Genomic DNA, 57,671 nt, shown 5'->3' on the forward strand with positions numbered 1-57,671 from the left:
CGGAATGTCGCTTACAACTACGCAGACCACCGCTTCCAACTCCCGCTACGTGCCACGTGCCGCTGAACTACTGGATGTACTGCATCAGCAGCTCGTTGAACTCATCCTCGGTGAGGACGTCCTCATCGGCGGGAGCTTCGGGCAGATCGGTCTCGTCCCAGTCGGAGAAGACCATCTCGAAGTACCCATCCTCAGCCTCTCCGGTCAGGGAGTGGATGTAGGGGTTCTCCTCATCGGCGACGATGACGAGCTCCTCGCCGTTGTTGCCCTCGTAGACCCAGACTTCCTGGCCGTCACGCTCGTCGACGGTGCCCTCGTCGTTGAAGTCCTCGCTCCAGGACTCCTCGTTGTCGAGCTCATCGAGCATGTCCTCGAAGCCGCCGAGGTTCTCGTCCTCGCCCAGGTCCAGCCAGCTGCCCTCGACCTCGGAGCGGAAGCCCTCAAAGTCGATCTGCTCCAGGTCCTGCTCGGTCAGCTGCTGCTCGAACGTATCGGCCATGGACTCGCCGGAGATGTACATCTGCTGATCGATCACCAGGGCGTTGAGGTCCATGCCGTCCATGCTGACGTCGACCTCGGCCAGGGAGCCGTCGGGGCTGCCGCGCATGACCATACTCATCTGCTCGCCGTCGAGCTGCTGCTCCAGCTCGTCCTCGGCGTCGCCGGCGTCCTCGACCTCGTCGGCGTCGGTGTCGTTGTCCGTGTCGTCCTCATCGTCGAGGTCGTCGTTGGCGGCGCCGCCGACCATGCTGATCTCGGCGGTGACGGTCACCGATTCCGCCTCGTTGGCAAGCTCACCGATGCGATCCTCGATCTCCGACAGAGCAGGCGCCTCGTCGGAGGCAGGCTCCTCGGTCTGCTCGTCAGCGGGAGCGTCGGTGTCCTCGGTCGCGTCGCCGGAGACCTCATCGGGAGTCTCGTCCTGGGTGACGTCCGCGTCGGTGTCATCGGTGCCGTTGCCGTCACCGTTGTCATCTGCGCAAGCGGTCAGAGCCAGCAGTGCGGCGGCGCCCAGTCCGGTGGCCTTCAGCCAGAGGGGGTGAGTGGTCTTGGCGGAGAGGGTCTCCGTCATGGTTCCTCCTATGGGTCTTGGCCGTAACAGTTCTGCAGACGGCCTCTGACCGTCAGCCTATACACGCCCGCCGGACCTGACCCACCTGATTCAGAGTTTTCCAGAAAGCTCCCAGGAACCTCTGTGGCAGCATTCGGTTTGACGCGTCATCGGCCAGGAAAGCTTCAGATTTCTTTGCTTAGGCCGTCCTGAGACGTCAGCGGCGGGACCGTTCTGCGTGGTCCGCTGCGGCCACGGCTCCCCAGCTGGAGGCGATGAGGTAGACGAGGCTGAACAAGTAGAAGTAAAAGAATAGGCCCAGCACCACGGCGAAGGGCCCGAGAATGGGGTTGTCGGTCTCTCCGCCCATGGCGATGAGCTCACCGGCGCCGATCCGCAGCAGGGAGGCTCCGAGGCCGGCGATGAGGGCGGACTGCCACAGAGCGGAAACCGGCATTACCAGGCGGGAAGCAACGCGCATCAGCAGGATCGCCATGATGGTGTCCAGCACGAATGCCACGAACAGGGTGATCATCGGGGTCAGGACCGCGGCCAGGCCATCAGCCTCCCACCCCAGGAACTCCAGGATGCGGTCGATAAAGATGCGGGTGCCGATCACCAGCGCCGCAGTCGTGAGGATGACGGTGCCCAGTACAAGCATGGTGCCCAGATCGCGGAGCTTGACGATCACGATGTTCTCGGCCATCAGGGGCCGGTCCCAGATGCTGCGGATCCCCGAACGCAGTCCGTGCACCCACGACAGCGACGTGAACACCGCGGCCGCCAGCGAGATGGTCAGCGCGAGGTTCAGCCCGTGGGTTGAGAAAAGCTCGCCGGGGGTGGCCAGTGCGTTGGATCCCTCACCGATCAGGCCCGGCAACGCGGTGTTGACCGCCGTCACAATCAGGTACTGGGCGTCTTCGTTGCCGCCGATGATCAGTCCCGCGATCGAAAAACCGGCAAAGAGGATCGCCGCCACGGAGAAGAACATCATGTAGGCCGCACCGGCGGCCATCACCGTGCCGTAGTGGAAGAAGAACAGGTTCAGCGCTCGCAGCGGACGCGTGCGGTTCAGGCGCGCCAACCACCAGAGTCCCAGTGCGAGCAGAACCCTGGCGGTGCCGGCGTCGTCGCGCTTGGCGCGTCCATAGGCCATGCGCGCGGTGAGCTCATTCTGTTTGAGCTTCTCCAGATGCAGCGGGTTGGTCTTGGCCTGCGCCTCCCGGCGATTGTCCAGCCGCTCCATCCCGTTCTTGGCACCGGCGACCAGGGCGCCGCTGTGCTGCGTACGGGGTCGGAGGCGGGAGGAGTAGGCCATGGGTGGTGCTCTCGCGGCTTACGCGCCTCAGGCGGGCGCTGCCCCGGGAAGGAACCCGACCTTCTCATAGGCGGCAGCTAATGTCTGGGAGGCCACTGCCCGGGCCTTCTCGGCCCCCTTGGCCAGCAGCGCGTCGAGCTCACCCGGGTCATCCAGGAGCTGGAAGGTCCGCTCGCGGATGGGCGCCACCTTGGCCACGACCGCCTCGGCCAGATCGACCTTGAGATGGCCGTACATCTTGTCCGCGTATTCAGCCTCCAGCTCGGCGATGGTCCTGCCGGTCACCGCGGAGTAGATGCTCAGCAGATTAGAGATGCCGGGCTTGTGTTCCCGATCGAACCGGATGTCGGTTCCGTCATCGGTGACGGCGGACTTGATGCGCTTGGCGATCTGCTTGTCCGTGTCGAGGATGTTGACCAGTCCGTTGGGCGATGAGGCGGACTTGCTCATCTTGGTGGTCGGCTCCTGCAGGTCATAGATCCGCGCCCCGGTTTCGGGGATGAAGGGCTCGGGAACCCGGAAGGTCTCGCCGAAGCGGTGGTTGAACCGCTGCGCGAGGTTGCGGGTGAGCTCCACGTGCTGCTTCTGGTCATCGCCGACCGGCACGCCGTGGGGCTGGTAGAGCAGGATGTCGGCTGCCATGAGCATCGGGTAGCTCAGCAGTCCTACCGAGGCTGCGTCGGCGCCGTGCTTGGTGGACTTGTCCTTGAACTGCGTCATGCGGCTGGCCTCGCCCATGCCGGTGAGGCAGGTCAGCACCCAGGCCAGCTGCGCGTGCTCGGGCACATGGGACTGGACGAACAGGGTGGAACGGTCGGGGTCGATTCCGCCGGCGATGAACTGAGCCGCCGTGCGCCGGGTCCGTTCACGAAGATCCGCAGGGTCATGAGGGACGGTGATGCCGTGCAGATCCGGGATGAAGAAGAACGCGTCGTAGGTCTCCTGGGTCTTCACCCAGTTGACCAGGGCTCCCACGTAGTTGCCCAGGTGCAGCGAGTCCCCGGAGGGCTGCATCCCTGAGAGCACGCGCGCGCCTGCAGCGGGCAGCGCGGTGGTATCGGCGGGGGCCTCGGTCATGCGGTCACTCCTTGGCGGGTGCATCGGCGCGGACGGGCAGGGCCCATCTGCGCCGCAGGTCAGGGAAATCCCTGTCAGGGTACCAAGCACGGGGGTCTGAACGAATTCTGAAAGAATCCCCCTATGACTCCTGCTGCGGCCTCCCGGCACCCCTCCCCCAGCACGCACGACGACGTCGGCTCCTCTGCTCTGACCGTGTCTGAGGCTGTGGGGAGCACCTTGGTCCGGCTCGGCGTGCGGGCCGTCTTCGGCGTGGTCGGCAGCGGCAACTTCACCATGGTCAACGCCCTGCGGGCCCACGGGGCCACCTTCACCGCCGCGCGCCACGAAGGGGGTGCTGCCACCATGGCCGACGCCTACGGCCGACTATCGGGGACGGTGCCGGTAGTCTCCACCCATCAGGGGTGCGGACTCACCAACGCGGTCACCGGGATCGCTGAGGCCGCCAAGTCACGCACCCCGATGATCGTACTCACCGCAGACACCGGTGCCGCCGCCGTGCTGTCGAACTTCCGCATCGACCAGGATGCGCTGGCCTCCTCCATCGGCGCTGTGGCCGAACGCATCCACAGCCCCGCGACCGCGGTAGCCGATACGGCCCGTGCCTTCCGCACCGCAGTCCTGGAGCGCCGGACAGTCGTCCTCTCCGTGCCCATTGACCTTCTGGCTCAGCCGGCCGGCGCGGCCCCGGTGCCCGCGGCGCCGCAGCCTCAACGCGTCCGGCCTACCGCCCACGCTGTGGAGGCCGTGGTTCAGGCTCTGCAGGCCGCTGAGCGTCCGGTGATCATCGCCGGACGCGGGGCGCGTCACGCGGGAGAAGAGCTCCTGGCCCTCGCGCAGGAGTCCGGTGCTCTCACCGCGACCTCGGCCGCCGCCCACGGGCTCTTTGGGCAGGATCCGTTTCATCTGGGCATCTCAGGCGGCTTCTCCTCGGACTTCACCGCGGCCACCATCGCAGAGGCGGATCTCATCCTGGCCTTCGGGTGTGCTCTGAACATGTGGACCATGCGCCACGGTTCGCTCATCAGTGACGGTGCCACGGTGATTCAGGTCGATGTGGAGCAGACCGCACTGGGAGCCCACCGTCCGGTGACGCTGGGAGTTCTCGGCGATGCCGCAGAGACCGCCCAGGTCGTCCGTCAGCAGCTGAGCCGCCAGGCATCCCCACCTCCCGAGGGCGGTTTTAAGCAGCGCACACCGCGCATGCGGGAGGCAGTGGCCGCTGGCGCGAGGAAGAGCACTGAAGCCTATGAGGACCTCACCGGTGACGGCGTCGTCGACCCCCGCACCCTTAGCATCGCCCTGGACCGCGCGCTGCCGGCCGAGCGGGTGGTGACCATCGACTCTGGGAACTTCATGGGGTATCCGGCCGCCTACCTTCAGGTCCCCGACGAGCGCGGTTTCTGCATGACGCAGGCGTTCCAGTCGATCGGGCTGGGACTCTACACCGCCATCGGCGCGGCGAAGGCCGTCCCGGAGCGGCTGACCGTCCTGGGGACCGGTGACGGCGGGTTTCTCATGAGCATCGCCGAACTGGAGACCGCCGTGCGCGAGGAGCTGCCGATGGTGGTGATCGTCTACAACGACGCCGCCTATGGCGCGGAGGTCCACCACTTTGAGGCAACCGCCCAGGAGATGGAGATCGTCCGGTTCCCCGAGACAGACATCGCTGCCATCGCTCGGGGATTCGGGGCCGAGGGTATGACCGTACGCGGCACGGAGGATCTGGACGCCGTCGTCGAGCGTCTTCACCGCGGCGTGGACTCCGTGCTGGTGATCGACGCCAAGATCGCCTCCGACGGCGGGTCCTGGTGGCTGGCGGAGGCGTTCAAGGGGCACTGATTCGCGGGCCGCTGGTTCGCGGGGCACTGAGCGGCCGCGGAGCAGTCACCGTCATGTGCTCGTCACACCGGTGAGCCTAGACTGGGCGCACCGGCGAATGTGACCGCCGTCTCGCACCATCGAGCACCGTATGAAGGAGCACCATGACGATCATCCGCAGCCTCGCCGAGGGACTGGCCGCAGGGAGCGTGAAGGTCATCGACCTGACGAACACGTTGTCCTCCTCCACGCCCACGCTGCGCCTGCCCGAGCCCTTTGCCAATCTCATCGACTTCAGCCTCGAAGAGGTCAGCGCGTACAACGAACCGGGGCCCTTCTGGAAGCACCACAACATCCACACCGGCGAGCACATTGGCACCCATATCGACGCGCCCGTGCACTGGGCTTCGGGGCGTGAGGGCAAGGACGTTTCCCAGATTGAGCCGGAGCGCCTGATCGGTCCCGCCGTCGTCGTCGATGTGGTCGCCGAGGTGGAGAAGAATCCGGACTTCCTGCTGGAGATTGAGCACATTACCGCCTGGGAGGCTGAGCACGGGCCCCTGCCGGAGAACGGCTGGCTGCTGCTGCGCACGGGCTGGGACAAGTACTCCGATGACCAGGAGGCGTTCCTCAACGCGGACGAAAACGGCTCCCATACGCCGGGCATCTCCGCTGAGTGCGCCAAGTGGCTGGCGGAGGAGACACCGATCTCGGGCTACGGGGTGGAGACCGTGGGCATCGACCAGGGCAACGCCGCCATGCTCGAACCGGCGTTCCCCGCCCACTACTACCTGCTGGGCAGCGACAAGTACGGCATCACCTCGCTGCAGAACCTGGACAAACTCCCGCCCACGGGGGCGCTCTTGGTGGTCTCACCGCTGCCGATCGTCGGAGGAACCGGCAGTCCCGCGCGGGTCTACGCACTGCTGGAGGGATAGACCGATCTGCCGGAACCTGGAGCGCTCAGCGACGCGAGCTTCAGTCCTCGAGCCCGAGGGCGAAGCCCGCCTCCAGGTCATCCTGCGCGTAGGTGCGGAACGCCACCATCGTCTCGGTGTCGTGGATGGTGGCGACCTTGGCGATCTTGGAGGGCACCAGCTCGTCGAGGTCTTCGAAGCGCGCAGCCTTGACCATGGCCACCAGGTCCCATTTGCCGGTGACCGAGTAGACCGCCTCCACCTCGGGGATGTTGGCGATGTCCTGAGCGGCTTCGGGGATCGCATGGGGGTCGGTCTTGATCATCACAAAGACGGTGACCATGGGGTTCTCCTTCATGTTGACGCACGTCGCGGGACCAGCTCAGACGTTGTCATTCTCTCAGGAAAGGACCAGCCGCGATGGTGAGCACCACCGAGACCCACAACGACCTCCTCCATGAGCTGCACAGCGCGGGCCTGTCCCGGGTGGACTCCTCGCCCCTGGCCCGCGGCATGTACTCCTCCGACGCTTCCCTCTACCGGGTGGTCCCCCAGGCCATAGTCCGCGCCCAGGACGTGGACGAGCTCCACGCCGCCTACGCGGTGGCCCGGGCCGCGGCCGTGCCTCTGACCATGCGCGGGGCGGGCACCTCCATCGCCGGCAACGCCGTGGGCGAGGGCATCGTGGTGGACACCCGCGACCTCAACCGCGTGCTCTGCGTGGATCCTGAGGCCCGGACCGCGCGGGTGGAGCCCGGCGTGGTTCATGCCGACCTGCAGCGGGCGGCGGCCCCGCTCGGGCTGCGCTTCGGTCCGGACCCCTCCACCCACACGCGCTGCACCATCGGTGGAATGATCGGCAACAACGCCTGCGGCTCGCGGGCCCTGGGCTACGGCCGCACTAGTGACAACGTAGTGGGCGTCTCCGTGCTCTTCGGCAACGGGGAGCAGGCCACGCTCCGCGAGGGTCGGGTCAGCGGAGACACGGCCACGACGTCGCGCCTGCGGGAACTGGCAGGCTCTCACCTGGCCCATATCCGCACCAGCTTCGGGCAGTTCGGCCGGCAAATCTCCGGGTACAGCCTGGAGCATCTGCTGCCGGAGAACGGCGGCCGGGTGGAGCGGCTGCTCACCGGCAGCGAGGGCACGCTAGGACTGCTGACCGAGGCCGAGGTGTCCTTGGTGGCTGATGAGCCCGGGCGCCGCCTGCTGGTGCTCGGCTACCGTGAGGTGGCCGAAGCCGCTGACGCGGTGCCTGCCCTGCTCCAGGCCGCACCCGGACGCCTGATCGCCTGTGAGGGCATGGACTCTCGGCTGGTTGCTCTGGTGCGCGGAGCCGGCAAACGCGTGCCCACCCTGCCGGAGGGTGACTCCTGGCTCTTCGTCGAGGTGGCCGGGGCAGATGCGCTCTCCGTGCTGGAGAAGGTCTCCGCCGCCTCAGGTGCTCTCGACACCCGGTTGATCGAGGACTCCCGCGAGTCCGCGGCCCTGTGGAAGATCCGCGAGGACGGCGCCGGTCTGGCCGGCATCTCCCTGTCCACGCCGGCGCATTCAGGCTGGGAGGACGCTGCGGTTCCGCCCGAGCACCTGGGCGCGTGGATGCGCGAGTTTGAGGCCCTCATGCGGGAGTTCGGCGTCCAGGGGTATCCCTACGGGCACTTCGGTGACGGGTGCATTCACTGCCGCATCGATTTTCCCTTCCAGCACGGGGACCCGCACAGCACCGGCGTCTTCCGCGAGTTCATGCATGCTGCGGCGGAACGACTGGCCGCCTACGGCGGATCTCTCTCGGGTGAGCACGGGGACGGCAGGGTCCGCTCCGAGCTGCTGCCGTTGATGTACAGCGACGAGTCGCTGTCTCTGTTCCGGCAGGTCAAGGCCATCTGCGACCCCCAGGATCTGCTCAACCCCGGCATCATTGCCTCCCCCGAAGCCGATCCAGTCCCGATCACAGAGAACATTCGCCCCACCCAGCCGGTGAGCATTCTGCCCTGGCCCGGGATGCGGATGACGCACGACGACGGCAGCTTTGCCGCGGCCGCGCACCGCTGTTCAGGCGTGGGCCGCTGCGTGGCGCCGCGAACCAACGAAGTGATGTGTCCGAGCTACCTTGCCACTGGGGAAGAGAAGGACTCCACCCGGGGCCGGGCCCGCATCCTGCAGGAGGCAATGGACGGCAGGCTGGTCCACGGTCTGCAGGACCCTGCTGTCCACGAGGCGCTGGACCTGTGCCTGGCCTGCAAGGGGTGCGCCTCGGACTGTCCGGCCGGGGTCGACATGGCCACCTACAAAGCCGAGACGCTCTATCAGACCCATACGGTCGGAGGCGTCCGCCGTCCCCGCAGCCATTACGTGCTGGGCCGGCTGCCGTTCTGGGCGCGGCTCAGCGCACCGCTGGCGCCCGTGCTGAATCTGGGACTGAAGATCTCTCCGCTGGCGGCAGTGGCCAAATGGGTGGCCGGGATCGATCAGCGCCGCAGCGTCCCGGCTTTCGCCGCGCGGACGCTGCGCCGGGCTGCGGGGTCCTCCCGCCCAAAGACAGGCACACCCGATGTCTGGGTGTGGGCCGATTCCTTCACCGATCACTTCTTCCCGGAATCTGGTCTCTCCGCACTGGAGTTTCTTCGTTCCCAGGGACTGCGGGCCGAGGTCATTGAGCGTCGCAGCTGCTGCGGGCTGCCGTGGATCACCACGGGCCAACTGGATCAGGCGAGGAGGCTCACGGATCGGGCCACCACAGAACTGGCGCCCTACGTGGACTCGGGGGTGCCCGTCATCGGGCTGGAGCCATCATGTCTGGCCACCCTGCGTTCAGACGCCGTCGAGCTCAGCGAGAGTGCGGAGGCGCGCACGGTAGCCGACGGGGTGCTCAGCTTCGCCGAACTGGTGAACCGGTTCGTGGACGAGGGGCGTGTGCAACTGCCGGATCTCAGCGGAATCCACGTGGTGGCCCAACCCCACTGCCACCAGGCCTCCGTCATAGGCTGGGACGTGGATCAGGCGCTGCTGGAGATGGCCGGCGCCACGGTCACCAAAGTGCCTGGATGCTGTGGTCTCGCAGGAAACTTCGGGGTGGAGAAAGGGCACTACGAGACGAGCGTCGCGGTGGCCGAGACACATCTGTTGCCCGCAGTGCGCGCCGCCGCCGAGGATCCCCGGGAGACGGTCATCCTGGCGGATGGCATGAGCTGCAAGGTGCAGCTGGCCGACCTCGCCGGGGTACGGGCCGAGCACCTGGCCCAGCTGCTGGCCCGCAGCTGAGCCGGCTCAGGGCAGCTTGTAGTCAATAACCAGCGGGGCGTGGTCCGACCAGCGCAGCGAGTAGTCAGCGGCACGGTCCACCTTGGGGTTGGTGGCCAGCTCCGCCAGCGCGGGAGTGGCCATGTGGTAGTCGATGCGCCAGCCGGTGTCGTTGTCGAATGCTTTACCGCGGTAGGACCACCAGGTGTAGGGGCCGTCCACCTCGCCGGCGAGCCTGCGGGCTACGTCAACGTAGCCGGCCTCGCCAAAGTACTTGTCGAAGTAGGCGCGCTCCTCCGGAAGGAAGCCGGAGTTCTTCACGTTGCCCTTCCAGTTCTTGATGTCGAATTCGCGGTGACCCACGTTGAGGTCGCCCATGACCAGCACGTGGTCGGTGCGCTCCGCCAGCTGGGGCAGGTACTCCAGCATGTACTGCAGGAACCGCATCTTGTGTTCCTGCCGCTCGGTCCCCACCTCCCCGGAGTGCACATAGACGCTGACCACGGTGAGAGAGGTGCCGTCGCCGAGCTCGTAGTCGGCCTCGATCCAGCGCCCATCGTCCTCCGGGTGGCCTTCTCCGATGCCGGTGCGGGTGGCCAGCGGCGCCCGCTTCGAAAGGATCGCCACCCCGGCCCGGCCCTTCTGGGACGCCTCGTGCTCGTGGATGTGCCACACGTCCCCGGTCGACTCGGCCATCTGCTGGACCAGCTTGGTCAGTGTGGCGCCGTCGGCGCGGACTTCCTGGAGGGCGAGAATGTCGATCTCACGTTCGGCCAGCCACTCCCCCATACCTTTGCGCTGGGCGGCACGAATGCCGTTGACGTTCACGCTGGCGATGCGGGTCAGTCCCTCGCCCTTGGGGTCGGTGATGACGTGCGGGCTGGTCTCAGTCACAGGGATCCTCTCGTGAAGGCGCGGGAGTGGGTCAAACAAGCAGGGTCAGCGGACAACGTCGCCGGCGATCGTGCCGTCGTCGTCGGTGCCGGACTCGCCCGAGGGGGCGTCGTCGGTCTTCTTGGTCCGGCCCACCAGATCCGCGAGCATGTCACGGCCGTTATGAGCGGTGATTTCCATAGTCTCCAGGGCCCGGTCCACCATCTCCTGGTCCGCCTGGCCACCCTTCTGGACCTCCTGCTGGATCACCCGGACCTGGACCTGCACGATCTTGAAGGAGTGGTCCAGCTTCAGGTTCCGCGCGTGAGAATCCTCATCGACGACGACAGCACCCGGGGTCTCGCCCGCCCGGCGGGCGGCTGCGTCAGCCCGGGCGGAGTCGACGGCGTCACCGATCTTGCGCGCGCCCCGACGGAACGTGAGCACCACGATCGCGGCCAGCAGCAGCCAGCCGCCGGCGATAACCACGATGATCCATCCGATGATGTCGTTCTGGTTGGCGGCGAAGACGAGGGCCACCAGCAACACGGTGATCATCACGGCGAAGACGATGCCGGTGCCGCGGCGTCCGGCGTTGCGCAGAGCCCGATCGGCTCCGGAGGGCAGGGAGGGGGCAGAACTCATGGGTGAAATTATCCCTGTCACGCTCCCCGCGCGCGAATCCCGCTGTCTGGGCCAGGCTGGACCAGTGGCGTGGGCACGCCCCCTGCTGGTTGCCTTCCCTATGCAGCTTTCGGTGCCATAAGAGTGTTCCTGAGCTCAGACGTCCGCCGGAAGCCACGACGCGATGTCATCAGGCTGGGGCAGACGAGCGGTGATCTTCGCCCAGACCACCCATCCCGCGGCGGGTTCCACGTAGTTCTTGTGGCGAAACATGCCCCGTTCGTTGAGGTGGTAGAGATAGCCTGCTGGGGTCTTGATGAAGATCAGACCGTCCTCAGCCGGCCCGTGCTCACTCAGCCATTCGGCGGAAAAGGTCACGAGTTCTGCTGACCCCAGACGCAGGCAATCTGCAATCTCCGGCGCCTGAGCACGCACCTTCTCCGCGATCTTCCGCAGGGCTTGTGCGGGCTGATCGTGACCGTGCTGGAAATCCGCGGCCTGTCCCAGCAGCTCCTCGGGGATTTCGACGCGTTCGACTCCGTGACGGGGCGAGGGCCGCGGGCCGATGTCGACCATATCCAGCAGAGTGCGGAACATCGAACCACCCAGTTCGCCCTGCAGTGCCACGTGGCCTGCGCCGTCGGGCTCGGTGTAGAGCACGCCGTGGGCGCTCAACCACATGTAGCGCGCGGTGTTCTGGCCCGTGGAGAGGTCAGTGCGCGCCACCACCATGGCCGCTCGCTGTTCCGCGAAGGCGTGATAGAGGAGTTCGAAGACCGGGGTGGGCCGGCCGTCAGTGAGAAGCGGCTGCCCCTGAGCATCGCTCAGCTCCGTCAGGTGGCCCGTGCCGCCTGGGCTCAGAGACAGCATCAGCTCCTGCAGCTGATGCTCCGTGATGATCACCCTGTCGGTGGCCGCGGATGCTTCTGCCCCGGGGCGCGTGGTGTTGTTCATGCGTCAGGCGCTCCTTCCATCGGGCTTCCACTCCAGGAGGCCGGCCAGGGACCAGGAAGCGTCGGCCAGGACCGGGAGATCAGAAGCAGGAAACGTCACGGTCATGGACAGCTCGACTCCCGCCCGGCGGGCGGCCCACTGGTGCATCATCAGGGGCACGCCCTCCTCATTGGTGTAGTACGCGGCGCGCATGATGCCCGGAACGGGTTCACCCTCACCGTCTTCCCGTGCCACGGTGCCGAAATCCGCGAAGTCCAGGTGAATGAGCCGATAATCCTGGAGCTGCCGACTGAAGGTCTCCTCCAGGGACTGCTGCGTGGCAAGTACGGTCTCAGGGGTGGCGTCGCCGCTGCCGGACCAGGACGACTGCGTGAGGACAATGTTTGGGTGGAACCCATTACCCCACCCCTGGGTATCCCTGGCCAGCACCAGACCGGAATCGATCCCGGAATCGTCCACCTCCCACGATGGAGGCAGCTCCAGAGAGTAGACCAGCGGAGGTCTCGTATATCTCTGTGTGGTGTTCATGCTTCACCGCGCTTTCGCTTGGGGATCACGTTCGGTATCACACTTCCTGCCGGCGCTTTTCACGACGACGACGCCTCATGTCGCGTTCTCTACGCGCCTTCTCCCTGGCCCTGGGCGGAACCAGGAATGGGATGGCAGGGTAGAGAAACCCTGCGCCCAGGCCGTGGAGGGTCGCGAGGATGCCAAGCACCATTCCTACGAAGAGCACGCCGGCGATCACGTCTCCGACAAGTCCTGTCCCGCCGAGCACGCCCAGCTGATCCAGGGCCCCTCCCCAGCCCAGAACGGTGAAGAGCGCGAACAAAGACGGCAGGAAAGAGGGGTGGAGGCTGAGCGTGACACCCGGAGACGGGGGGCCCATACCCACGGGAAACTTCCATGTCAGCACTGCCAGCGCCGGAGCCCCGAGGGCGATCAGCACAAAAACGACGGTGTCCATTCCTAGCCTCCGAACAGGGACTTGACGCCGTCTGTGATGCTGCTGACCGCGCCTTTTGCCAGATCGCCCACTTTATCGCCGACTGCTCCACCGGCCATCCCGCCTATGACACCGCCGACGATACCGCCGACCACGGTGCCTGCCGGCCCGAGGGCGGTACCGATCGCAGCACCAACCGCGGCTCCGCCCTTAGCACCCGCCCAGGCGCCCGCGGTCGTCGCCGCAGCGTCCACTGCGGCGCGGGCACCCTTCTCGGCGCCGTGCATGGAGGGATGTTTGGCGCTGTCCTCATTCCAGCTTCCGACAAAGGAAGTCGCCGCAGTCAGGACGCTGCCGGCACGGCCGATCCATTTGCCCGCGGTCGACCAACCCTTCATGCCGGGGCTGGGCACCTTGTTCTTGGGATTCAGATTCGCCAGGGTGCGGCGAAGGACATCCTTGGGTCGCAGGTTCTTGCCCAGGTTGGCCAGAGTGGGGCTCGCGGCCAGGGCGAAGGGATTGCCGGGATCCGCTCTGCTCATCCACTGTCCCGCGTTCGTGACCTTGGAAGCGTCCCAGCCGGTCAGCCTGTTGACCAGACCCGACGAGGTGGAATTGGCGTTCGCGAACTTCTGGACCAGTCCCGGCATCCATCCCTGCCGCGCCATCGTGCGGGAGGCACCGAGAAGCGGCCCCGCCACCGTGTGGGCACGACTCACCCAGCTCTGCACGCTCGAAGCAACGCCCAGACCCACCGTGGCGGCCGCCCAGCCCGAGTCGTGGAAGGTGTAGTCCTCGTGCGTTTCTTCCGCGACGTCGGCCTCCCGCGCCCCCTCGGGGGAACTGCGGGTCTGGCTCGCCGAGGTGGTGATGCCTGCCAGCGACTGGGCACAGGTGTTCTGGGCTTCGTCCTTAGCCGCAGCAAGATTCCGGCACCGCTGCTGCAATTCGGTGATGCGTTCTTCGCGAGCCGCCCAGTCGGTGTCTTCAGCGCCAGCCACCCCGGTGGTTTCGAACTCGCGGATGTCGTTCAGAAGCCGGGTGCGCTCGGTGCGCAGGTCCTCCAAGGACGCGGCATAGTTGCTGAGAGCCACTTGCATCAGCTGACCCGCACTGCTGAGCTCGCGGGCTGTGGTCACCGGCGAGATAAAGGCACTCTGCAGCAGCGGCGTCTCAGCAGCCTGCCACTGGGCCGTGATCTGCTGAAAGGCGCTCTGAGCCGCCTGCATCCGCGTCAAGACATCTGTCGCACCACCCGAGAGTGCACGTCCCGCAGCGCGGACTGCACCGGGGTCATCGAGGTCCACGACGTGAAAGAGTCCCTGCCCCGGGCCTTCGCCGGAGGCCGGTCCGGAGGTCACCATGGTGGTCGTCATGAGCACACCCCCGGCATATCAGGAGCCTGCACCTGTGAAGCCGCTGTCTGCCCCTGCTGGCCCATTTGCTGATCTCCTGCAGCGTAGGCGTTCAGCGCGACGCTGCTGTTGCTGGTCACACTGCGGGCCTGCTGCAGGGCAGTCTGGCCGGTAGGGTTCAGCACCTCGTCCAGGCACTGCTGGATACCCGCGGCCACCACTGCGCTGTGGGGCAGCGCCGCAATCACCTGTTCGGCGTGCCATGCAAGCCGCCCGACGGTCTCCTGGCACTGGTCGACGCTCGTGCCGGTTGATGACACCGTCTGGGTGGCCTCTGCATGGTGAATGTCAAACTTGAGCACCATTACCGCTTACCGCCTCATTGTCATCTTCTGGTGGACCCGGTGGGGCGCCGACACTGCCCGGCAGCTCGGCGCCCCACCGCCATCGGTCGGATCATCAGCCGATGGACTGGATGGCCTGCATGGTCTTCTGCTGCGTGTTCTGAGCAACCTGATCGTTGTCGATCAGCGTCTCGCGCACCAGTGAAATGATCGCCTTCACCTCATTTGAGGCGCGGCTCCAGCGGCTTTCCACCGCGTGATACTCGGCGTCTGCACCATCCATCTGGAAGTCGCTGAGCGCTTCCATGACCTGCTGGTCACGCTCGGCGATCAGGCTCTCGAGGTTGCTGACGGTGCGCTGAATGTTGCCCTGCACTTCGGCAGAGGTATCGGTGTTGAACGAAATTCGGTCAAGGGACATGACGTTCTCCCTCCTCGGGGATTTGCTGCGTATAAGAACTGGCTAGGGGCGCTCGGGTCAGCGGATGGAAGAGAAGCGAGCAGAGTCGAACGCGGCGGAGCCTTCGTGCCGCTGCGCCGTGTCCTGGAAATCCTGGTCACCGGTCTGCGTTGCCAGGTCCATCTGGCCCTGTCCCTGGTTCACCATCGCCAGGGCCTGGTTCAGATCATGAGCGACTTCGTCGACGCGAGATTTGAAATTGTCGAAGGCTGCCCGACCCGCACCGTTGAAGTTGCCCTGCAGCGGTGCCACAGAGTCCACGAGCTGGTGGAGCAGGGTGGTGAGCTCATCGGATGAGCCCTGAGTACGTTTCGTCAGGGTGTTCAGTGTGGTTGACCCCATGTCGAACTTCATGGCGATCCCTCCTCAGTTAGGGTTCTGTGCCGTTGTGGTCTCTACCGACAGGCCTTCACCGCAATGGGGTCAGCGAACCTGCCGCGATACAGAACACGAGATCAGCCTTGATGCAACCTTAGATTCCGGGAAGAGTTTTCGGGAGGTTCAATTTTGAACTTCCAGGCTGCCGAAAACACCAGGTCAGACGGCCTGAGGATTATTTCACAAGTGAACTTCCTCTCCCACAGAGTCGCCCCTTCCTCCACATCCGGCTAACACCCGAAGAATCCCGTGGTGACGTCAAGCTTTCTTTGAGGTTTCCCGGATTGGGTTATCCAGGGCGTTGCGGAGCGAGCAGCGCCGGCAGAGTCACGATGACAGCGCCGAGGGGCGCACATCACCACACAGGAGGAACGGCCTGGTGATCGACTACGACCAGCAGATTCTTGAATCTGTTGCCGTGCGCCGCAATCGGCTCCTGCGAGCCCTGCTCTTCAGCGACCAGCGACGCATCCGCAGGTACGACGACGGCATCAAGCAGATCCTCATCAGTGCCGTTGTGGCCGCAGTCCTCTGCGCCGGCTGCGTCGGCTTCTCATTCCTGACAGATATGTTCGCCGACTACCAGCAGCAGCGGAACCCAGTGCCTGTCCAAGCTCCTCCCACGAGCACCGAGGCGGTGGAGCCGTGAGCGGAGACTACACACGCGTGACCATCGCCGCCGGGTCCCGCAACATTGAAGCGCTGCTCCCCTCCCGCCGCCCTGTCGCGGCTCTGATGCCCGAGATTCTGCGCATGAGCAGGGCTGAGGGCACCGCGGGAGATCCGCGACGCCTGACCCTCACCCCGCCCGGCGGACCCAGCCTTCTCCCGGAGCAAAGCCTCGAGGCCGCCCACGTTCGCGACGGCGCCCTGCTGATGCTGGACCAGCAGCAAGAAGCTGTGCCGCGCCCTCTGGTCTATGACCTCTCTGAGGAGTCTGAAGACCCGGAGACTCGGGTCTCCGACGAGCTCACCTGGCAGATGTCCCGACTGGGCAGCATCGGAGTAACACTCGTCGCCGGCGTCGCCGCTCTGCTGTTCCTAGCTGAGGACGGTCTGCCGGGCCACGATTCCCTGTGGCCCCTGGGCCTCAGCGCGCTCTGCCTGGCGGTTCTCGCCGCACTGCCCTCCACGCTCCTGAACGCCGACGCCGAGCTGCTCATCCTCAGTGCCGCCACTCTGCTGGTGGCCTACCGGTGGGGTTGGCCCGACTGGCCCTATGCGGAGTGGCTTCCCGCCCTGTGGCTGGTCTGCTCGCTATTGGCCTGGCTGAGCTACCGGCGGCGAGCGCTGGGAGCACTGATGTGCGCCTCGGCAGCCGTCCTGCTGGGGCTCCTGTGGTGGGGCACTGCACAGCTGGTGACCCACGAGCATGAGGTGGCTGCAGTGACCGGCATCGGCAGCGTGATTCTCCTGGGGTGGGCGCCGCGGCTGGCACTGATGCTCTCCGGCATGAACCGCCTCGATGACGCCATCGCCGCGGGCGGTCGTCCTCAGCTCCCCGAAGCAGAGAGGGCTTACCGTAATGCCCACGCAGGCCTCGCAGCCGCGGTAGTGCTCTGTGCCGTCTCCATGCTGCTTTCCGTGCACCTCATGCTTCTTTCCCCAGCCAGCCGCGAGGCCGCCCCGGCGGGCTGGACACTGGCCCTGGCGGCACTGCTCACGGGCATCACGGCGCTCCGAGCCCGGTCCATGCCGCTGGCGGTCGAACGTTCGATCCTCATGACCCTGGCCCTGGCCGCTGCCGTACTCCTGGGATTCCGCGTTCTCGACAGCGCTCCGCAGTGGTTGCTGGTGCTGCTCGCCGTCCTGGTGTGCCTGGTCGGGCTGACCAGCCGGATCATCCCCCTCCCAGAACATGTCAGGGCACGGCTGCGGGTCATCGCGCGCCGGTTGGAACTCCTGGCCACGATCGCCCTTCTGCCCGTGGGCCTGGGCGTCTTCACGATCTATCCGCAGCTGCTGGAGACCTTCTAGAAGGGGTGGACCGATGAACGTCGACAAGCACAGCTCCCCGGACGGAGCCTCCGAGCCAGCTTCCTCGCCCGAGGCCTTCCCCCGCTTCCCCGGAGCCTCCACGGAGAGACAGTCCGCACCGACGAGCGGGTTTCCAGGCGCTACGACGGCGACCCCGGAAACCGGCGGGGCGCAGGACGCCTCCCACAAGGTACCCGAACAAGCCGCTGCCCCCTACGCGGGAACCCGACACGAGGCGTGGACGCGGCCGACGACGGACACCGAAGGCCCAGCCGATTCGCAGGCAAAACTTTTCAGCAGGGAACGTCGTCACGGCGATTACCTCGCAGTGCGCACGTGGCGAACGGCACGCCGGCTGGTGACGGCAGACAGCTTTCCGGAGCGATACGCGGAAGCGATCCGTCAGTGTCAGCAGCCGGTGTCCACCGGGCGTCGGCTCGGCATCGTCAGCGCCGGAGGGGGCACCGGGAAATCCACGGTAGCAGCGGCGCTGAGCCTCCTTTTCGCCTACGCCCGCATCGACCACATTGCGGCTCTGGACCTCTCCGACGCACCCAGCGGACTCAACGCTCGGATGCCGGCTGAAGGACCTGAGCTTTCCCTGGCCGAGGCCGCTCAGCACGCGGCCCGTGTTGGGGACCCCGCTGAGTCGCTGCGGCGCGTCTCGGCGTCGCTGTCCCCCGCCCTGCACAGGATCTCGGCTCACCGCCACGAACCCTCCCTGGACGCCGAAGCCATCGGATCGCTGTATCAGCTGCTCAGCCGCACCTGTGCCGTCTCCCTGGTGGAGATCCCCTCCGCACTCGTAGCCGACTGCCCCCAGGCGCTATCGCAGCTCCACGCCGTGTGTCTGGCCACGGCCCCCACATCCGCCGGTGTCGAGGCAGCGGGCACCCTGCTCTCCTTCCTCGACACCGAGGCGCCCAATGTCCCGGTCATCCCGGCACTGGTCAACGCGCAGCGCACCGCCGCAGCCGACCGAGAGATCGCTGCCCACGAATTCTCCCGCGCTCTCTCCGGCCAAGGACGGAAGATCAAGGTCCAGCGCATCGGCGCAGACCGCCACCTGGCCACCGGAGGGCGAATCTCCCTGCAGCGCATCGGAGAGGCCCGCCGCCTGCAGCTGGCGCATCTGGCCGGCACGCTCCTGAGCCTGGCAACGGGCCATCACACCCCTGCTGCGGCTGGCTCCGCAGCCGATCACGCGGGGAACCGGGCATGAGCAGCCGGACATCCACTGCGGAAGGCACCAGTACCCGCCTGGTGCACCGTCCGTCACGCACCACGACGCCGGCACGTCCAGCAGAGACCGCTCACCTGCAGCCCCCGCCGGCTCTCGAGGATGACGGCTCAGGCGGCGGCATGGGCTTCATCGCCCTCATCCCGCTGCTGGGAGCGGGCGCCTCGATGACGGTCATGATGCTCTTCCGAGGCTCTCCCTTCGCAGCCGTGGGGGCTCTCATGATGATCGTGGCCGTGCTGGGCGCCGTCGTCATGCTCTTCACCCAGCGGGGCAAAGCGGCCCGACGCCGGCGCACCATGCGAGACATGTACCTGGAGTACCTCGAGGACCAGCGTCATGTCTTCCTCACCGAAGAGCGCACACACCGCGAACGCGCTCAGGCCAGTGATCCTCTGCCCGAGGCCCTGTTTACACTGATCGAGAATCCGCACCGGCTGTGGGAGCGGCGCCGCGGGCACGAGGACTTCCTCCGGATACGCTTCGGAACTGGCACCGCGCCCATTCGACGCATCGTGACCGAGGACCAGCAGGACGCCGCCCAAAGGGTCGACGCAAACCTCCAGCAGCAGCTCGATGTACTCGTCACGCGCTTCTCCCAGGCTCCCAACATGCCCCTGCTTTTGAGCCTGAGCAGACACCACACCATCTCCGTAGTCGGGGACGAGGAGTTCGGACGGCAGGTGGTGCTGCATCTGCTGCTCAGTGCCACGGCTCTGCACAGCCCGGAGGACCTGCAGGTCGCCGCCTGCGTCCCCGAGGATCTCTCCCACGACTGGCACTGGCTGGACCTGCTGCCGCACATCCTGGATCAGTCCCGGCCCAGCGGATACGGGCCGCTGCCCCGCATCGCGCCCACGATGGAGGACCTGCGGGACCTCCTGCACGAGGAGATCAGCAGTCGCTATCAGCGCTTCGCCGAGCTGCGAAAGAACTTCCTGACCAACACTCCCCGACTCGGACAGGCTCGCATGTTCGTCCTGGACATGGAACACGGCCGCCAGGTGAAGAACCTTCCCCTTCCTGACAGCTCTCTGACCAGTGACGACCTGGCCATCACCGCGGTACACCTGGTGCCGGAGCAGAGGGACGAGCCCGACCTGGTGTCCCTGCGCATCTCCCAGACGGACGGGGGCTTCCGCATCGAGGACTACACCGAGGATCCGCTGAATCCGGCCACACTGACCGGTGTGCTCACGCATGTGCCGCTGGCCACCGCCGAGGGTCTGGCCCGCCAGCTGGCACCCCTGCGCCTGTCTCCCGATTCGATGGAGCACGACGACGACGTCACCGCCGAGCGCTTCACCACCTCCCTGGGGCTGCGGGACTTCAGCCGCCATGACCTGGACCGCCTCTGGAAGCCCCGGCAGGCACCCGACTTCCTCAACGTGCCCATCGGCACCGATGAAGACGGCCGGCCCGTGCGACTGGACCTCAAGGAGTCTGCCCAGCACGGTATGGGTCCGCACGGCCTGTGCATCGGCGCGACCGGTTCGGGAAAGTCCGAACTGCTGCGCACGCTGGTTCTTGCCCTGGCGGTCACCCACCCGCCCGAGGAGCTGAACATGGTGCTGGTGGACTACAAGGGCGGAGCGACCTTCGCACCGTTTGAAGGAATTCCCCACGTGGCGGGAATCGTCACCAACCTCGTGGATGACTCCTCTCTGGTCGACAGAATCTACTCCAGCCTTGAGGGGGAGGTCCTACGGCGACAGTCGGTGTTGAAGGAAGCGGGCAACATCGCCAACATCACCGACTATCACCTGCTGCGCCGGGAACAGCTGCGCAGCGGTGAGCAGGCGCTGCCGCCCCTGCCGCATCTGTTTGTGGTCATCGATGAGTTCGGCGAACTGCTGACCGCCCAGCCGGACTTCATCGACCTGTTCATGTCAATCGGGCGCATCGGTCGCTCCATCGGCGTACATCTGCTGCTCTCCAGCCAGCGCATTGAGTCCGGGAAGCTCCGGGGTCTGGAGACCCATCTGTCCTATCGGCTCGGCCTGCGCACGCTCTCCGAAGGGGAGTCCCGCACGGTGCTCGATACTCCGGACGCCTTCCATCTGCCCCCCGCCCCCGGCTACGGCTACCTGAAGGTCGACACCACGACCTATACCCGCTTCCGCGCCGGGTACGTCTCCGGCCCCCTCTCCGAGGAGACGCAGGCGCCGCAGCAGGAGGGCGCGCACACGCGGGAGCCCGTGCCGGCGCCCTTCTACGCCGAGCGCGCCCTGGAGATGCTCAGCGCACAGGAACGGGACGAAAGCGCTGTGAACCGGCAGCGGAACAGCGACAAGCGGCCCAATGATCCCACGGTGCTGTCCACCATCGTCGAGCTGATGCGAGAAGCCGACAGGGCCACGCCGCCGATCTGGCTGCCGCCCCTTCCCGATGAGCTGAGCCTGGATCAGGTCTTCCCCCATGGACTGCCCGGTGAATCGTCAGCGTCCCAGCCCGCCGCTGGGGAAGCACTGAGAATCCCCATCGGCCTGCTCGATGACCCTGCCAAGCAGTGGCAGGGCGTCTGGAAGCTCTCCCTCTCCCGATCGGGCGGACATCTGATGGTGCTCGGCGCACCGTCGACGGGAAAGAGCCTCACGCTGCGCACCATCGCGCTGTCGCTGGCGATGACTCACTCGGTCCGCCAGGTCAGTCTCTACGGCATCGATTTGAAAGGCTCATCGCTTGTACCGCTGGATGCCTTGCCCCACAGCGCAGGATTCACCGGACGTACGGCCCGGGAAGCCGTGCGGCGCACCGTCGAAGAAGTCTCCGATCTGCTGGAGGAGCGCGAGCAGATCTTTGAACAGCGAGGCATCGACTCCCTGGAGACCATGCGCACCATGATGGCCAGCGGAGCGCTGGAGGAGATCGACGTCGCCGACGTCGTCCTGTTCATCGACGGGTGGGGTGCCCTGGCCGAAGACTTCGCGGAGATCCAGGAGTCGGTGCATTCGATTCTGGCCCGCGGCGGCAGCTACGGCATCCACATCATCACCACGGCCACGCGGTGGAATGAGGTACGTCTGGCCCAGCAGTCCTTCTTCGGGAACCGACTGGAGCTTCGGCTCACCGAGCCCTCCGAGTCCGGACACGGCCGCAAAGTGGCCCAGAAGGTGCCCGAGAACAGACCCGGTCGAGGACTCGACCCCAGCGGTCTCCTGGGGCAGATTGCGCTGCCGCGGCTGGACGGCCTCGCCGATCGCAGCAACCTCGGGGAAGGGCTCGAAGAGGCCGCCGCCCGCGTGGCGGAGAAGGAGCAGCAGCGCACCTCGCGCCGCGTTCGTCTGCTGCCGCAGACACTCTCGGTGGATCAGCTGCCTGCCCCCAGCAAGCCCGGAGAGATCTCCTTCGGTCTGATCGAACGTGACCTGAGCCCCAAGATGCTGGACATCACCGGCCCCGATACACATCTGCAGATCATCGGCGACGAGCAGTGCGGCAAGACCAGTCTGCTCAAACACGTGGCGGCTACCCTCGTTGAACAGTACAGTCCCAAGGAACTGGTCTTCGCGATCTTTGACCCCCGGCGCCGGCTGCAGAACCTTGTCCCCGAGGACTATCTCGGGGGCTACGCGAACTCCGCGGTGCTGGCCCAGAAGCTCGCCGGCGCGGTCTCGAAGGAACTCGCGGGCAGGGTACCCGACGATCCCCTGACCGCTGCCCGGTCGCAGGAGGTTCCGCTGCCGCGGATCGTGCTGCTAGTAGACGACTATGACGTTCTCAGCGCCGGAGGCACCTCTCCGCTGGCGGCGTTCAGCGAGTACCTCGCCATGGGCGCCGAGATTGGGCTCCACAGCTTCGTCACGCGCAAGACCAGCGGCGCGGCGCGCGGCATGTTCGATCAGTTCTCCGGTGCAGTGCGCGATGCCGGCGGTGCCGTCTTCCTCATGGACGGGGACCGTTCCGAGGGTCCGATCGTCGGCAATATTCGAGCCCGACACCAGCCGCCCGGACGCGGACTCTTCATCCGTACGGGACGCACACCTGAAACCATCCACACTGTCCTGCGGGAGGAATTTGATGAGCACAGCTGAGACGACCACCCCCGGTACGGCCCCTATGGTGGCCGAAGTGATCACGCCTCAGCAGGTGCTGATCAACGGTCAGTCCCACACCGTGCCGGAGGGCAGCAATCCCTACCAGCTCGTGATTGAGCAGGCACGCGCCCTGGCTGCAGCCCACGGGGAACCCGCAGTGGTCCACGGGCTGGACCGGGTTCGTCACGAGCAGAGCTGGTTCTCCGTCTCCGCCGACGGTGAGATCGTCACCCTGCCCACGCCGCCGGCGCCGGTTCCGGCGCCGGGTTCGCCCAGCACTTCGCTCCCTCCCGGCGAGCACGGCAGAGCTGATCAGCGCAGAGCAGGTACAGGCCCCGTGGCCGAAGGCGAGTCCAGCGTCCGTGAGTCCGCTGAGTCCGGCGAGGCCTCCGGAACCACCGCACCGGGTCCGGCGCGGGCAGCCGTACCGCCGCGGGCCACTGAGCAGCAGCAAGCACCGGGGCAGTTTTCGTCCCGGTCTCCGGCGGGCTTCGGTGCTGGCTCCCCAGGACCCCCGCATCCGGCCGAACAGCATCCGCCGGCGCTGAGCCGGGCTGAGCGCCGGCGGCTGCATGAGGAACAGAGCCGCCAGCACTTTGTCACGCCTCCCCGGGAGCGGCCGCAGTCGGGATTCCGGCGGTTCCTCTACGACGTCTCATGGGGTGCCATCAACATCGGGCCCACGCAGAAGCAGCAGCGGGAACGCAGCATTGCTGATCGCATCTCACGCCCGCTGGTCGGAAGTCACAACACCGCCGTCCTGTCGCTCAAGGGCGGAATCGGCAAGACCTCCACCACCGTGGGGGTGGGCCTGACTCTGGCCCGCTACCGCGGCGATATACCGTGTGCCATCGACGCGAACCCGGACTCGGGTGACCTGGCCGAGCGGGCGCTCGGAGAGCGAGCCTTCCACGCGGAGAGGCCCCGAACGATCACCGACCTGCTCAAGGACATCGAGGAGGTGGATTCCCTCACGACTCTGCAGAGCTACATTCGGCAGTCGGAGCGGCTCCATGTTCTGGCCGGAGAGCAGGACCCTGCCGTCTCAGACAGCCTGACCGGCCAGGAGTGGCGCAAGATCCACCATGTGTTCTCTCAGTACTACTCCGTGGTGCTTACCGACTGCGGCACGGGCGTGACGCACGCTGCCATGGAGGGCATTCTCGAGACCGCAGACAACCTCATCATCGCCGCAAGCTTCGCGGTCTCAGGGGCGCAGCGAGCAGTCCAGACCCTCCACTGGCTCAACAGTCACGGCTATGAGCACCTGGCCCAGCGTTCGGTGGTAGTGATCACCGACAAGGACAACGTCTCCGAACGTGTGAACAAGCAGGCCATCCAAGATAGCCTGCGCGGGCTCTGCCGCCAGCTGGTGATTGTGCCCTTCGACCGAGCCGTCGTCGACGGTGACCGTATCGACCTCGACCTGCTGAAGGAGTCCACCAGGGAGGCGTACATGGAAATTGCTGCCGCGGTGGTGGACGGGTACCAGTGATCAGCGCAGGCTCCGCGAGCGCATGCCCTCTAGGATGGAGAGGACAGGCCCCGTCCCCTGGAGGAGAAGACCATGACTGAGTTCCCGGAGAGCACCTCTGCCGACACCGCCGAACGCACCACCTGGATGCGGCGCTACACTCTGGACCCCAGCCTGGCGGAGGAGTTCATCGAGTTCCTCACCACCCGCGTCTTTCCCGCACGAGAGTCCTTGGGCTTCACCATCGAATCGATGTGGCTGGACACCGACAAGTCGCAACTGACCTGGTTCGTCTCTCGTCAGGGCAACTCGGAGGAGTTCGCCGCCGCGGAGAAGCACTGGGAGGAGTCCGAAGTCCGTGCGGAGATCTTCGCCGGCCGTCCTCAGTACGTGACGGCCAAGGATCTGCGCGAGGTTACTCGCCTGCACTGAGGGCGCGCTCGGGCTCGGCGTCGCTCTGCTGGTGCGCCCTGCGTGCCTGCCGGGCACGCCGAGCCGCCAGCAGCGCGGTCGCCAAGGACGCCGTCATCATGAGGCTGATCACGGCGGAGGAGACCATCATCGCGGTCTCGTGACTGCTGCCTGCCAGCACGGCAAAGTAGATGCCGGTGACGAACGCCAGGCCCATCGCGGTGAAGATGCGCTGAGCCGTTTGTGCCACTCCCCCGGCGGCGCCTGCCATATGTGCCGGCACATCCTGCATGGAGAGCGTCTGAGCCGCCGGAATGATCAGCGCCTGGGAAAGTCCGTTCAGCCCCAGGACGATCCCCAGCCACCACAGGGAGCCGTAGTCGGTGCTCATCAGCCACACCGAGGCTCCGATGCCCAGCGTCGAGAAGATGGAGATGCAGGTTCCCGCCACGAGGAACTTCGGCCCCAGTCTCGGCGTGTGCTTTCCGACCTGGGCTGAGAACAGCAGGATCATTGCCGCGCTGGGCAGCGTCATCGCCCCGGCGAGCAGCGCGCCATGGCCCAGTCCCTGCTGGAGGTAGATGGTCAGCATGGCCCAGATGGGCGGCATCGCGGTGAAGTAAAGGCTCAGGACCGCGGAGTTCAGCACGTAGCTGGGCAGGGTGAAGAGCCGCAGATCCACCATGGGAGCGTCGGGATCTCGGTTCCTCAGCCACTTCTCCCACCATGTCCAGCCCGCCAGCACCAGAAGGCCCGCTGCGGCCAGTGCCGCACCCAGCAGGTTACGGAACTGGATGAACGGCAGCATGACCAGCACAATGCCCGCGCTCAGCAACACCAGTCCCACAGGATCCAGGCGCAGCAGCTCACGAGCGCTGCGCGCCCTCGGGGAGGCCTGGTGCGCCGGGGCGGGATCCGGTCTGGGCAGCCACAGCAGAGCCACCACCAGCACGACGACGGCAATAGGGACGTTGACGAGGAATGTCAGCCGCCATCCGATGTTCTCCGGGGTCAGATCCACGAAGAATCCGCCGATGAGCGGACCTGTCGCCACGGCCAAACCGATGACCGTACTCATCAGCCCGTAGGCACGACCCCGTTCAGGGCCCTCGAAGAGCTCCTGAATCATGCCGATGATCTGGGGCATCAGGACCCCGGCGCCAAGGCCCATCAGGACGCGCGCCACATTGAGCATCAGCGGATCTACCGCGACAGCGGCCAGCAGGGAGGTGAGCCCGAAGGCGACGACGCCGGTGAAATACAGTCCTCTCCGGCCCCAGAGGTCCCCAGCCCTACCAGCGGGAACCAAGGCGATGCCGAACGCCAGCGCATATCCGGAGAGCACCCACTGGAGGGCGGAGGAATCAGCGTCCAGGCCCACCTCGATCGCCGGGATGGCCACCATGACGGAGGAGATGCTCAGCAGCGCGGCGAAGAGGGGCGTCAGCAGAGCGATCATCACCCGGACGGGCTGCTTCTTCTGCGCCGTGCTAGTCACCTGCACACTCTATACCCGCAGACCAGGAATTGGTTACCTGATGCAACAAATAACCTGGGGCGCAAAAAAGTGTGCCGAAACGTGGGGATGTCCGGCTCGGAAGCCGTTGATCCGCCAGTTTCGGCACACTTTTTGCGCGAAAGCCTCTAGCTGCTCAGACGCGGAACTGAGCGAGGTACTCCTTCACGGGCCGGCTGAAGGCCAGCACCAGCCACCAGATCGCCAGTACGATCCAGGCCAGGGCAGTGACCACGGTGAGGATGCCCCAGACGCTGTCGAGCATGAACCCGGCACCGAAGAGCGCCACCGCGATGGCGGCGAGGATGCCGATGATGGCGAAGATGATGCCGAGGATACGTCCCCAGTTCTTCTTCGCGTACAGGCCGGCGATCACCAGCGCGAAGAGAATTACGGTGATGAGAGTGTTGATCACCAGGCCGCCCACGCCGGAACCGGCGGTCATCTGATCGGCGATGGTCTCGGCCTCGGCCTGCGTGAGGATGTCCGAGTACAGATTCACCACGTTCTGGCGGAAGCTCTCATGCCCCATGGCCAGACTGGAGAAGATGCCGCTGGCCACCACGACGATCGCGGTGATGATAGTGACCAGCTTGAGCTGGCGATACTTGCCCGGTTCCGACATCGGCTGGCCCACCGCATTTGGATCATAGGCCTGCGTCCCGTACTTATTGCCGGGGGCGCCGCCTCCGAAGCCGGGGTTGCTCGCCGGGTTGTAGGCGGGGTTCTCTGACGGGTTAGTCATCAGCTGTCTCCTTCTTGACTGCTCGTGCTCGTCTACTCGTAGCGGAGGGCTTCGATCGGGTCCTTCTTCGCCGCACGCGTTGCGGGCAGCGTACCTGCCAGGAAGGCGATGACGATGATGAGGATCATCGTCAGCACCAGGATCGGCACATTCAGCGCGAAGAGCGTCAGCCCGCCGACGTTGCCCAGCGGTCCGCCCGGTGCGGTGAGCGCTCCGTTGGCCGCAAAGCCTGCGATCAGGCCCAGCCCGGCGCCGATGACGGATCCGAAGATGCCGATGAGCACCGCCTCGGTCGAGAAGAGGCCGAAGACCTTGCCGGAGGACATGCCCATGGCCTTCATCAGGCCGATCTCGCGGGTCCGCTCCTGCACGCTCATCAGCAGGGTGTTGACGATGCCGAAGCTTGCGGCCAGCAGGGCGATGATGGCAAAGCCGTAGAGCACGTAGGCGATGGCGTCGATGACGCTCTGAATAATGCCCAGCATGTCTTCCAGCGTCATACCCAGCATGCCTTCCTCCTGGAGGGCATCCTTGATGGCCTGCTCGTTCTCCGCGAGGTTCTCCACGTCGACTACGGCCTGGACGAACGCATCCTCACGCTCGATGTCGAGTCCGGAGTTCTGGATCTCATACAGCTCATCGTTCAGGGCGTGGGACGGCATGGGGGAGCCGCCGATGCCGGCGAGGTTCTGGGTGGAGACACCGACGATCTCAGCCTCCACCGTGTCCTGTTCGTAAACCATGTTGGAGATCCCGATCTCCACTGTCTGGCCCAGGGCGATCTCCGGATCGACTTCCTCGTAGTCTTCGGCATTCTCGTCAAAGACGGTCAGCCACGTCTCGGGGATGGTGATTTCGGCAGCCTCACGTGCCGGAGCTTCCCCTGCGACAAGCTCCATGGCGGGGGCGTCGGCCGGGAATCCGATATCGGAGAAGGTGTACTGCGTCCCGTCAATCTCCATGTAGTCCGGGCTGACAAAGAAGATCGGATCAACGTTGGTCACCCCCTCGATCGATTCGAGGGTCTCAATGTCTGCCTCCGAGAGCATCGCCTGACCGAATTCAGACTCAGCCCGGGCGGCGTCAGGATCGTACTCCTGCGGACCCGGACCGGTGTCTTCGCCCATCCCCATGGCGGCGGCCGGCATAACAAAGAGCTGGTCCTCCTCGCCGTATCCAGCCACCATGTCATCCACGGTCTGGTTGATGCCTGCGGCCAAGCCCGAGGTGATGGTCAGCGTGAAAGCGCCGATCACGATGGCCAGAACCGTCAGTGCGGTGCGCAGCTTCGAGCGCATGGTGTTGCCCAGCGCAGTGCGTGCGACGTCCAGAGATTTCACCGGGCAGCCTCCTCGGCGGTCAGGGAGGAGCCGGACTCCTCGGCAACGATCTGTCCGTCCTGCATGATGAGGCGGCGCTGGCACTTCGCGGCCAGGTCGTCGTCGTGCGTGACGACCACCAAGGTGATGCCGTGGTCACGGTGCAGGCCGAAGAGGATCTCCTCCACGATCTCGCTGGTGGTGGAGTCCAGGTTGCCCGTGGGCTCATCAGCGAAGAGCACCGAGGGATCGTTGATCAGGGCGCGGGCGATGCACACGCGCTGCTTCTGACCGCCGGAAAGGTTCGTCGCCTTGTTTTTGGCCTTGTCCGCCATATCCAGGCGCTCCAGGGCCTCCATCCCACGCCGATTGCGCTCGGACTTCCCGACGCCGGCGATCTTCAGCGGCAGCGTGACATTCTCCAGCACAGTCTGGTTGGCGTTGAGGAAGAACTGCTGGAAGACGAAGCCGAACGTCTTGTTCCGCAGCGCCGAGACCTCTTTGGGCTTCAGCTGCGTGACGGGCTTGCCTTCCAGGGCCACGACGCCGGCGGTGGGCTCATCCAGCAGCGCCAGCAGGTGCATAAGGGTGGATTTGCCGGAGCCGGACTTTCCCACGATCGCCACGGACTCCCCGCGTCCGATCTCGAAGGTCAGTCCTTTCAGCGCATCAAAGCGCGATTCGCCCCGGCCATACACCTTGACCAGGTTTTCGGTTTCAAGAACAGGAGTGCTCATGGCTCTCAGTCTTCCGGATGAGGCGCCGCGGCACATCCCCCTTTCGGATGAACGTACTGGTCCGTCTGCGCTCAGTCTGCTGTCAGCGCGGACTGCCCGAGGGCAAAGAGGTCCGCGTCGATTCCGGCGAGCTCCTCGGGGTCGCCGGAAGCCAGCAGCACAACGGTTCTGTGCGCTCCGTCCTCTCCCTGCCCCGCGGCCAGTTCGGCGCGCCAGCTGCCGGTGAGCACCCCGGGAGCTGAGCCGCCCTTATACGCCACTGATTCCAGGCCGTCGCTGCCACCGGGCACCACCAGACCCGGATTCGCGCCCAGGATCTCTTCCAGTTCAGGGTGACGCTCCCCCGCGGCGTGCAGTGCGGAGTGCACCCGGGCCACGTCTGCCGCGCTGGCGTGCCAGTCCAGGTGGTGCGCTGCCGCGCTCAGATCGATCTCCTCCAGCTCGGGCAGGGGCTCCTCGGCCAGCTCCTCGACGATGGCACGGCGGCGGTCCTGATCGGCCTGCTCCCACTCGTCGCCCCACTCCCCCTGTCCCCAGTGCAGCTGAAAGAGCTCGCGGGTGGTGAGGAACGGCGCCATCAGCTCGGGGGCGTGGTGGTCAGCTTCGGCCACCGCCGCTTCCACCGCTTCTCGTCCCAGGTGATGGATGAGGAGGTCCGTGGCGGTGTTGTCGCTGATCTGGATCATGGCCTGGGCCGCCTCCTGAACAGTGAGCTCAAAGCCCGTCTCCTCCTCCTGCAAGGTTCCAGAGGGAAGACTGCGCGCCTGGTCTGTCAGGGTCAGGGTCTCGTCCCAGCTGGTGCCGCCGTCGTCGATCGCCTGCGTCAGCGCCAGCAGCACGTAGAGCTTGGCCGTGGAGGCCAGCGGTGCTGGAGAGTCGGCGTCGATCGTCAGGAGTGGCTCATCGTCTTCGAGCACGAGTGCGCGGATCTCCCCCGGGATTTCGCGCAGCCCGGCCTCCACGTCATCCAGGCTCTCGGTCAGCTCCGGAGGCTCCTGCGCCGGGGAGAAGAGGATCCCCGTGATGAGGTTCTCCTCCCCAAGTTCCACGTGCAGGTCCACGGCATCGGCCTCCGACTCCAACCGCGCCATAGCGGAGAGATCGGTGCCTTCGTAGCTGGTGGCGCTGAAGGGTGCGGCCGGGCGCAGTCCGGTGTTGAGGATTTCCACGAATTCCTCCGCCGAGACCTGCGCCAAGAAGCTCTCGTGGAGTCGGCCTTCCCAGTCCTCGGGCTGGGCATCCTCCTCAGCGTTGAGAGCGGCCAGGATGTCGGCCACAGTCTGCCCCGCAGGGGTATCGGGGAGATCGACCGGTTCCGCTCCTGCACCGGCATCGGCGGCCGGATCGCTGAGGGCATCGTCGAGCTCTGCATCGGCGTCGTCGGAATCCGAGGCCTCGTCCTCGAGCAGCGGTTCGGTCTGGGGACCCTCCGTCGCGGTATCCACCTCATCCGGGACGGCGTCGTCTCCGCAGGCGGTGACGGTGAGGGCGAGCAGGCTGGCGGAGGCAAGGGAACGTCTCAGGCGCATCCCACCCAGCGTAGCGGGTCGCGACGCTAGGTAGGCTTAGCCTCTATGACCAGCATCACAACCTCCGCCGGCGCCGTCTCCGCCCCGGGCGCGCGAGATCTCGCCATCGAGGCGGTCGAAGTGACCAAGCGCTACGGCGACTTCACCGCGGTGGACGGTATCTCCTTCGCCGTGACCCGAGGGGAGGCATTTGGTCTGCTGGGGCCCAACGGCGCAGGCAAGTCCACCACCATGCGCATGATCGCAGCGGTCTCAGCACGCACCTCGGGGCAGATGCGCGTCGCCGGCCTGGACCCGGAGACCGAAGGGCCGCGGGTGCGCGCCCGGCTGGGGGTCATTCCGCAGCAGGACAACCTGGACGAGGAACTCACCGTCCGGGAGAACATCATCATGTACGGCCGATACTTCGGGCTGCCCCGGAGGTTCCTGCTGGCTAAGGCCGACGAGCTGCTCGAGTTCGCGCAGCTGACGCATAAGGCCTCCGCACGGGTCGAGGACCTCTCCGGGGGTATGAAGCGCCGGCTCACCATCGCCCGGGCGCTGGTGAACGAACCGGAGATCCTGCTATTGGATGAGCCCACCACGGGGCTGGATCCCCAGGCACGTCACGTGCTGTGGGACCGGCTGTTTCGGCTCAAGGAGTCCGGCACCACCTTGGTGCTGACCACCCATCACATGGACGAAGCTGAGCAGCTCTGCGATCGTCTCGTGGTGGTGGATCACGGCACCATCATGGCCGAAGGCTCGCCTGCCGGACTCATCCGGGAGCACTCCACCCGGGAGGTGCTGGAGGTGCGTTTCGGCATGGACCGCAACGCCCAGCTGGGCGCGGAGCTCGAAGAGGTCCTGGGCCGTGCCGGCGACACGGCCACGGGCTACAGCCACATCGAGGTTCTTCCGGATCGCCTGCTGGTCTACGCCGCGCACGCCGAAGCTGCGCTGGGGGCCATCCACGCCTCGGGCCACCGCCCCATGACCTCCCTGGTCCGCCGGTCCTCTCTGGAGGACGTCTTCCTGCGCCTGACGGGACGAACCCTTGTCGACTGAGTTAGTTCCGCAGGCGGGGAAGCGAGGAGCACCATGACCCTCGCTGCGGACAAGGACCGCATCACTCATCGCGCCCGGGTCTGGGGCGCTCTCTATCAGGCCGAGGCCACGCTGCGAGCCATGCGGGCCTACGGCGGAGTGATCCTGGCCAGCTCGATCTTCCAACCGATTATGTACATCCTCGCCATGGGCTTGGGGCTCGGCGTGCTCATCGGCGACGGCGCGGACTTCTCCGCCTACGGGGCACAGAGCTACCTGATGTACATCGCGCCCGCCGTACTAGCCTCCACGGTGGCGATGTCTGCGGGCATCGAGTTCACCTTCCCGGTGATGGAGGGCTTCAAGTGGCGGCGCAAGTACTACGGCGCACAGGCCACCGCGCTGACCCCGGCCCAGATCGCCTCCGGCGTGATCCTGGGAGTCAGCGTACGCTTCATCCTCCACTCGGTGATCTTCATCGGTGTGCTCTTCGCCTTCGGCGTCCTTGCCTCACCACTGGCGTGGCTCCAGGTGATCACCGCCTCGCTGGGCGGCCTGGCTATCGGCCTGCCGATCATGGCCTATATCTCTACCCTGCGGGAGGAGAAGGGCCACGCCTCCCTCATCCAGCGGTTCGTCATCATGCCCCTGTTCCTCTTCTCCGGGACGTTCTACCCGCTGAGCAACCTCCCCGGCCCGCTGCAGGTCATCGGATGGATCTCGCCGGTCTGGCACGCCAATGAGCTCGGCCGCGTGCTGGCCTTCGGCCAGCCGACTCCGCTGTGGCTGACTGCGGTGCACGCGATCTACCTGGGCGCCGTCGTCGTCATCTTCTGGATCATCACGGCACGGATCTTTGAGCGCCGCCTGGGTTATCAGGAGTGGCGCGGGCGAATTCCGGGGGCTCGGGCAGATGCCCGGCGCCAGGCAAGGCAGGACGCACGGGAGGCCGCATCGGGCGCCTATGAGCGCAGCGAAGGGGTTCCTCTGGTGCGGGTGCGAAGCGGGCTACTGGCCAGCATGTACTCCGGCAATATCCGCGCAGTCTTCCAGCGCGGCCTCACGGCCATCCGCAACAACCGTGGAGTCATCTTCCTCTCCGGCTTCCTGGAACCGGTGCTGTTCCTCACCAGTTTCGGCTTGGGGATCTCGCCGATGATCACTGCGGTCGACGCCGGCTCGGACGGTACGGGCGAGGCCATCAGCTATGCGGCGTTCATCGCCCCTGCGCTGCTCGCGGTCTCCGCAATGAACGGGGCCATCTTCGACGCCACCTGGAACGTGTTCTTCAAACTGAAGATCACCAAGCTCTACCAGACCATGATGTCGACCTCGCTGGGCCCCCTGGACGTGGCTGTGGGTGAGATTCTGCTGGCGCTGTTCCGCGGCGGAATCTACTCCCTGGGGTTCCTCGGGGTACTGCTGGTCACCGGCCTGGTGGATCCGCTCTCCGCGGTGCTGATGTGGTGCACCGCCCTGTTCATCGCCTTAGGGTTCGCCTCAGTGGGGATGGCGGTGACCAGTTTCATGAAGCGCTTCCAGCAGATGGACTGGATGATGATGATCCTGATGCCGATGTTCCTGTTCTCCGCCACCCTGTTCCCCATTGAGGTCTACCCTCAGGGCGTGCAATGGGTGATTCAGGCTTTTCCCCTGTGGCACGGCGTGGAGCTCATGCGGGATCTCGCGTTCTGGGACTTCGGCCTCATAACGCTGGTGCACATCGGCTACTACCTGGTGATGGTGGCTGCCGGCATGAGTGTGGCCGCCTACCGGATGAAGAAGCTCTTCCTGCGGTAGGCGGCCACGCCGTACGGTCTAGACCCAGCCCAGCGGTTTGGCCACGTGGTTCATGATGTTGCTCAGCAGCGCAGCGTTGTAGTCCACCCCGAGCTGGTTGGGCACGGTCACCAGCACCGTGTCCGCTTCAGCGATCGCCTCATCCTTGGCGAGTTCCTCCACGAGCACCTCGGGCTCGGCGGTGTAGGAGCGCCCGAAGACCGCTCGGGTCTTCTCATCGATCATGCCGAACTGGTCTTCAGAGTCTCGCTGCCCCAGGAAGTAGGCCCGGTCCTCGTCAGAGACGATCGGGATGATCGAGCGCGAGATCGAGATCCGCGGGGTGAACCCGTGATCATGCTTCTCCCATTCCTCGCGGAAGGCGCGGATCTGCTTGGCCTGCTGAATGTGCAGTGGCTCGCCTGATTCATCGTCCTTCAGAGTGGAGCTCATGAGGTTCATGCCCATCTTCGCAGCCCAGACGGCCGTGGCGTTGGATCCGGCTCCCCACCAGATCCGCTGACGCAGACCCTCTGAATGCGGCTCGATGCGCAGCAGCCCGGGCGGGTTGGGGAACATGGGTCGAGGGTTGGGCTGAGCGAACCCTTGCCCTTCCAGCACCTTCAGGGCCACTTCGGTGTGCTTGCGCGCCATGTCGGCATCCGACTCGCCCTCGCCCGGGGCGTAGCCGAAGTACCGCCACCCGTCGATGACCTGCTCCGGTGACCCGCGGGAGATGCCCAGCTGGAGCCGCCCCTCCGCGATGAGATCAGCGGCCCCCGCGTCCTCCGCGAAGTACATGGGGTTCTCGTACCGCATATCAATGACGCCGGTGCCGATCTCGATACGGCTGGTCTTGGCACCCACCGCGGCCAGCAGCGGGAACGGGCTGGCCAGCTGGCGGGCAAAGTGGTGGACGCGGAAGTAGGCGCCGTGGACACCGGCCTCCTCCGCGGCGACCGCCAGGTCGATAGACTGCAGCAGCGCATCCGCCCCGGAGCGGGTGCGGGAGTGCGGGGACGGGGTCCAGTGGCCGAAGCTGAGGAAACCGATCTTCTTCATACCCAGCCCAACCTCCCAGCCCCGCACATCATTCCGTCAGGCGGCGCGGCGCTCAGCCGCCAGCACCACGTTCTGCAGCAGCTCCACGCGGGTCATGGGCCCTACACCCCCGGGGTTCGGGGAGTACCAGGAGGCCACGTCCTCCACGCCGGGGGCGACGTCGCCGAAGATCATGGCCTTGCCAGTCTCCGGGTTGACCTCACGAGTCACGCCCACATCGAGCACGATGGCACCGGGCTTCAGGTCAGCCGGATCGATCATGTGCTTCACCCCGGCAGCGGCGACCACCACATCGGCCTGCTTCAGATGCGCCGCGGTGTCCTTGGTGCCGGTATGGCACAGGGTCACCGTGGCATTGACGGCACGTCGAGTCAGCAGCAGACCGATGGGGCGTCCGATGGTCACCCCACGGCCGACGACGACGACATGCTTGCCGTTCAGGTCCAGCCCGTAGCGCTCCAGCAGGTCCACGCAGCCGCGCGGCGTGCACGGCAGCGGTGAGGTGATCTCGTCGTTCACGTTAGCCACGAGGCGGCCCAGATTCACCGGGTGCAGCCCGTCGGCGTCCTTCTCCGGAGCGATGGCTTCCAGGATTGTGTTGGTGTCCAGGTGCTTCGGCAGCGGAAGCTGCACGATGTAGCCCGTGCAGTCGTCGTCGTTGTTCAGCGTCTCCAGCTGAGCCAGCAGCTCCTCTTGCGAGGTCTCCTCGGGAAGCTCCACCTGGATGGAGTGGATCCCTACCTCCGCACAGTCACGATGCTTGCTCGCCACGTAGGACTGGCTGGCGGGATCGGCTCCCACGATGACGGTCCCGAGGCCCACGGAGACGCCCTGCTCCTTGAGCGCGGCCACGCGCTCGGCGAGCTCGGCCTTGATCGCCTTGGCGGTGGCGCGGCCGTCCAGAATCTGAGCGCCAGAAGTCGATGCGGTCATGGTCACCAGTCCTCGAGGCCCTCGTAGAGCGGGAAGTCAGCAGCGAGCTTGGCCACGCGCTCCTTGAGCTGATCGACGTCGCCGCCTTTGAGGGCGTCGGCGATGATGTCCGCCACTTCGCGGAACTCCGACTCGCCGAAGCCGCGGGAGGCCAGTGCCGGCGTGCCGATGCGCAGGCCCGAGGTGGTCATGGGCGGACGCGGGTCGTTCGGCACTGCGTTGCGGTTCACCGTGATGCCGATCTGGTGCAGCAGATCCTCAGCCTGCTTGCCGTCCAGCTCCGAGTTGCGCAGATCCACCAGGACCAGGTGCACGTCGGTGCCTCCGGAGAGCACCGAGACACCCGCCTCGGCGACATCGGCGGCCACCAGGCGCTCGGCAAGGATCTTGGCGCCCTCGACCGTGCGGCGCTGCTTCTCCTTGAAGTCTTCGGTGCCGGCGATCTTGAAGGCGATGGCCTTGGCTGCGATCACATGCATCAGCGGACCGCCCTGCTGCCCCGGGAAGACGGCGGAGTTGATCTTCTTGGCGTGCTCAGCCTTGGACAGGATCATGCCGGAGCGGGGGCCCGCCAGGGTCTTGTGCACCGTGGTGGTCACCACATCAGCATGCGGCACCGGATTCGGATGCAGACCGGCCGCCACGAGGCCGGCGAAGTGGGCCATGTCGACCCAGAGCACGGCACCCACCTCATCGGCGATTTCACGGAACTTTGCGAAGTCCAGCTGACGCGGGTATGCGGACCAGCCTGCCACGATCATGTCCGGCTTCTCGGCCAGTGCCAGCTCACGGACCTTGTCCATGTCGATCAGTCCGGTCTCCGGGTCCACCTCGTAGGCGGCGACCTCGTAGAACTTGCCGGAGTGATTCAGCTTCATGCCGTGGGTCAGGTGGCCGCCGTGAGCCAGCGAGAGCCCCATGAGCTTGTCGCCCGGCTGCAGGAAGGCGGTCATCACGGCCACGTTGGCCTGGGCACCGGCGTGCGGCTGAACGTTGGCGTGCTCGGCGCCGAAGAGCGCCTTGGCCCGCTCGATGGCGAGGTTTTCGGCGACGTCAACGAACTCGCAGCCGCCGTAGTAGCGGCGTCCCGGGTAACCCTCAGCGTACTTATTGGTGAGCACCGACCCCTGAGCCTCCAGGACCGCACGCGGGACGAAGTTCTCGCTGGCGATCATCTCCAGGGTCCCTCGCTGGCGGCCCAGTTCATCGGCGATCGCAGCAGCGATCTCCGGGTCGACGTCGGCCAAGGGCGAGGTATTGATGTCTGTGCTCACGTAATTCTCCTGAAGGCGCGCGGAAACTGCCAGGATCAGTCTAACGCCCGGGCACAACACGCTCGGCGCCTTATTATGAACTACTCATATCTGCCGGATAAGATACTCCTCATGACGACAGCAGCCGACTGGCCCGACCAACTCCGGGAGCGCGGCCTCCGCGTGACCCGGCAGAGGCTGGCCGTGCTGGAGGCCGTCGCCGAGCACCCGCATCAGCCGGCCGAGGCGATCCACGCTTCGGTGGCGGCACAGCTTCCGGAGATCACCGTGCAGTCGGTCTACACCGTGCTGCACGACCTGACCGCGCACGAGCTGCTGCGCCGGTTTGATCCCCCGGGTTCGGCGGCATGCTATGAGACTCGCACCCACGACAACCACCATCATGCGATCTGTACGGTCTGCGGAGCCATTGAGGACGTGGACTGCGTCCACGGGGAGGCTCCCTGCCTGGAGGCACCGCCCTCCTTGGGAATGCAGGTAGAGGTTGCAGACGTCGTCTTCCGCGGCGTCTGCAGGGACTGCGACGCTCAGCGCCACGCTGCCTGAGCTGGGTGCTCACTCCACCCCTACATCACCTCACCGCATTTCACTGAAAGGACCTTGATGAGCGACGCCCCGACTGGCTGCCCCGTCATGCACGACGGCGGCAGCGAGGCAGACCGCCCTGCCCACAATCCCACCGCCGGCGGTCCCGCCCACCCCACCCAGGGCTTCGGCAACAAGCACTGGTGGCCCAACCAGCTGAACCTGAAGATCCTCGCGAAGAACCCCGAAGTCATCGACCCCTACCGCGGTGAGGACTACGACTACGCCAAGGAGTTCCTCTCCCTGGATCTGGATCAGGTCAAGAAAGACATCAATGAGGTCCTGACCACCTCTCAGGATTGGTGGCCGGCCGACTTTGGGCACTACGGACCCCTGATGATCCGCATGGCCTGGCACTCCGCCGGCACCTACCGCGCCGTGGATGGCCGCGGCGGCGGCGGAACCGGTCAGCAGCGCTTTGCGCCCCTGAACTCCTGGCCCGACAACGTGGGGCTGGACAAGGCTCGCCGGCTGATGTGGCCCATCAAGAAGAAGTACGGCAAGAAGCTCTCCTGGGCCGACCTGATGATCCTGGCCGGCAACGTCGCTCTGGAGTCCATGGGCTTCAAGACCTTCGGCTTCGCCGGCGGGCGCGCCGACGTCTGGGAACCCGAGGACGATGTCTACTGGGGCGCTGAGGAGGAGTGGCTGGGCTCCAACAAGCGCTTCTCCGGCGAGCGCGAGCTGGAAGCGCCCCTGGGCGCCACCCATATGGGTCTGATCTATGTGAACCCCGAGGGCCCTGAGGGGGAGCCCGACCCGGTGAAGGCTGCCCACGACATCCGCGTGACCTTCGGACGCATGGGCATGAACGATGAGGAAACCGTCGCACTGATCGCCGGGGGCCACACCTTCGGCAAGGCCCACGGGGCGGCCCCGGACTCACACGTGGGCGCCGATCCGGAGATGGCCGACCTGGAGGAGCAGGGCCTGGGCTGGAAGAACAGCTTCGGCTCCGGCAAGGGCGATGACCAGATCACTTCCGGTCTCGAGGTCACCTGGACCTACCACCCCACGCGCTGGGACAACGAGTTCTTCCACATCCTCTTCGCCTACGAATGGGAGCTGTTCAAGTCCCCCGCCGGCGCCTGGCAATGGCGCCCGGTCAACGGTGAGGGCGCAGACCTGGTGCCCGAGGCTCACGGTGAGGGCAAGCGTGAGCCTCGCATGCTCACCACCGATCTCTCCCTGCGGTTTGACCCGGCCTATGAGAAGATCTCCCGCCGCTTCCACGAGAACCCGGCAGCATTCCAGGAGGCCTTCGCCCGTGCCTGGTTCAAGCTGACCCACCGCGATATGGGTCCCAAGGCCCGCTACCTGGGCCCGGAGGTCCCTGCCGAGGACCTCATCTGGCAGGACCCCCTGCCTGCCGTGGACCACGACCTGATCGATGACTCCGACGCCGCCAAGCTCAAGCAGGCGGTGCTGGACTCCGGCCTCAGCGTTTCCGAACTGGTATCGACCGCCTGGGCCTCCGCCTCCACCTTCCGTGCTGGTGACAAGCGCGGCGGCGCCAATGGTGCCCGCGTGCGTCTGGCTCCGCAGAAGGACTGGGAAGTCAACAACCCGCAGCAGCTGGCCAAGGTGCTGGGCGTCCTGGAGGGCATCCAGGAGGGCTTCAACACCGGCGCCGCCGGGACTGGCAAGAAGGTCTCGCTGGCGGACCTGATCATTCTGGCGGGCAATGCTGCCGTGGAGAAGGCGGCAGCCGAGGCGGGCGTCCAGGTGGAGGTACCCTTCCACGCCGGTCGCACCGACGCGACCCAGGAGCAGACGGATGCGGAGTCCTTTGCCTACCTGGAGCCCATCGCGGATGGTTTCCGCAACTGGACTGGCCCCGATGCGACCGTGGAGGCGGAGCGCCTGCTGATCGATAAGGCCAACCTGCTCTCGCTCTCCGCACCGGAGATGACCGTACTGGTCGGAGGTATGCGCGTGCTCGGCGCCAACTGGGATGGATCCTCCTACGGCGTCTTCACCGACCGTGTGGGTGTGCTCACCAATGACTTCTTCGTCAACCTGCTGGACCTGGGCAAGACGTGGAAGGCTCTGGACCCCGGTAAGCACGCCTTCGAGGCGACCGTTGACAGCAGCGGTGAGGTTTTCGGCCGGGGTACCCGCGCCGATCTGGTCTTCGGCTCGAACTCGGAGCTGCGGGCTATCGCTGAGGTCTACGCGAGCGACGACGCACGGGAGAAGTTCGTGAAGGACTTCGTCAAGGCCTGGACCAAGGTCACCGAGCTGGACCGCTTCGATCTGCGGACCCCCGCGGGAAAGACTGCAGCACCGAGCCTCTGATCTGACGCCGGACACAAAAGACCCCCGCGGAGTGCCTCCGCGGGGGTCTTTTCGCCTAGCCGAACTATTACTGGTCGGTCAGGGCGTCGTCCTGGTCGTCCTCGCCGACGCCAGGATCGGTCTCGTCGGCGGTGTCACCGACGGCCGGGTCTTCAGCGCCGTCCTCCACTGCCGGATCGTCAGCGCCGTTCTCCACTGCCGGATCCTCAGCACCGGTGTCGGTCTCAGTGCCGCCGGTGTCGGTCTCGGTCGTGGTGTCCGTGCCGTTGTCGGTGGTGTCTCCGCCGTTGCCGCCGTCATCGCATGCGGTCACGCCCAGCAGAGCCAGGGAACCCACACCGATAATGCCGGCGATGGAGCGAAGCTTGTTGTCATCGGTGGTAGCCATTCGTTGTTACCTCCGTTGAGGAACTGCATCTTTCGGATGCCGGGCGGACTTTCCGCCTCCCACCCAGTGGCGCAGGTCACGCCGCTAGGTGATCTGACTCCATCATGACCACTCCGGAGGGGTCGACGAAAGCCGAAATGGGGGTTTCTGCGCCAACTCATAGGGGACTCTGAGGAACGATCCAGCCTGGGCATCTGGAAGGCGCACGGCGCCAAGCCTGCTCCCAGGAAATGCCATGACGCCGCCCAGCACAGAGGAACCCCCGCAGCGCGCGGCTGCGGGGGTTCCTCTGTGCTCTCGGCACTGCCCAGGGTGCTCTGGGAGCTACCTCAGACCACCGATGATGGCGTCGAGCTCCTCTTCGGGGATCACGACGTCGTCCTCGGGCTCCTCGGGCTCTTCGGCCTCGTTGTACTCGCTGAAGTCCACGCGAGTCTCATCCTCGTTTTCGTCCAGAATGATGATCTGCTGCAGCAGCGGCTCACCCTCGTCGGCGAGCACGACGATCTCCAGACTCGAACCGTTGGTCTCGGCAGTGTAGACCCAGACGTTCTCGCCGTCGACGGTGTCCACCGCACCTTCGAAGGGCACCTCGGAGATCTCAGTACCCCCGGAGCCCTCGGCGAAGCCCTCGCGGAAGTTGTTGATGAAGTCCTCCGGGGTCTCCAGTTGAGAGGCGAGGGAGCTGATGTCTGCCCACTCCCCCTCTGCCTCCAGAGCCTCCCGCAGCTCCTCACCCGAAGGCGCATCGGAGCCTTCGGGCATCTGAGCCTCGTATTCCTGCACGATCGAGTCCACACTCTGATAGATCGTGTCGCCGAAGCCCAGGTACTCACCGAGGCCCTCGGTGGTGTGGCTGTAACCGTCGCCTCCCATATCGCCGCTGAGCGTGACGCGGATGCCGTCGCTGGCAAACTCACTTTCCGCCTCTGAGAGCTCCTGCCCGATAGCGTCTGCGCCCTGTTCGAGCGCGTCACCGGTCATTTCCATCTCGATGGTCACTGAGTCCTGGTCTGTGCTGGACTCCCAGATGTCCTCTTCGATCTCGGAGAACTCCGGCACATCGGTGGTGTCCTCGTCGGGACCCTCGCCATCCTCAGTGTCCTCTCCGGCAATCTCCCCGGGGGTGTCTCCCTGCTGCTCGGCGCCGTAGGGATCGGTGTCCTCGGTACCCGTGTCGGGGGCGTCCTCGCCATCGCCGTTGGACTGGTCCTGCTCGGCGTCGGGCAGCTCACCCGACTGGTCGTCGCCCGCGCAGGCCGTCAGCGCAAGCGCGGCCACTCCCAGGGCTCCCGTGGTCTTCCAGATCCAGTTGGGGTGTTCGGTGCTGGTCAGTGTCATGACTCGTCTCCGTTCTCTCACGTGGTCTCTGCATCGGTCTGGTCGGCATCCTCATCAGCTGCACCGTTGTCCGCTGTCTCGCCGTTCTGCTCCTCGGCGATGGCCTGGGAGATCTCCTCGAGGGTGATGACGTCCTCAGGTGCTTCCGGCGCCTGGGACTCGTTCCACTGGCTGAAGACGTAGTGGGAGTTTTCGTCGCTGAGCTCGAGCAGATACGGCTCGCCCTCGGCCGCGACGACGAACTCGCCGTCGTCGCTGGAGTAGACCCAGACCTCCTGACCGTCTCGCGTCTCAGTCTCAGCGGTCATCTCCGCGATGTCCTCGTTGTCCAGCTCCTGCTGCCAGGTGGTGATGAAGTCTTCTGCGGAGAAGACCTGTCCTTGGGCGTCGTCGAGCTGGATCCATTGCTCACCGATGAGCTCAGCGATGAACGCCTCCTCTACCTCGGCGACGTCTTCCAGCTCAGTGGCCAGCAGCTGGGCGTATCCCTCACCCTGGACGTACTCCTCTCCGTCAACGGCGCGCTCCGAGAAGCTCGAGTCACCCGCAGCGAAGGTCATCTCTGAGGCGGTGCCGTCCAAGGCTCCGCTGATGCTCAGGTCGCCGACCGCGTCCTCATCCAGTCCGGTGAAGTACTCGTCCAGATCGGCGTCGCCGGCCTGGACCTCTCCGGTAATCGTCACCGAATCAGCCTCCAGCATGGCGCTGAACATGTCCTGCTGAATCTCCCCGAAGCTCGGTGCCTGGCCCTCATCTGCTGCAGACTGACCGCCGGCCTCCCCGGACGCGTCGAAGGGATTCTCCCCGCATGCGGCCAGTCCCAGCACCAGGGCCAGACTGCCGGCCGAGGCGAAGAATGCTCGAGAAGGGCGCCCGACGATCGCACGCGCGTTCCGGTGGGTGTGGTTCCCCTGCTTGCTCACGTGGCCTCCTTTGCCTAGATCATCGGAGACGATAGGTACGCTTGCTGAACGCCCGCTGGACACCGGGTGGAAACGTCGATCGTCGACGACGCTCAGACAAGCCGCGGATCGCCTTCTCGCTTGATGCGCAGCCACCGGTAGCCGTAGCCGTCCAGATGCGATTCGGTGGAGTGTTTGCCGTCGAGCTCGCAGGCGTCCTCGGACATGAGGTCCACCAGCTGCGTGCCGGGTTCCTCATCCTGCAGCGTCAGCGGGACGATCACGGGGTCCGGACCCAGATTGTGCAGCAGCACCATGGAGCGGTCCTCCCAGGTGACCTGGTGGGCGAGCACCGCCTGGTGCGGCTGGTCCAGGATGGTGTACTCGCCCCAGCCGAGCTCCGGGGACTCCCGGTAGCGCTTGGCCAGACGGGTGATGTGGTGCAGCAGGGAGTCCTTATTGCGCCGGCAGTCAGCGGCGTTGATGTGCTCCGGACCGAACGGGCCGGTGGTGACCTTGCGCGCCAGCCGGGAAGGTTTGGCGGAGGAGAAGCCGCCGTTCTTCTCATCGGTCCACTGCATAGGGGTCCGCACCGCTTCACGACCCTCCACATCGAGGTTCTCCCCCATGCCGATCTCTTCGCCGTAGAACAGCACGGGGGTCCCGGGCAGGGCGAAGAGCAGCGAGTAGGCCATCTTCAGGCGGCGCGGGTCGCCGTTGAACATGGGAGGTAGCCGTCGCCGGAGCCCGCGCCCGGCGAAGCGATGTTCCTCCTCAGGGCCGAAGGTGTCCAGCACCTCTTCTTGCTCATCCTCGGGGAGCAGGTCCAGCGTCAGCTCATCGTGGTTGCGCAGGAAGTTGGCGTACTGGGGTTCGGTGCCCAGGTCCTTGGGACGCGACTCGAGCGCTTCGATGAGGGGGCCGGCGTCGTGTCTGGCCATGGCCAGGAAGGCTTTCTGGTTGGTGTAGAAGTCGAACTGCATGGTCAGTTGATCGCCGTCTTCGCCGCCGAAGAACGTCTTCTGTTCCTCATGGGGCAGATTGACCTCGCCGAGCATGATGGCCGAACCATTGCCGGAGGAGCGGCGGGCCAGGAAGGCGCGCAGGGTGCGCAGATAGTCGTGGGGCTCTTCGAACTCGTGCTCGTCGCGGCCCTCAAGGGTGGTCTGGTTGATGGCGAAGGGCACTGCGTCCACACGGAAGCCGTCCACGCCCAGCTGCAGCCAGAAGCCCATCATCTTGGCGATCTCATCGCGCACCTGCGGGTTGGCGGTGTTGAGGTCGGGCTGGGTGTGCAGGAAGTGGTGCAGGTACCACTCCCCGGTCTTCTCATCATGAGTCCAGATGCCGTTCTCGGAGTCGGGGAACATGGTCTCGTCGGAGGTGTCCGGCGGGGTGTCGTGGCGCCACACGTAGTAATCGCGGTAGGGGTTGTCCGCCGAGGCCCGGGACTTGCGGAACCAGGGGTGCTGGTCGGAGGTGTGATTGATGACCAGGTCGATGATCACCCGCAGTCCGCGGTCGTGGGCGATGCGGACCAGCTCCACGAAGTCCCCGTGGTTGCCGTAGCGGTCGTCGACGCCGTACATGTCGGCGATGTCATAGCCGTTGTCGCGGCGCGGGGAGGGGTAGAACGGCATGAGCCACAGGCAGGTGACCCCTATTTCGGCGAGATAGTCGATGCGCTGGGTCAGCCCGTGGAGGTCGCCGATTCCGTCACCGTCGGAGTCCAGGAAAGTCTCGACGTCGATGCAGTAGACGATCGCGTTCTTGTACCAGAGGTCTGCTGTTTCGGTAATGCGCATGCGGTTCATGATCCTTCCGGCTCAGGCGCTCTTCAGTACTGGCAGGATGTGCTCGCCCGCGGTCTCCAGCCAGGGCTTCTGGTCCTGCCCCACGTGGTGGAGATAGATGTGGTCAAATCCAGCGTCCGCGGCCTCGGCGATCCACTCCGTGTGCTGCTGAGCCGAGGATGAGGTCCAGACTGCCTCCAGCACGGTCTCCATCGAGACGTCTTCCGCGGCGGCGTCGAAGTGAGCGGGGGTGGGCATGTCCTGGTCCAGCGGTGGACCGAAGATATTGGTGCGCCACTGGTCGTGGGCGATCTCCTGTGCCTGCTGCTGGGTCTCTGCCCAGCTGAGGTGAATCTGGAGCATGACCGCCCCCTGCCCGCCGGCCTCACGGTAGGCAGCAAGCACCTCGTGGTGGGCCCCACCGGGCTGATTCAGGGTGATGATTCCCTCGGCCCACTTCGCAGCGCGCTGGGCGGATTCTGGAGTGATGCAGGTGCCGTAGAGCGGAACCGGTTGTTCAGGGCGGTCGTAGAGGTAGGCGTCGTCCACCTCGACGAGACCCTGGTGGCCGCTAATCCACTCGCCGTTGTGGAGCCTGCGGATGATGTCCGCGGACTCCTCCAGACGACGTCGTCGATCCTCCTGCCCCACCCACTTCTCGCCGGTGATGTGTTCGTTCATCGCCTGTCCTGCTCCCAGTGCCACCCAGTAGCGTCCCGGGAAGAGCTCACCAAGGGTCGCAGTCGCCTGCGCCACCACGGCGGGGTGGTACCGCTGCCCCGGGGCGCATACGGAACCGATGGGAAAAGACGTGGAGGCCAGAGCCGCACCGAGCCAGGAGAAAGTGAAGCCGGAGTGTCCCTGACGCTCTGACCAGGGGAAGAAGTGGTCCGAGCTCATGGCGGCGTCGAACCCGGCTGATTCAGCCAGTTGGACGTCTCGCAGCAGCTGCGACGGGGCAATCTGCTCCTGCGAAGCGTGGAAGCCGATGACGGTCATGCGTTGTTCTCACCCATTCCCTAGCGTTCTGGTACTCCTCAGCGAGTGAGCCTATCGGGTCAACACCGGGGAGACCGTGGGTGTCCGCTGGATAGAGCCTGAACATCAGGAGGGCGCGCGCGGAAGGCGCTGACCGGGACTTTTCTAGTCGACCAGGACCTCGCTGAGCACGTCGAAGACCAGCGCACGGGCCGTCTCGGCACGCTGCCCGAGGTGCTCGCGGACCAGGCGGCAGATCGACTCGACCGCGAGCGTGTAGTGCAGCCGTGAGGTGTCCTCCAGCTCCTCTCGGAAGCTGCCCACCGGCGGCAGCACGCGGATGCTGAGGTCCGCGAGGCGCGCCAGCTGAGACTCTGTGTTGGAGGTCAGGACGACGACGACGCCGGGGGACTCCGCGGCAGCCCTGGCGGTCTGCAAGCTCAGCGAATTCATCCCGCTGGCAGAGATCACCACACACAGGTCCGTGGCCCGCAGCTGGCGGGCCGCGATCTGTTGGCTGAGAGTGTCGTGAATGTACTCGGCGGGCCTGCCTGCGGCGGTGAGCCGAGTGCTGAAGTCCAGGGCAGAGGGCACGGACTGCCCATTGGCCACCACCAGCAGCCGCTGCGCGGCAGTAAGGGCAGCGATCAGGCGACGTTCCTGGTCCGCGGTGACCCCATCCAGGGCACGGTCCATCCCGTGAAGTATGTGCCGGGCCTCCCCGGCCAACGACGAGCTCCGATCACGGCGCTGCTGCTCACCGGGCGTCGCGCTGAGCGCGGGCACCTCTCGTGCCAGCGCCACGCGGAACTGGGGATAGCCGGGGTACCCGAGGCGGCGACACATGCGAATGATGGTGGAACGGGCGACGCCGACCGCCTCGGACATCTGCTGAGCGGTGGAGTCGATGGCCGCCGCCGGGTCCTCAAGCACGTACCGGGCGGCCTTGGCTTCGCTGGGCAGCAGGGAAGGAAGGGCCGCAGTGATGCGGGTCAGCGCCGGAAGGTCCTCCGGGCTCGGGGGCGTGGTGCTCACGGCCCTCCCCTCTCGTGCGTCGTGGTCGATCAGCGGTACTCGGCAAGCAGCTCGTCGGCCTGGGCCTGGGCCTCCTGCAGAAGCTCCTGAGGCTCTCCCTGACCCCCCAGGGCGGCCTGCAGAGCGTTGTTCAGGGCTGCCACAACTTCCTGGCGACGATAGGGAGCGTACTCCTTGGAAGCCTGCTCCGCGGCGACCGGGAGGGCCTGTGCCGGGGCGAACTCCTCCAGGTAGCTGGCCAGCGGCTCGATCTCCCACGCCTCCTGCATGGGAGCGATGTAGCCGGACTCCACGGTCCAGTCCGCTTGGATCTCTGGGCTGGAGAGGAAGCGGGCCAGTTCGACGGCGGCCTCCTGCTCCTGCTCGGTGAGGCCGTTGAGGACGTAGAGGTTACCGCCTCCGGTGGGGGCACCTGCCTGCTCCTGGGCCGGAAGCGGTGCGACGCCGAAGGAGAAGTCCACCTGGTCCCGGATACTGGTCAGGCTGCCTGTGGTGTGCCAGAGGATGGCGGTGTCGCCGTTGGCGAAGTCCGTGGGGGCGGTCCCCCAGTCCACATTGCCCTCGGGGTGGACGCCGTCCTCCTGCAGCTGTACCCAGTTCTCCAAGGCGGCGACGGTTCCGGGGTCGTCAAAGTGGACCTGCGTACCGGACTCATCGTCGAGCATGACGCCGTTCTGGATGGCCATGGCCTCGAAGAGCCAGGAGCTGGCCGGAACCTGCACGCCCCAGCGGGCGTCGGTCTCCTCCTGTACCTGGGCACCCGCCTCCGCCATCTCCTCCCAGGTCTCCGGGGCAGACTCAGGGTCCAGCCCCGCCTCTTCGAAGAGGTCCTGGTTCCAGTACATGACAATGCTGGAGCGTTGGAAGGGCACCGAGGCTACGATGCCGTCGTCGAGCACGGAGTTGGCCATGAAGCCCTCATCGAAGCTTCCGAACCACTCCTCGTCGTCCACGATCTCCCCGATGGGGGTGATGATGTCCTGGCTGTGGAGTGAGCGGACATCCGTGCTCAGCAGCACCGCCAGCGCCGGAGTGTTTCCCGCCTGCGAGGCTGCCTGAACCGAGGCCAGGGTCTGCTCGTAGTCCCCGGTGTAGACCGGGGTGACCTCGATATCGTCGTGCTCCTCATTGAATTGGTCGATATACCCGTCCATGACGGCCTCCAGTGGCCCACCCACGGCGATCGGGTAGTAGAAGTCGATCTCCAGCACATCGGAGCTGCCCCCTTCGGCCTCGCCCGAGCAGGCGGACAGCAGAAGGCCCGCAGTGGTGAGTCCGGCAAGTGCGGAGAGACTGCGTGATGGACGGTGAGACGAGGTGCGGCGCTGCGGCATGGTGATCCCCTAGATCAGACGAGTGAGTGTCTTTCTGCTGACGACGACCTCAGCGTGGCAGGGCCAGAGGAACTGCCGGTGAATCGTGGATAAATTGTCCATAACTCAACGGTGAAATGGACCAAGCGTCCACACCGGATTCCAGCGGCGCCGTTGGACCACGGTTCTCCGGCGCCAGCAGCGCCCCGACATCTCCTGCACTGAGGGCTGCTGGCGCCGGAACTGATCAGCGATACTCCTCCAGGACGGCGTCGGCCTGCTCCTGGGCCTGCTGCAGAGTGCCCTCGGGGTCTGCCCCGTTGAGCACGGAGCCCACGGCGTTGGAGACAATGTCGATGATCTCCTGGCGGCGGAAGGTCCCCAGCTCCGGCTCGGCAACGGGCAGCTGCTCGCGGGCGACCATAGCCTCAGGGAACTCCTCGACATAGCTGGCCAGAGGCTCGGTCTCCCATGCCTCCTCCAAGGGAGCGACGTAGCCCGAGGCCACGGTCCACTCCGCCTGGATCTCCGGGCTGGAGAGGAAACGAGCCAGCTCGACGGCGGCCTCCTGCTCCTCCGCGGAGATGCCCTCCATGACGTAGAGATTGCCGCCGCCGGTGGGAGAGCCCGGCTGCTGCTGGGCAGGCAGAGGCGCCACCCCGAAGTCGAAGTCTGCGTTGTCACGGATGTTGGTCAGCTGCCCCGTGGTGGTCCAGATCATGCCGGTGCCGCCGCTGGCGAACTCGTTGGGAAGAGTCCCCCAGTCCACCAGGCCTTCAGGTTCCAGTCCCAGCTCCTGCAGCTGAAGCCAGTTCTCCATAGCGGTCACGGCTCCCGGCTCGTCGAGGTTGACGTCCGTGCCGGTCTCGGGATCCCAGAGGACCACTCCGTTCTGAATGGCCATGGCTTCGAAGAGCCAGCCGCCGCCGGTGCCGGTGGAAGGGATCTGCACGCCCCACTGAGCGCTGCTCTGGGCCTGAATCTGCTCGGCGTACTCCACCATCTCGTCCCAGGTCGCCGGCGGGTTCTCTGGGTCCAGGCCGGCCTCCTCGAACAGCTCCTTGTTCCAGTACATGACGATGGTCGAACGCTGGAAGGGGATGGCGCCGACGGTGCCATCGGGCAGCACCGAATTGGCCATGAACCCGTCGTAGAAGCTGCCGAACCACTCCTCATCATCGACGATCTCCCCGATGGGGGTGATGAGATTCTGATCATCCAGGGTCAGAAGGTCTGTGCTGAGCAGCACGGTCAGCGCCGGTGGATTTCCGGCCTGAGTCGCAGCCTGCACCGAGCTCAGCGTCTGATCATAGTCACCGGAGTAGACCGGAGTGACCCGGATGTCCTCGTGCTCTTCGTGGAACTGCTCGATGAATCCGTCGACGACGGACTCCAACGGCCCGCCCACGTTGATCGGATAGTAGAAGTCAATCTCAATGACGTCGTCGGCCTCGGCCTCTCCCCCGCAGGAGGTCAGCAGCAGGGCAGCAGCGGCGAGGCCGGCCGCGGTCTTGCCGCGTGCTCGGAAAGATGACGGACGGTCAGACATAGTAGTCCCCTTATCTTCAGTAAGTACTCTTCAGGCGTCGTCAGAGAGGGTGGGCAGATCCGCGCACATCATTTGATGCCCGAGCGCATGAAGCTCTGGACGAACTGTCGCTGCATCAGGATGAAGAAGAGCAGGATCGGCACGGTGATGATGAAGGTCCCCGCGGTCAGAGCGGCGTAGTCGATGCCAGATTCCGGAGCCAGGAACCGCACCACACCTACGGTGACCGGACGAGCGTCATTCGTCCGAGTCGCAATCAGCGGCCACAGGAAGTTGTTCCAGTGGAAGGACACCGAGACCATCGCGAAGGCCACCACGGTGGAGCGGCACAGGGGCAGATAGACGTGCCAGAGCACCCTCAGGCGCCCCATGCCCTCCATGACTGCGGCCTCCACAAGCTCTTTGGGCACGGTCTTGAAGGACTGGCGCAGCAGGAAGATCGCAAACGCGGAGGCGGCATAGGGAATGCCCACGCCCATCAGGGTGTCATCCAGCCCCAGGCGGGAAATCATGTAGAAGTTCTCCGAGAGCATGATCTCCGGGTAGATGACCAGCTGGGCCAGCACGATGAAGAACAGAACGTCCCGGCCCCGGAACTCGAACCGGGAGAAGGCGTAGGCCGCAAGCACGCCCAGCACGATCTGGGTGGTGGTCAGACCCACCACCAGCAGGAAAGAGTTGCGGAAGTACAGCTCGAAGGCCGCGGACCCCCAGACCCGCACGATGTTCTCCAGCGTCCAGCCGTCCAGGGGCGAAAGGTTGGTGGGCGAGTCCCGGAACGCCATGATGAGCACCAGGAGCAGCGGAAAGACCCAGATGAGGGCCATTCCCCAGGCCAGGGCCACCATGACTCGGTCCCCGATGCCGGAGCCCGCTGCGCCCATGAGGCCGCGGGCGCTGGAGGTGATCTTCTCCTGCCGGGTGTCAGGGGCGTCGTCGTCGGACTTCCGGGCCGCTTCAGCGGCGTGAGGTGCTGTCTGAGTCGGTGCTGTCTGAGTCATGGGTCCCTCAGCGGTAGTGGATTCTCTTGTCCAGCAGACGAATCTGCACGATGGCGACCAGCAGCAGAATCAGCACGAGCATCACCGTGATCGCGGCGGAGTACTCGGGCCGGAACTGGCCGAAGGCGGTCTGCCAGACGTAGTAGAGCATCAGGTTGGTGGAGTCGTGGGGGCCTCCCTGGGTCATCACAAAGATGAGGTCGACCTGTTTGAAGGAGTTCGCGGTCGCGACCACACCCACAAACAACGTGGTGGGCATCAGCAGGGGCCACGTGACCCTGCGGAAGAACGTCCAGGGCTTGGTTCCCTCTACGCGGGCGGCCTCGCGCAGCTGCGGATCCTGCGTCAGCAGGGCCGCGAGGTAGAAGATCACGAACAGTCCGGCCTGCTGCCAGACGGCAACAACCATCATGGCCGGCAGGGCGGTGGTGGAGATGCCCAACCAGTTCAGCTCCGGAAGCCCGAGGAATCCGGCGATCCCGTTGAGGACGCCGAAGTTGGGCTGGTAGAAGTACACCCAGATGGTGCCCGCCGCCACGATCGGCAGCACGGTCGGGGCCAGGAAAGCCACGCGGGCCAGAGCTTTGGCCCGCACAACTTTGGCGCCCAGCACGGCAAGGCCGAGGGAGACTCCGATAGTCGCGGGGACGGTGACGGCGGTGTAAACCAGCTGATTCTGGATGACCTGGTGGAACACGCTGTCGCTGAGCATCCGCTCATAGTTGGCGGTGGTGAACTCGCCCTGATTGGTCTGCAGACTGCGCCACGCAGAGAGGATGAACGGCAGCACCGTAAATCCGATGAGGATGACGAATGCCGGAGTCAGCGCCGCGTAGGAGAAGAGCGCGTCAGCACGACGACGTCTCTTCAGCGCCGCGGCAGCCCCGGCGGACTCCGACCCCCGGTCATGGGGGGTCGGAGTCTCAGCGCGGAGATCTGTTGCTGCCGTCACGGTCAGCGGTATTCCTCGAGGATGCTGTCAGCCTGCTGCTGGGCCTCCTGCAGCGTGGATTCGACGTCGGCCCCGCCCATCACGGCTTCGATGGCGTTGGCCATGACGTCGAAGACCTCCTGGCGGTTGTAGACGCCGAACTCGGGCTCGGCGACTTCCAGCTGGTCCCGGGCGGCGGCCACCGGCGGGAACTCCTCGGCGTAGCTGGCCAGCGGGTCGATCTCCCAGGCTTCTTCGAGAGCGGCGACGTAGCCGGACTCCACGCCCCAGTCAGACTGAATTTCAGGGCTGGAGAGGAACCGGACGAGCTCTACGGCGGCCTCCTGCTCCTCTTCGGAGATGCCGTCCATGATGTAGAGGTTGCCGCCGCCGGTGGGCGAGCCCGGCTGCTCCTGGGCCGGAAGCGGAGCCACTCCGAAGTCAAAGTCGGCGTTGCTGCTGATGTTGGTCAGCTGCCCGGTAGTGGTCCAGATGATGCCGGTGGTGCCGTTGGCGAACTCTGTGGGCAGAGTCCCCCAATCCACCGTGCCGGGAGACTCCAGTCCTTCTTCCTGAAGCTCCACCCAGTTCTGCAGGGCGGTCACCGTGGCGGGATCATCGAAGCGCACATCCGTGCCGGTCTCGGGATCCCACAGCATGGTGCCGTTCTGAATGGCCATGGCCTCCAGGATCCACACGCCCCATGCGGTGGAGGGCATTTGGACGCCCCACTGCGCTCCGCCCTCGTCGACCAGCTGGTGCCCGAACTCGACCATCTCATCCCAGGTCGCCGGCGGGGTCTCCGGATCCAGGCCCGCCTCTTCGAACAGCTCCTTGTTCCAGTACATCACGATGGTGGAGCGCTGGAAGGGGATGGAGGCTACGGTCCCGTCCGGCAGTGTGGAGTCACCCATGAACGCCTCGTAGAAGCTTCCGAACCACTCCTCGTCGTCGACGATCTCTTCGATAGGGGTGATCAGACCGAGGTGGTCCAGGCTCAGCAGGTTGTTGGAGCCCAGGACCGTGACAGCGGGAGTGTTGCCCGCCTGGTTTGCGGACTGGACGGCAGCCATTGTCTGCTCGTAGCTGCCCGAGTAGACCGGAGTGACACGGATGTTCTCGTGCTCCTCGTGGAACTGCTCGATGTACCCGTCAATCACGCTCTCCAGCGGGCCGCCAACCTCAATCGGATAGTAGAAGTCAATTTCGACGACGTCGGAGTCACCTCCGTTGTCACTGCCGCAGGCGCTCAGCAGCAGGCCCGCGGCGGTCAGTCCGGCGAGAGTCTTGAACGAACGGCGGTATGGCATGCGTATCCCCTTATGAGTGTGTTCTGCGAGTGTGTGGTGAAGAAGTGTCGTCAGGCTGGAGCGCTGGTGAGCGCCTCAGCAGAGTCGCGCTGCAGGCGGCGGCCCGTCTCCCGGCTGTACCAGTGCAGGTCCTCGGCGCGGGCACTGAGAGTGACCTGCTCATCCGTGGACACCGCTCGGGACGGTTCGGTGCGCACCAGCATCCGCTGGCTGCCGCCGGACCCGGTGCTCAGCGTGGTGCTGATGATCCGGTCCGCGCCGAGAAGTTCGTTGACCAGCACGGTGGCCTCCCCCACGGCGAGCCGACCGGCAGGCACGTGCTGAGCGCTCGGGTGAAGGTCCAGAGACTCCGGGCGGACGCCCAGAGCGGCGCCGCTGTCGCGGAGATCGGCTGGCAGCAGGTCAGCCAGCGAAGACCCCGGAGCGACCTCAACGATGTTCATGGGTGGAGAACCGATGAAACGGGCCACGGTGGTCGAGGCCGGGGTTCCGTAGAGATCCTCGGGGGCGGCGAGCTGTTCGACCCGGCCGGAGGCCATCATCATGACCCGGTCCGCCATGGTCATGGCCTCCACCTGGTCGTGGGTGACATAGATGATGGTCAGCCCCAGCTGCCGCTGAATGCGCTTGATCTCGACCCGCATCTCGGCGCGTAGCTTGGCGTCGAGGTTGGAGAGCGGCTCATCCATGAGGACCAGGCGCTGGCCGCTGACCAGGGCACGCCCCAGCGCCACGCGCTGACGCTGGCCCCCCGACAGCTCAGCGGGGCGACGGTCCAGGAGTTCATCCAGGCCCAGCAGCTCAGCGGTCTCAGCAAGACGTTCGGCTCGAAGCTGCTTCGGTTCCCCGCGGGACTTGAGGCCGAAGAGGATGTTCTCCCTGACGTTGAGATGCGGGAAGAGCGCGTAGTTCTGGAACACCATCGCCAGTTCGCGCTTCTCCGGGGACAGGCCTGTGACGTCTGCCCCGTCGATGAGGATCGATCCACCGGTTGCCAGCTCTAGCCCGGAGATGAGACGGAGCAGGGTGGACTTGCCGCAGCCGGAGGAACCGAGGATGGCGAGGAACTCTCCGCTGGCGACGTCGACGTCGATCCCCTTGAGGACTTCCACATCCTCGCCCTTTCGAGCCGGAAAGGACTTCCTGACCCCACGCAGCTGAACTGCCGCCACCTGACCTCCTTAAGGGCATAACCCTGCATCCCAGTGATCTGATCGATTCACTACAGGCTATCCATCGAAGGTGAATGAGAAGTAGCCAGAAGGTAGCGAGAAATCAGATGGGATATGAAAAGTCCCCGGGAAGACTCGCTTCCCGGGGACTTTTCATGAGCGCAGGTCCGCCCTAGTCTCAGCGCGCCACGGGGTGCTCTTCCCGCAGTGTTCTGCGGTGACGCACTGCTGCGATCAGGAGCAGCCCCATCACCAGCAGCACCAGTGCAGAACCGCCGATCCACGCGCCGGTCGCTCCGGTCACCGCCAGCCCGCCTGCAGACTGTTCAACCCCATCAGGCGCTGCCGCAGTGTCGCCGGGCGCCTCGGTCTCAGCGGAGCCGTCAGCCCCCTCCACGGTCAGCGTGACCGCTGTCCAGCCGATGAGCTGTCCGTCGGCGTCGTAGAGAGCCACGCGGTGGTCACCCGCCTCGGCTTCCTCAGGGATGCTGAAGGTGACGAGGGCTTCGGAGGACACCTCGGCGGTACCCAGGAGCAGGGGATCTGAGAAGAGCACTCCGCTCAGCTCGGCTCCGACGAACTCCGCGTCAACTTCCACGATGAGCTCACCTCCAGGTGTGAGGATGCTCGCCGGCAGTACTCGGATCAGGTCCTCGAATTCCGCCAGCAGATCCTCCGCTGATGGTCCGGGCGGTGCCGTCGGTGACGGCGACGCCGTCTGGCCGGGCGCAGTCGAGGCATCCCTGCCGGGCTGCGGAGTCTCCGTAGCAGACGGTTCCGGCGTCGGCGTGGGCTCGGCCGAGGGTTCTCCGCTCGGCGCGGAGGTATCCGTCGGCGACGGGACCTCCGAAGCGGACGGCTCACCCTCTCCCGGCGTGCCCGGATCAGTCGGAACAACGCTGGGGTCGGTCGGCTGAACGCTGGGCCTGCTCGGTTCGTTGCCTGGATCGCTGGGTTCCGCACCCGGATCGCTCGGCTCCACACTCGGATCGCCGGGCTCGGCACCGGGCTCACTCGGCTCCACCCCCGGATCGCTCGGGTCTGCGCCTGGATCGGTGGGCTCGGCACCAGGATCACTAGGCTCCGCACCCGGCTCACTCGGGTCTGCGCCCGGCTCAGTGGGTTCAGCCCCGGGCTCACTGGGCTCCACCCCCGGATCGCTCGGGTCTGCGCCTGGGGCGGTGGGCTCAACACCGGGCTCACTCGGGGCGGGGGTCTCCTCGTCCTCGGGTTCCTCCGGAACCGATTCCCCTGAGGCAGCCGTGAAGATGTTCACAGCGGAGGGACGGTTCTCATCGGAACGCCCCAAGTTCTCGGAGGTCGCGAGTGCGTACCACCCGTACTCGTGGTCCGCCGAGAGGTTCTCCCATGTCACGGAGCGGGATCTTCCGGATTCCAGGTCATCGGAGCTGAGCTCCTCGACTCCGGTGAGCACAGTGAGCCCCTCGGGAAGCACGGCCTTGTCCCACATGAGGTCAATCGACAGGACGGCCTCATTGTGCTCCGGACCGTAGTAGTCATCCCGCTCAGAGGGCTGGAAGAGGTGCGGCTCGAAGCTGTCATAGACCGGCGAGTAGGCGTTGATCGCTACTTCGCCGCCGTCGACGTCAATCTGCATGAGCCGGTTGAACAGAGCGGTACGCCCGCCCTCGTGCTCGTAGGACTGGAAGTCGGCCACCATCTCGACCACCCAGCGGTCATCCTGCGTGGCCTCTTCACGTTGACGGATGCCATGCAAGTGTCCGGACATCACCATCACGACATTGCTGTGAGGTTTGACCAGTCGCTCGTAGAAGATGTCGCCCTGGGCTGCCCAACGACCGTTGTCCGGGTTGGCCCGCTCATCCACCTCGGGACGAAGGTACTCGTGGGTGCCCATGATGACGTTGTGGTCGGGATGCGAGGCAATGACCTCCTCGGCCCACTGCAGCTCACGCTCGTGGGCGTAGTACGCCATCGACAGGAAGAGCATCTTCACGCCGTCGCGCTCGATGGTGCTGTAGCTGGAGCTGTTGCCCAGCGGTCCTGCCGCGCCGTACCAGTCGTAGTCGGAGTAGCGCTCCTCGGGGAAGTACTCCAGGTACAGGTCGTTGTTGTTGCCCCAGAAGTTGTCGTGGTTGCCGGGCAGCACCGCGTGCGGAAGCCCCGACTCCTCGAGCAGTTCCTGGATCACCGAGGCTTTTTCGAACTCGCGGACCGCACGATCCGGCAGCTGGTTTCCGCGCAGCGCATTCTCGATGATGTCACCGGTGTGCATCTGGAACGCGATATCCCGAGCCTCCATGTTGGCCACGAACCACGCATTCATAGCGGTGTAGACCCAGGGGTTCTGCTCCGCCGTGTACTGGGTGTCGGTGAGGTGTCCGACGCTGAAGTCGTACGTCCCTGGGGTTTGGAAGGCCAGGTTGTCCGCATGGTCCAGCCCCTCTCCCGTCCTGGGACCGTCCTGTACCAGGACATTGACGATGCCGTCCTGCACGTCCTGCGCGTCCACGGGAGCGATCAACGTGATCTCGGCACCATTCTCCGCTGCGCGCGCATCACGGAGTTCCCAGGCCGTTCCGTTCCAGACATACATCTGAAGTTCGTTGCGGTTCTCGCTGCTGCCGGTCCAGACCACTTCAGTCTGCTCCGACAGTCCCTCGAGGTCCAGCTCCATCCGCACGTACGGGAAGCCCCGCTGACTATCGCGGGCAGCCACCGTTTCGCCGTCCTGCTCGGTCTCCTCTGCGCCGACTCGGCTGTCCAGCGGCGCTGCGGCTGAGACCCCGGAGTAGTACGTCACGGAAGCCTGCTCCACCTGCCCGCCGCGTGCGGTGTGGAGACCGTCAGCGCCAGCCTGGACGGTGAGTTCCTGTCCCGGCTCCTCGGTCTCTGCGGGGACCGAGCTCAGCTGGGCCGGCTCAGGGGTGACGTACCGGTCGGTCTGCACCGGGTCCAGCGCGCCCTCCTCCGGGATCAGCGGATCACGGTACTCCAGTTGCACGAACTGGCCGGGATCCCGCTCGGCGGCAACATAATCCTCATAGTTGTCTCCCGTGTACTGGACACGGTGCCATGAGAAGCCGTGCTGGAAAGCCTTGTCCTGCGACTCCTTGGCCACTCGGTAGTCCAGGGAGAGCTCCCCAGTGCAGAGGCTCGGCGGAGCATTGGTCACCGCTCCGGAGTAGCTGTAGAAGACACCAACGCGGTCCACCACGGCCCGCTCGCCGTTGGTGATGAGTGCACCGTATCCCTCCGTGCCCAACGGGATGTTGGCCACGGCATCGTGCGCCATACCCTCAGCCGGCTCAGGGTTCGCGAGGGTGAAAACCTCACCCGGCTCCAGCGTGCTGTCGCGCTCGAACGTGTACTGCGCCTGAGGAATGCGGCGCCCGTCCGAGGAGCAGAAGTAAATCTCCCACTCTGACACGTCCACAGGATCCTCCCCGCGGTTGGCCAGTTCCAGGAAACCTTCCGATCCTTCGCCGCTGAGGTCGGCAGGGCCGCCCGCTGCAATCTCGACGATCTGCACGTCGCCCGGTTCCAGCACCTCAGGCTGGACAGAAACGACCTCGCCGCCATGCTCGCCAGGGGTCCGCGCGCCGCGCTGGAAGTCCTCACGGTTGTTTCCGGAGTCGGCAACCCGGTGCCAGGTCTCTCCCGCGGGGAAATCCAGGTCGTTAGGCAGCGCCTCGCCCTCCGTACAGGCAGAATCCACGCCGTTGAAGACTCCGACGCTGTCGATGATCGCACCGCCCTGATCAGTCAGGACGAAGCCGAATCCCCCGACCTGAGCCACGCTGGTGCCGTACCAGACGTCTGCTTCGCCGGAGAAGCCGTTGGTCCGCCCGATAACGAAGGACTCCCCGGGGGCCAGGGTTTGCTGGGGCAGGACGAGCTGCCGGGTCTGCTCGTGGACCCGTCCGGTGCCTGCGCAGCGGTAGACGTTCATTCCTCCGAGGGAGACCTCGGAGTCTCCGAGGTTGGTGAGTTCGACGAAGTTGTCGCCGTTGCCTGCCGGGCCCCCGTTGGCGAGTTCGGTGATCCGCACCGGCGACTCTACCCGCGGGCGCTCCCAGGCTTCACGGGTGTTGACCCGGCCTGGGGTGCGCGGAGCGAGGTGCCAGTCCTCCGCGGCGCTTCCGGTCAGCGCCACGCGCTGCCACGACTCGGCGTAGAGACCATTGATGGTCCCGGGCAGACTGCCGTAGTCCTGTGCGCAGTAGTTCTGGACACCGGCGGGGGCTGAACCGACCCTGTCGACAACGCGTGCGTTCTCGTCGAAGATGATGAGCCCGTACTGGTCAGCGAAGCTGGTGTCGAAGTAGAGATCGGCCACCGCCATGATGTCGGCTCCGGCCTGCTGGGCGCGGGCTACGGTGAGGATCTCGCCGGGCTCCAGGACCACTCCGTCGAGGTCCGCCTCGGAAAGCTGCGGTGCAGAGGCGCGGACACCGGTACCGATGCAGCGGTACACGCTCCATCCGCTGAGGTCCTGGGGCTCGTCACCGTAGTTGGTGATCTCGAAGAAGATGTCCCCTGCGCCCTGGGGCCCGTTGTTGGTCATCTCCGAGACCAAGACGTTGGAACCGCCCTCGGTGGAGAGGAACTGCTCCTGCTGCTCCTCTCCAATCGGCTCGTTGGCCTCCAGCTGGCCGGGACCCCGGAGGGCCGCA

Annotated in this window: 47 protein-coding genes (1 of these 47 running past the window's edge); 13 read left to right on the plus strand and 34 right to left on the minus strand. The window is 65.7% G+C overall.

The window, feature by feature from the left end:
* Positions 1-67 precede the first annotated feature (67 nt).
* The 3 genes from RH857_RS02085 to trpS all read right to left on the minus strand — a co-directional run bounded on the left by RH857_RS02085 (position 68) and on the right by trpS (position 3,446).
* Positions 68-1,072, minus strand: coding sequence for a hypothetical protein (locus tag RH857_RS02085; protein WP_310536319.1), 1,005 nt, complete (start codon positions 1,070-1,072; stop codon positions 68-70).
* A 196-nt stretch (positions 1,073-1,268) separates the two neighbouring features.
* A complete protein-coding gene (locus RH857_RS02090; protein ID WP_310536320.1) occupies positions 1,269-2,369 on the minus strand; it encodes a YihY/virulence factor BrkB family protein in 1,101 nt (366 codons plus the stop codon).
* Positions 2,370-2,396: 27 nt separating this feature from the next.
* Complete coding sequence (gene trpS / locus RH857_RS02095) at positions 2,397-3,446, minus strand: tryptophan--tRNA ligase (protein WP_310536321.1); 1,050 nt, start codon at positions 3,444-3,446, stop codon at positions 2,397-2,399.
* 123 nt (positions 3,447-3,569) lie between these two features.
* On the opposite strand from trpS, the gene RH857_RS02100 reads away from it, so the two are divergent.
* Both RH857_RS02100 and RH857_RS02105 read left to right on the plus strand, forming a co-directional pair.
* A complete protein-coding gene (locus tag RH857_RS02100) occupies positions 3,570-5,288 on the plus strand; it encodes a thiamine pyrophosphate-binding protein (RefSeq protein ID WP_310536322.1) in 1,719 nt (572 codons plus the stop codon).
* Positions 5,289-5,431: 143 nt separating this feature from the next.
* Positions 5,432-6,205: a cyclase family protein gene (locus RH857_RS02105; RefSeq protein ID WP_310536323.1), complete on the plus strand. Its 774-nt coding sequence runs from the start codon at positions 5,432-5,434 to the stop codon at positions 6,203-6,205.
* 40 nt (positions 6,206-6,245) lie between these two features.
* On the opposite strand, the gene RH857_RS02110 is transcribed toward RH857_RS02105, so the two are convergent.
* Positions 6,246-6,527: an Lrp/AsnC family transcriptional regulator gene (locus RH857_RS02110; RefSeq protein WP_310536324.1), complete on the minus strand. Its 282-nt coding sequence runs from the start codon at positions 6,525-6,527 to the stop codon at positions 6,246-6,248.
* A 77-nt stretch (positions 6,528-6,604) separates the two neighbouring features.
* Between RH857_RS02110 and RH857_RS02115 the strand changes: the two genes are divergently transcribed.
* Positions 6,605-9,445, plus strand: coding sequence for an FAD-binding and (Fe-S)-binding domain-containing protein (locus RH857_RS02115; RefSeq protein ID WP_310536325.1), 2,841 nt, complete (start codon positions 6,605-6,607; stop codon positions 9,443-9,445).
* Between the two features lie 6 nt (positions 9,446-9,451).
* On the opposite strand, the gene RH857_RS02120 is transcribed toward RH857_RS02115, so the two are convergent.
* From RH857_RS02120 to RH857_RS02160, 9 genes are all read right to left on the minus strand, one after another.
* The gene (locus RH857_RS02120; RefSeq protein WP_310536326.1) at positions 9,452-10,318 is read right to left on the minus strand and encodes an exodeoxyribonuclease III; all 867 of its coding nucleotides are present in this window, start codon (positions 10,316-10,318) and stop codon (positions 9,452-9,454) included.
* Between the two features lie 45 nt (positions 10,319-10,363).
* Positions 10,364-10,942, minus strand: coding sequence for a hypothetical protein (locus RH857_RS02125; protein ID WP_310536327.1), 579 nt, complete (start codon positions 10,940-10,942; stop codon positions 10,364-10,366).
* Between the two features lie 135 nt (positions 10,943-11,077).
* Positions 11,078-11,875 carry a hypothetical protein gene (locus RH857_RS02130; RefSeq protein ID WP_310536328.1) on the minus strand — a complete coding sequence of 266 codons (798 nt, stop codon included), beginning with the start codon at positions 11,873-11,875 and terminating at the stop codon, positions 11,078-11,080.
* Positions 11,876-11,878: 3 nt separating this feature from the next.
* Positions 11,879-12,403, minus strand: a complete 525-nt coding sequence (locus RH857_RS02135) for a hypothetical protein (RefSeq protein ID WP_310536329.1) — start codon at positions 12,401-12,403, stop codon at positions 11,879-11,881.
* Between the two features lie 37 nt (positions 12,404-12,440).
* Positions 12,441-12,842, minus strand: coding sequence for a hypothetical protein (locus RH857_RS02140; protein ID WP_310536330.1), 402 nt, complete (start codon positions 12,840-12,842; stop codon positions 12,441-12,443).
* Between the two features lie 2 nt (positions 12,843-12,844).
* A complete protein-coding gene (locus tag RH857_RS02145; RefSeq protein ID WP_310536331.1) occupies positions 12,845-14,197 on the minus strand; it encodes a glycine zipper domain-containing protein in 1,353 nt (450 codons plus the stop codon).
* Positions 14,194-14,541 (minus strand): DUF6507 family protein, encoded by a 348-nt coding sequence (locus RH857_RS02150; protein WP_310536332.1) that lies wholly within the window; start codon positions 14,539-14,541, stop codon positions 14,194-14,196. The genes RH857_RS02145 and RH857_RS02150 overlap by 4 nt, the downstream gene beginning before the upstream one ends.
* A gap of 94 nt (positions 14,542-14,635) precedes the next feature.
* The gene (locus tag RH857_RS02155; protein ID WP_310536333.1) at positions 14,636-14,941 is read right to left on the minus strand and encodes a pore-forming ESAT-6 family protein; all 306 of its coding nucleotides are present in this window, start codon (positions 14,939-14,941) and stop codon (positions 14,636-14,638) included.
* A gap of 57 nt (positions 14,942-14,998) precedes the next feature.
* Positions 14,999-15,334: a WXG100 family type VII secretion target gene (locus tag RH857_RS02160; protein WP_310536334.1), complete on the minus strand. Its 336-nt coding sequence runs from the start codon at positions 15,332-15,334 to the stop codon at positions 14,999-15,001.
* A 403-nt stretch (positions 15,335-15,737) separates the two neighbouring features.
* Between RH857_RS02160 and RH857_RS02165 the strand changes: the two genes are divergently transcribed.
* From RH857_RS02165 to RH857_RS02190, 6 genes are all read left to right on the plus strand, one after another.
* The gene (locus tag RH857_RS02165) at positions 15,738-16,007 is read left to right on the plus strand and encodes a hypothetical protein (protein WP_310536335.1); all 270 of its coding nucleotides are present in this window, start codon (positions 15,738-15,740) and stop codon (positions 16,005-16,007) included.
* On the plus strand, positions 16,004-17,335 hold the full coding sequence (locus RH857_RS02170) for an EsaB/YukD family protein (RefSeq protein WP_310536336.1): 1,332 nt from the start codon (positions 16,004-16,006) through the stop codon (positions 17,333-17,335). Before RH857_RS02165 ends, RH857_RS02170 begins: the two co-directional genes overlap by 4 nt.
* Before the next feature lie 13 nt (positions 17,336-17,348).
* Entirely contained in the window at positions 17,349-18,557 is a 1,209-nt protein-coding gene (locus RH857_RS02175; RefSeq protein ID WP_310536337.1) for a P-loop NTPase family protein, read from the plus strand.
* Entirely contained in the window at positions 18,554-22,609 is a 4,056-nt protein-coding gene (eccCa, locus tag RH857_RS02180) for a type VII secretion protein EccCa (protein WP_310536338.1), read from the plus strand. Before RH857_RS02175 ends, eccCa begins: the two co-directional genes overlap by 4 nt.
* The gene (locus RH857_RS02185; protein ID WP_310536339.1) at positions 22,596-24,107 is read left to right on the plus strand and encodes a MinD/ParA family ATP-binding protein; all 1,512 of its coding nucleotides are present in this window, start codon (positions 22,596-22,598) and stop codon (positions 24,105-24,107) included. Before eccCa ends, RH857_RS02185 begins: the two co-directional genes overlap by 14 nt.
* A 72-nt stretch (positions 24,108-24,179) precedes the next feature.
* Positions 24,180-24,518 carry a hypothetical protein gene (locus RH857_RS02190; protein WP_310536340.1) on the plus strand — a complete coding sequence of 113 codons (339 nt, stop codon included), beginning with the start codon at positions 24,180-24,182 and terminating at the stop codon, positions 24,516-24,518.
* Here the strand turns inward: RH857_RS02190 and RH857_RS02195 are convergent.
* From RH857_RS02195 to RH857_RS02215, 5 genes are all read right to left on the minus strand, one after another.
* Positions 24,502-25,995 (minus strand): MFS transporter, encoded by a 1,494-nt coding sequence (locus RH857_RS02195; protein WP_310536341.1) that lies wholly within the window; start codon positions 25,993-25,995, stop codon positions 24,502-24,504. The two genes, RH857_RS02190 and RH857_RS02195, sit on opposite strands and share 17 nt — an antisense overlap.
* Positions 25,996-26,149: 154 nt before the next feature.
* Entirely contained in the window at positions 26,150-26,758 is a 609-nt protein-coding gene (locus RH857_RS02200; RefSeq protein ID WP_310536342.1) for a hypothetical protein, read from the minus strand.
* A 32-nt stretch (positions 26,759-26,790) separates the two neighbouring features.
* Entirely contained in the window at positions 26,791-28,098 is a 1,308-nt protein-coding gene (locus RH857_RS02205; RefSeq protein WP_310536343.1) for an ABC transporter permease, read from the minus strand.
* Positions 28,095-28,814 (minus strand): ABC transporter ATP-binding protein, encoded by a 720-nt coding sequence (locus RH857_RS02210; protein ID WP_310536344.1) that lies wholly within the window; start codon positions 28,812-28,814, stop codon positions 28,095-28,097. Before RH857_RS02210 ends, RH857_RS02205 begins: the two co-directional genes overlap by 4 nt.
* A 71-nt stretch (positions 28,815-28,885) precedes the next feature.
* Positions 28,886-30,343 (minus strand): serine hydrolase, encoded by a 1,458-nt coding sequence (locus RH857_RS02215; protein ID WP_310536345.1) that lies wholly within the window; start codon positions 30,341-30,343, stop codon positions 28,886-28,888.
* A gap of 45 nt (positions 30,344-30,388) precedes the next feature.
* Here RH857_RS02215 and RH857_RS02220 point away from each other — a divergent pair, with 45 nt between their 5' ends.
* Positions 30,389-31,390 carry an ABC transporter ATP-binding protein gene (locus RH857_RS02220; protein WP_310536346.1) on the plus strand — a complete coding sequence of 334 codons (1,002 nt, stop codon included), beginning with the start codon at positions 30,389-30,391 and terminating at the stop codon, positions 31,388-31,390.
* 33 nt (positions 31,391-31,423) lie between these two features.
* Positions 31,424-33,169: an ABC transporter permease gene (locus RH857_RS02225; RefSeq protein ID WP_310536347.1), complete on the plus strand. Its 1,746-nt coding sequence runs from the start codon at positions 31,424-31,426 to the stop codon at positions 33,167-33,169.
* Positions 33,170-33,187: 18 nt separating this feature from the next.
* Here RH857_RS02225 and RH857_RS02230 read toward each other — a convergent pair whose 3' ends face one another.
* Genes RH857_RS02230 through glyA form a run of 3 tightly spaced genes read right to left on the minus strand, consistent with a single transcriptional unit; the run spans position 33,188 to position 36,417 of the window.
* Positions 33,188-34,210 carry an LLM class flavin-dependent oxidoreductase gene (locus tag RH857_RS02230; protein WP_310536348.1) on the minus strand — a complete coding sequence of 341 codons (1,023 nt, stop codon included), beginning with the start codon at positions 34,208-34,210 and terminating at the stop codon, positions 33,188-33,190.
* Positions 34,211-34,246: 36 nt separating this feature from the next.
* Positions 34,247-35,143 carry a bifunctional methylenetetrahydrofolate dehydrogenase/methenyltetrahydrofolate cyclohydrolase gene (locus RH857_RS02235; protein ID WP_310536349.1) on the minus strand — a complete coding sequence of 299 codons (897 nt, stop codon included), beginning with the start codon at positions 35,141-35,143 and terminating at the stop codon, positions 34,247-34,249.
* Between the two features lie 2 nt (positions 35,144-35,145).
* The gene (gene glyA / locus RH857_RS02240) at positions 35,146-36,417 is read right to left on the minus strand and encodes a serine hydroxymethyltransferase (RefSeq protein ID WP_310536350.1); all 1,272 of its coding nucleotides are present in this window, start codon (positions 36,415-36,417) and stop codon (positions 35,146-35,148) included.
* A 111-nt stretch (positions 36,418-36,528) separates the two neighbouring features.
* On the opposite strand from glyA, the gene RH857_RS02245 reads away from it, so the two are divergent.
* Positions 36,529-36,963 (plus strand): Fur family transcriptional regulator, encoded by a 435-nt coding sequence (locus RH857_RS02245; RefSeq protein WP_310536351.1) that lies wholly within the window; start codon positions 36,529-36,531, stop codon positions 36,961-36,963.
* 57 nt (positions 36,964-37,020) lie between these two features.
* Positions 37,021-39,300 (plus strand): catalase/peroxidase HPI, encoded by a 2,280-nt coding sequence (gene katG / locus RH857_RS02250; RefSeq protein ID WP_310536352.1) that lies wholly within the window; start codon positions 37,021-37,023, stop codon positions 39,298-39,300.
* Positions 39,301-39,367: 67 nt separating this feature from the next.
* On the opposite strand, the gene RH857_RS02255 is transcribed toward katG, so the two are convergent.
* From RH857_RS02255 to RH857_RS02315, 13 genes are all read right to left on the minus strand, one after another.
* Positions 39,368-39,688, minus strand: a complete 321-nt coding sequence (locus tag RH857_RS02255) for a hypothetical protein (protein WP_310536353.1) — start codon at positions 39,686-39,688, stop codon at positions 39,368-39,370.
* Positions 39,689-40,012: 324 nt separating this feature from the next.
* Positions 40,013-41,029, minus strand: coding sequence for a hypothetical protein (locus RH857_RS02260; protein WP_310536354.1), 1,017 nt, complete (start codon positions 41,027-41,029; stop codon positions 40,013-40,015).
* A gap of 17 nt (positions 41,030-41,046) precedes the next feature.
* Positions 41,047-41,952, minus strand: a complete 906-nt coding sequence (locus tag RH857_RS02265; protein ID WP_310536355.1) for a hypothetical protein — start codon at positions 41,950-41,952, stop codon at positions 41,047-41,049.
* A 92-nt stretch (positions 41,953-42,044) separates the two neighbouring features.
* Positions 42,045-43,736 carry an alpha-amylase family protein gene (locus tag RH857_RS02270; protein WP_310536356.1) on the minus strand — a complete coding sequence of 564 codons (1,692 nt, stop codon included), beginning with the start codon at positions 43,734-43,736 and terminating at the stop codon, positions 42,045-42,047.
* A 21-nt stretch (positions 43,737-43,757) separates the two neighbouring features.
* The gene (locus RH857_RS02275; protein ID WP_310536357.1) at positions 43,758-44,723 is read right to left on the minus strand and encodes a TIGR03885 family FMN-dependent LLM class oxidoreductase; all 966 of its coding nucleotides are present in this window, start codon (positions 44,721-44,723) and stop codon (positions 43,758-43,760) included.
* 144 nt (positions 44,724-44,867) lie between these two features.
* Positions 44,868-45,737, minus strand: coding sequence for a MurR/RpiR family transcriptional regulator (locus tag RH857_RS02280; protein WP_310536358.1), 870 nt, complete (start codon positions 45,735-45,737; stop codon positions 44,868-44,870).
* A 29-nt stretch (positions 45,738-45,766) separates the two neighbouring features.
* Positions 45,767-47,071: an ABC transporter substrate-binding protein gene (locus RH857_RS02285; RefSeq protein ID WP_310536359.1), complete on the minus strand. Its 1,305-nt coding sequence runs from the start codon at positions 47,069-47,071 to the stop codon at positions 45,767-45,769.
* A gap of 226 nt (positions 47,072-47,297) precedes the next feature.
* Positions 47,298-48,599 carry an ABC transporter substrate-binding protein gene (locus tag RH857_RS02290; protein WP_310536360.1) on the minus strand — a complete coding sequence of 434 codons (1,302 nt, stop codon included), beginning with the start codon at positions 48,597-48,599 and terminating at the stop codon, positions 47,298-47,300.
* A 68-nt stretch (positions 48,600-48,667) separates the two neighbouring features.
* The gene (locus RH857_RS02295) at positions 48,668-49,600 is read right to left on the minus strand and encodes a carbohydrate ABC transporter permease (RefSeq protein WP_310536361.1); all 933 of its coding nucleotides are present in this window, start codon (positions 49,598-49,600) and stop codon (positions 48,668-48,670) included.
* A 7-nt stretch (positions 49,601-49,607) separates the two neighbouring features.
* Entirely contained in the window at positions 49,608-50,552 is a 945-nt protein-coding gene (locus RH857_RS02300) for a carbohydrate ABC transporter permease (RefSeq protein WP_310536362.1), read from the minus strand.
* 2 nt (positions 50,553-50,554) lie between these two features.
* Positions 50,555-51,841, minus strand: coding sequence for an ABC transporter substrate-binding protein (locus RH857_RS02305; protein ID WP_310536363.1), 1,287 nt, complete (start codon positions 51,839-51,841; stop codon positions 50,555-50,557).
* Between the two features lie 50 nt (positions 51,842-51,891).
* Entirely contained in the window at positions 51,892-53,013 is a 1,122-nt protein-coding gene (locus RH857_RS02310; RefSeq protein ID WP_310536364.1) for an ABC transporter ATP-binding protein, read from the minus strand.
* A 178-nt stretch (positions 53,014-53,191) separates the two neighbouring features.
* On the minus strand, positions 53,192-57,671 hold the 3' portion of the coding sequence (locus RH857_RS02315) for a lamin tail domain-containing protein (RefSeq protein ID WP_310536365.1). Its footprint extends 1,241 nt past the window's final position; 4,480 of the gene's 5,721 nt are visible here — the last part of the coding sequence; its start codon lies off the right edge, out of view; the stop codon is at positions 53,192-53,194.

The sequence above is a fragment of the Nesterenkonia flava genome (genome assembly GCF_031432335.1).
Classification (GTDB): domain Bacteria; phylum Actinomycetota; class Actinomycetes; order Actinomycetales; family Micrococcaceae; genus Nesterenkonia; species Nesterenkonia flava.

Bases quoted from the DNA above. Each gene is read 5' to 3' on its own strand.
- RH857_RS02190 (WP_310536340.1), top strand. From the start codon at position 24,180: ATGACTGAGTTCCCGGAGAGCACCTCTGCCGACACCGCCGAACGCACC.
- RH857_RS02255 (WP_310536353.1), bottom strand. From the start codon at position 39,688: ATGGCTACCACCGATGACAACAAGCTTCGCTCCATCGCCGGCATTATC.
- RH857_RS02090 (WP_310536320.1), bottom strand. From the start codon at position 2,369: ATGGCCTACTCCTCCCGCCTCCGACCCCGTACGCAGCACAGCGGCGCC.
- RH857_RS02160 (WP_310536334.1), bottom strand. From the start codon at position 15,334: ATGAAGTTCGACATGGGGTCAACCACACTGAACACCCTGACGAAACGT.
- RH857_RS02275 (WP_310536357.1), bottom strand. From the start codon at position 44,723: ATGACCGTCATCGGCTTCCACGCTTCGCAGGAGCAGATTGCCCCGTCG.
- eccCa (WP_310536338.1), top strand. From the start codon at position 18,554: ATGAGCAGCCGGACATCCACTGCGGAAGGCACCAGTACCCGCCTGGTG.
- RH857_RS02200 (WP_310536342.1), bottom strand. From the start codon at position 26,758: ATGACTAACCCGTCAGAGAACCCCGCCTACAACCCGGCGAGCAACCCC.
- katG (WP_310536352.1), top strand. From the start codon at position 37,021: ATGAGCGACGCCCCGACTGGCTGCCCCGTCATGCACGACGGCGGCAGC.
- RH857_RS02115 (WP_310536325.1), top strand. From the start codon at position 6,605: ATGGTGAGCACCACCGAGACCCACAACGACCTCCTCCATGAGCTGCAC.
- RH857_RS02130 (WP_310536328.1), bottom strand. From the start codon at position 11,875: ATGAACAACACCACGCGCCCCGGGGCAGAAGCATCCGCGGCCACCGAC.
- RH857_RS02155 (WP_310536333.1), bottom strand. From the start codon at position 14,941: ATGTCCCTTGACCGAATTTCGTTCAACACCGATACCTCTGCCGAAGTG.
- RH857_RS02145 (WP_310536331.1), bottom strand. From the start codon at position 14,197: ATGACGACCACCATGGTGACCTCCGGACCGGCCTCCGGCGAAGGCCCG.
- RH857_RS02270 (WP_310536356.1), bottom strand. From the start codon at position 43,736: ATGCGCATTACCGAAACAGCAGACCTCTGGTACAAGAACGCGATCGTC.
- RH857_RS02220 (WP_310536346.1), top strand. From the start codon at position 30,389: ATGACCAGCATCACAACCTCCGCCGGCGCCGTCTCCGCCCCGGGCGCG.
- RH857_RS02285 (WP_310536359.1), bottom strand. From the start codon at position 47,071: ATGCCGCAGCGCCGCACCTCGTCTCACCGTCCATCACGCAGTCTCTCC.
- RH857_RS02235 (WP_310536349.1), bottom strand. From the start codon at position 35,143: ATGACCGCATCGACTTCTGGCGCTCAGATTCTGGACGGCCGCGCCACC.
- RH857_RS02125 (WP_310536327.1), bottom strand. From the start codon at position 10,942: ATGAGTTCTGCCCCCTCCCTGCCCTCCGGAGCCGATCGGGCTCTGCGC.
- RH857_RS02245 (WP_310536351.1), top strand. From the start codon at position 36,529: ATGACGACAGCAGCCGACTGGCCCGACCAACTCCGGGAGCGCGGCCTC.
- RH857_RS02105 (WP_310536323.1), top strand. From the start codon at position 5,432: ATGACGATCATCCGCAGCCTCGCCGAGGGACTGGCCGCAGGGAGCGTG.
- RH857_RS02175 (WP_310536337.1), top strand. From the start codon at position 17,349: ATGAACGTCGACAAGCACAGCTCCCCGGACGGAGCCTCCGAGCCAGCT.
- RH857_RS02185 (WP_310536339.1), top strand. From the start codon at position 22,596: ATGAGCACAGCTGAGACGACCACCCCCGGTACGGCCCCTATGGTGGCC.
- RH857_RS02110 (WP_310536324.1), bottom strand. From the start codon at position 6,527: ATGGTCACCGTCTTTGTGATGATCAAGACCGACCCCCATGCGATCCCC.
- RH857_RS02225 (WP_310536347.1), top strand. From the start codon at position 31,424: ATGACCCTCGCTGCGGACAAGGACCGCATCACTCATCGCGCCCGGGTC.
- RH857_RS02260 (WP_310536354.1), bottom strand. From the start codon at position 41,029: ATGACACTGACCAGCACCGAACACCCCAACTGGATCTGGAAGACCACG.
- RH857_RS02215 (WP_310536345.1), bottom strand. From the start codon at position 30,343: ATGCGCCTGAGACGTTCCCTTGCCTCCGCCAGCCTGCTCGCCCTCACC.
- RH857_RS02210 (WP_310536344.1), bottom strand. From the start codon at position 28,814: ATGAGCACTCCTGTTCTTGAAACCGAAAACCTGGTCAAGGTGTATGGC.
- RH857_RS02140 (WP_310536330.1), bottom strand. From the start codon at position 12,842: ATGGACACCGTCGTTTTTGTGCTGATCGCCCTCGGGGCTCCGGCGCTG.
- RH857_RS02135 (WP_310536329.1), bottom strand. From the start codon at position 12,403: ATGAACACCACACAGAGATATACGAGACCTCCGCTGGTCTACTCTCTG.
- RH857_RS02100 (WP_310536322.1), top strand. From the start codon at position 3,570: ATGACTCCTGCTGCGGCCTCCCGGCACCCCTCCCCCAGCACGCACGAC.
- trpS (WP_310536321.1), bottom strand. From the start codon at position 3,446: ATGACCGAGGCCCCCGCCGATACCACCGCGCTGCCCGCTGCAGGCGCG.
- RH857_RS02305 (WP_310536363.1), bottom strand. From the start codon at position 51,841: ATGCCATACCGCCGTTCGTTCAAGACTCTCGCCGGACTGACCGCCGCG.
- RH857_RS02230 (WP_310536348.1), bottom strand. From the start codon at position 34,210: ATGAAGAAGATCGGTTTCCTCAGCTTCGGCCACTGGACCCCGTCCCCG.
- RH857_RS02150 (WP_310536332.1), bottom strand. From the start codon at position 14,541: ATGGTGCTCAAGTTTGACATTCACCATGCAGAGGCCACCCAGACGGTG.
- RH857_RS02085 (WP_310536319.1), bottom strand. From the start codon at position 1,072: ATGACGGAGACCCTCTCCGCCAAGACCACTCACCCCCTCTGGCTGAAG.
- RH857_RS02295 (WP_310536361.1), bottom strand. From the start codon at position 49,600: ATGACTCAGACAGCACCGACTCAGACAGCACCTCACGCCGCTGAAGCG.
- RH857_RS02290 (WP_310536360.1), bottom strand. From the start codon at position 48,599: ATGTCTGACCGTCCGTCATCTTTCCGAGCACGCGGCAAGACCGCGGCC.